This window comes from Ningiella ruwaisensis (assembly GCF_004798935.1).
Lineage (GTDB): Bacteria > Pseudomonadota > Gammaproteobacteria > Enterobacterales > Alteromonadaceae > Glaciecola > Glaciecola ruwaisensis.
The window spans coordinates 230,685-288,355 of the sequence record NZ_RAHT01000005.1; the positions used below are offsets into that span (position 1 = coordinate 230,685).

Genomic DNA, 57,671 nt, shown 5'->3' on the forward strand with positions numbered 1-57,671 from the left:
GATGAATTCACCTTTGATATGGTGGACGTTAATACACTTAAAGACAGCGGCCTTGAAAATAGTAATAACAAGGCAGCCGATGCGGCATAAGCACCTGCTTTTGAGTAGGCGTAAAATAAAAATAGGGCACTTGAATTGGTGCCCTTTTTTATGGATGATCCAAAATTAAATCAGTATAAAAGGAAACTAGGTGGCGCAACTTTATTTTTATTACTCTGCAATGAATGCGGGTAAATCCACTTCGCTCTTACAATCAGCCTATAACTATAAAGAGCGGGGTATGAATGTTGCGCTATTCACCGTTTCATTTGACGACCGGTTTGGAACGGGCAAAATCGCCTCACGAATTGGATTGTCTTCACCTGCGCATTTGTTTTCAGAATCGACCCTATTGTATGAAGAAGTGAAAAGCCTGCACGCTAACACGCCACTTGGTTGTGTGTTTATTGATGAAGCCCAGTTTTTAACAAAGGCGCAAGTGATGCAATGTCTTAAGATTGTTGATGAACTTGATATTCCCGTACTCGCCTACGGCCTTAGAACCGACTTTAAAGCACAGACCTTTGAGGGTAGTCATTATTTGCTCGCCTGGGCAGACAAACTTTCTGAATTAAAAACCGTTTGTCACTGCGGGCGCAAAGCCAATTTTGTTGCACGACTTGATCAGCACGGCGACGTGATTCAAGACGGTGCGCAAATTGAGATTGGCGGCAACGAACGCTACGTTTCGCTTTGCCGCAAGCATTTTAGCGATAAAACAGGATTTAACGCGGCTTAGTTGTATTCAATTCAATATTGATGCAAGTTAGTTTTCATCTAAATAAGCTGCTTTAATCTCATCCCAGCGACCGCTTTCAATAATCTTAAGCATCGCTTCGTTGATATCACCTCGAAGGGCACTATCGGTTGGTAATCCAATCGCATAATCCTGCCTTTCAATCTCTCCGGGCAATATGTAGATTTCACCGTCAAACTCGGTTTTAGAGATGTACTGTAAGATAGGTTTATCGTGAACTACTGCGTCGATTTTCCCCTCTTCGAGCTGGCGTAAGGCATCAATAACACTATTGACTTGCTTGTGCTTAATGTTTAACGACGTTAGATACCGAGAGCTAGCTGAGTCACTTAAGCTAACGACATTAGCACCATAAAGGTCATCAATATCATTGATGTTAGTGCTCAGCTTACTAACGGTAAGGCTGGTGGCAATTGCAGCTGTAAAACTACTGATGATTATTATTGCGGCAAACATCCAAACCAAGCCTACAAGGCGCCCGCCCAGGGTTGTTGGTGCCTTGTCGCCATATCCCACGGTCGTCATTGTAACGGCGGCCCACCAAAAACTTGAGCCCAAACCCTCTACCGTGCTACCACCAAACTGTTCTTTATTATGCTTGCGTTCAAATAGCCACAATAGCATTCCAACCCCTAGCAATAACAAACACAGCGCCGACAGCGCTGCAAAAAATTCCCACGAAAAAAACCGCGATATAGCGCTTGTCCAGCTTTGCTCACTGGATTTTGCAGCAATCGCCAAACCGGTTGTATAAAAGGGATGAGTAAAATCAACCAAAGCTTCTCGTTCAGAAGTTACCGTAATTGCCGCAATAGACGCATCGTACTTATTGGTGCTAAGACCATTAATCAATGCAGGCAACTCATCTTTCTGAAATTGATAATTGATATTGAGTTCTTGGGCAATGTCTCGCCAAAGCTCGATTGAAATCCCTTCAAGGCTACCGTCATCTGTTTCTATCACAAAGGGCGGCGCGACTTTTGTTCCAATCAACAAGCTTTGCGACTCTTTTGGCGTTTGAGCAGACGTTTCAGACGTGTCGGTTGATTGCGCGTTGGTGGCGCTTGAGCATGCAAACGTTAAGCTGATGATTAGCAATAAAAACTGTTTCATACATTCCCTTAATACTGCGACTTAGAAAAAAATACTGCGTTAGTGATTTATTTATGATTTGTTTCAAGACAAGCAAAGTCTAAACCAAGGCGCTTTAAAACCCAAACCTTCGGAAAATGCGAGCTTGCTAGTTGATTGACTTGCGCCCTATTTCTAGCACTGTGAAATTCATTCCTGATCAAAGGCAGATTTTTCTCAATAAAGAATTATCACTGAAATTAATACCATGCTCACACATAAACTCATTTCTGAATTGATTAATAATGAACTAGTATTCATCTCATACAATTAATCCGTTAGTAACAAAAAGAGACCATTATGGATTTTGCTTACAACCAAACCACTCAAGACTACCTGGCAAGACTCAAAGCTTTTATGAAAGAGCATGTCGAGCCCATTGAATCCCAAGTCTATTCAGAAACGGAAGAGCTTAATCCAAGTGGAGACTGGCAGAATTGGCAAGTACACCCTGCCATTGAGCCCCTTAAACAAAAAGCGAAAGACGCCGGCCTGTGGAATTTATTTTTGCCCGATTCAGAACTTGCTCAAGGGCTTAGCTGCACAGAATATGCTCCGCTTGCTGAAGAAATGGGAAAAATTCTTTTCTCACCTGAGATATTTAACTGTAACGCTCCCGACACAGGCAATATGGAAGTGCTTTATCATTTTGGTAACGATGAGCAAAAAGCAACATGGCTTAGCCCTCTTTTAAACGGTGAAATTCGCTCAGTATTTGGCATGACCGAGCCTGATGTGGCCTCATCAGATGCAACGAATATGCAGGCAACCATTGAGCAGGACGGTGATGAACTTGTGCTTAATGGCAAAAAATGGTGGTCAACAGGATTAGGTCATCCCAATGCAAAAGTGATGATTTTTATGGGGCTTTCAAACCCTGAAAATGATAAGCACAACCAACATAGCATGGTTATTGTTCCCCTTGACGCAAAAGGACTTACGGTAAAACGCATGCTTACCGCTTACGGCGACTATGATGCACCGTTTGGGCATGGTGAAATGGAATTAACAAATGTGCGCGTGCCCTTATCAAATTTACTGGTTGGTATGGGCAAAGGCTTTGCAATTGCACAAGGTCGCTTAGGACCAGGCCGTATACACCACTGTATGCGAGCTATTGGCATGGCTGAAAAAGCGCTTAAGTTAGCCATAGAAAGGGGCGTATCTAGAGTGGCTTTCGGACGCCCTATTATTGAACTCGGCGGAAACAAAGAGCGTATCGCTAAGGCAAGGATGGCAATTGAACAGGCTCGATTATTAACCTTGCAGGCCGCATGGAAAATTGACAATTTGGGCGTTAAAAATGCGATGGTCGATATTTCAGCCATCAAGGTAGTGGTTCCAAACATGCTTCAAGACGTAGTCGACATGGCAGTGCAAATGCACGGCGGTGGCGGTATGTGTAATGACTTTCCGCTTGCTCGCTTAGCGGCTGGCGCTCGCTCATTGAGGTTAGCGGATGGACCTGATGAGGTACATATGGGTATGGTGTCTCGCTTGGAATTGAAAAAATATAAATAAACATAATAAGAGCACAGCACATGACAAATAAGCTTATTGACACGGCAGGCAAAGTTCGACCCGGAGAAGAGCTTGATATTGCGCCACTTCGCGCTTGGCTTGACGAAAATGTTGGCGACATCGAAGGCGATATGCGTGTTACTCAATATTCAGGCGGCGCATCAAATTGGACCTATTGCCTGGAGTTTGACAATTGTGCCATGATTTTACGGCGTCCGCCTAAAGGAACAAAAGCAAAAGGTGCTCACGACATGGGCCGCGAGTACCGTTTACAAAAAGCGCTCAAACCCGTCTACGATAAAGTGCCGAAAATGCTTGGATATACGGATGATGAGAGCATTCTTGGCGCTGAATTTTATGTTATGGAGAAACTTAGCGGGATTATTCCAAGAAAACATTTCCCCAGAGGACTTGAAATCTCGCCGCAACAAGCCAGAACGCTGTGTGAAGTTGCATTAGATGAATTAATTAAACTGCACAATGTTGATTATAAAGCAGCATCGCTTGACCACATCGGTAAAGGTGAAGGATATACCCAGCGACAAATATCCGGCTGGATCTCCCGCTACACCAAAGCAAAAACGTGGAATGTTCCTTCAGCTAAAAAAGTGATGCGATGGTTGGAAAATAATTTGCCTGCCAAGGAAACAATTTGCATTACCCACAATGATTATCGTTTTGATAATTTAGTGCTTGATAGCAAAGATATCAGCAATATTATTGGTGTGCTCGATTGGGAGCTTGCAACATTAGGCGACCCGCTGATGGATTTGGGCAATAGCTTAGCCTATTGGGTACAAGAGGATGATGATTTTATGGCGCGCAAAACGCAGCGCCAACCCACCAATATACCGGGAATGATGACGCGACAGGAAGTCATTGATTACTACTGCGAAAAACAAAATTTGGCAGCCGAAGATTTCGATTTTTATGAAGTCTATGGACTCTTTCGTTTAGCCGCGATTGTTCAACAAATTTACTATCGTTACCATCATAAGCAAACCCGTAACCCTGCTTACAAAAATTTGTGGATTTTTGTGCATTATTTACTGTATCGCTGTAAAAAGATTATTAAACGTTAGCGACGAAGTTACAGGCCCCTAAGCAACAAATTAAATAAATAAAAATAGAACAAAAACAATCAGAGGCTCCATGAGACAAAATATTTTAATCACTGGCGCAAGCAGCGGCCTTGGTAAAGGCATGGCAATCGAATTTGCCAAAAAAGGACGGAATCTGGCGCTTTGTGCTCGCCGAGTTGAAAGGCTTGAAAGCCTAAAACAAGAGCTTGAGAGCCTGAATCCCAATATCACTGTTTTGATAAAATCACTGGATGTGAATAATCACGACGATGTTTTTCGCGTATTCAGAGAGTTTACAGACGAACTGGGCACGCTAGATCGCGTGATTGTAAATGCCGGCATGGGTAAAGGCGCATCTATTGGTACTGGATATTTTAAAGCCAATAAAGAAACAGCTATTACAAACTTTGTTTCTGCGTTGGCGCAGTGCGAAGCAGCAGTAGAGATATTTCGTCAACAGAATGCCGGCCACCTGGTCACAATATCCTCAATCAGTGCAGTCAGAGGATTCAGGCGTGCGCTAAATGTTTACGCTGCAACGAAAACGGCACTGTCGTCACTAAGCGAAGGCTTGCGAATTGATTTGATGAATACACCTATTAAAGTTACCACAATCCACCCCGGCTTTATCCGAAGTGAGATAAACGAAAAGGTTGAGAAAGTGCCCTTTATGGTCGATACCGAAACAGGGTGCAAAGCGATTGTAAAGGCTATCGAAAAAGAAGGCGACAACGCTTACGTACCTGCATGGCCTTGGGCATTTCTGCAGTATGTACTTAAAATCGCGCCCTTGTCTTGGCTTAAAAAGATGAGCTAATAGTGCAAGCCACGATTTTTACTCAAGCCGTTTTACCCGCCGTACTTGCGCTGATTATGTTTGGCATGGGTTTATCTTTGGCGGTAAGCGATTTTACTCGCCTTTTCAAAATGCCAAAGCCGGTGTTAGTTGGTCTTTTCGGGCAGCTCATACTATTGCCGCTATTTGCATTTGCTTTGGCAGCCATATTCAATGCACCGGTAGAAATTGCGATTGGCTTAATGATTTTGGCAGCTTGCCCCGGTGGCACCACTTCAAACCTGATCAGTCATATTGCCAAAGCCAATTTGGCGCTTTCAGTTACGCTAACAGCAATAACCACCATGGTTTGTGTGTTCACTACACCCTTCTTAATCAAGTTCAGCATGGACTACTTTACGCTGGGGCAGGCAAAGACCTTTTCATTGCTTAACACATCTATTGGTCTCATTCTTATTTCAATAGTTCCTGTAGTGCTTGGGATGATAGTTCGCGCTCACTTTTCAAAAACGGCGAGGCGCGCCGAGCCTAAATTTAGAGCGCTTTCTACTATTTTTATGATTTTGCTAATTGGCATTATTAGTTATCAAGAGCGAAACATGCTGATAGTAGCCTTTCCGTCTGTTTTTATGTATGTGATGAGCCTGAACTTTGGTGCCACTTTGCTAGGTGTATTGCTTGCCAAAATCTGGCGACTTTCCGATAAAGACGGTGTAACGCTTGGCATCGAAATCGGCACACAAAACGCCACTTTGTCTATTCTCATTGCAGTTACGTTTATTCAGGAACCAGCCTATGCCATCGCAAGTGGCGTTTACGGCGTTGTAATGTATCTTGGCGCATTTTTGTTGGTCTTTGCAAAGCGTAAATCCCTGCAAACCACGGCAAATTGAATAAAGTCTTTTATTTGCATGAAGAATACTCAACTAAGTCCTTAGCGTTATGCGTGCCAGTAAGAAGACGAGCTTACGTGATTAAAAGTGTCCAAAGGCATGGATGCCTTTGGACACTTTTAATCACGTAAGCTCGTCTTCGTAATGGCGCACGACCTAACCGAGCTAATTGATTGGCTTGAAGCATTTTAAAATTTCGTGGTTTCAAACATTGGTATGTGATTAGATTACAGTTTTATTTCAAACTTGTTTGCACATAGCACTAATATTCAGCAAACTATCCATTAGATTTTAAAGTAACGCAGGTACTTACTATTCATGAAACGTGCTCTTCTTTGCTTGGCAGTGGGTGTGATGGGATTTTCCCAGGCATTAGCACAATTCGACGCCGATAAAATTGATGAAGTGGCCGAGCGTGCCATGGACGTTTTTAACACGCCCGGAATGAGCATTGCTATTGTTCACAAACAGGAGCTCATTTATTCAAAAGGTTTTGGGCAAGCAAATATTGAGCAGTCTACAAACGTAGAGCCAGAAACTTACTTCCGTCTTGCGTCAACATCTAAAGCCTTCACCGCAGCAGCACTTGCCATACTGGTAGATGAAGGCAAGCTTAAGTGGGATGACCTGGTGATTGATTATCTACCTGATTTTCGGCTGAAAGACAGTTACGCAACGGCGAATTTTACCATTGAAGATTTATTGACTCATAAAAGCGGGCTGGTTAGCGGAGCAGGTGACAGCATGATCTGGCCAGAACCAAGCGGTTTTTCTCGCGACGAAGTTGTACACAACCTTAAGTATTTGACGCCAGATTACGATTTTCGGGAGCAGTATGCCTATAGTAACGTAATGTATATCACAGCTGGCGAAGTGGTTGAGGCTGTCACGCAGCAGCGCTTTGAAGATTTTGTTGATCAGCGCATCTTCAAAGCGCTACAGATGAATTGCTTTGCCGGAGACATGCCTAAAAAGGCGCTAGAGCAAAGCGCAATGGCTTATGGCTATAATGATGAGCGGGGAATTTATCCTATTCCCCGCAACGCGATTGATGGCAAGCCCCTTATGTCGGCAGCCGCTGGCGGAATGGTATGCAATGCGTCAGATATGGCTAAATGGCTGAATGCGCTTCTCACTGTAGACCCTCTACCCTTTTCAAAAACACAACTGAATAAAATGTGGCAAGCCCATACCATTTTGAGCGTATCTGATACCGACACCGAGTGGGACGGCACTCATTTTAGAACTTACGGTCTTGGCTGGCGACTGGCAAACTACGGGCCCTATAAACATATCTCTCATACCGGCACACTTTCAGGCTATCAAGCTTACGTTGCCCTTATTCCTGAACTTGAGTTAGGCGCTGTTGTTCTGAATAATGGCTCTAATTATGGTGCGCGAGGCGCTGTGATGCAGTCGATATTAAAAATGTTTGTTGATATAGACAAAGAGCAAGCGGACTGGATAAAAGCCTATCAAGATTATCAGGATGAGCGCGAGCAAGCGTATCTCGCAAGGCTTGAGACGCCCAAAGCCCTGGCCAAGCCCAGTATTGATGAACAAAGCATTATTGGTGAATACAAAGATGCCTGGTATGGCTCACTTATTATTAGTAAATCAAGTAGCGCATCGGACGACGGTGCCCTTCGAATTCATTCTACCCGCATGAAGTCACTTACTGGCAAGTTAAGGCCCTTTCAGGATACAAGCTTTAAAATAGTATGGGATAACCAAAATGCAGCAAATGATGCCTTCATGCATTTTGATTTGGATGTTAAACGAAATATCATCGGGGCCAAGCTTCATCCCTTCAGCGTAAATATGTCAAGCCGGCATGAATGGCGAGATATGTATTTTCAACGAGTAGAGTAGATCAAAAGGTGCAGATCGGAAAAGCCATTTACCAAATCGCGACTTTGAAGCCTACTTCTCAGTTGCCTTCGTTCGCATGTTTATTGCTCCTTGGCTTTTTCATATCGGCTTGCTCGGATAGCAAGCAAGATATCGCTAGTATACAAGCCGAGGAAGCAGATACCGCGAAAAATACTAATATTATCAACAGTGAACGCTTTTTCACCCCCCCTAAATTGCGAGATATTCCCTTGCCTGAAGATTTGAACAACACGGCTGTATGGAACGGTGTAGGAATAAATGATGAAGGCGAGGTTTACCTTGGTTTATCAAGCATACAGGCAGTTGATAATACGGCATTTGTGATCTCAATCGACCCTAAAACGCAACAAATAAAGCGCCATTCAGATGCCGTAAGTCAATTGAAACAAGAAGGGGTTTACGAAACAGGCTTATCTCAAAAGCGTTTGCAAACTGATTTTATTGCCGACGATGACGGTTTTATTTATTTTGCGACTCATGACCGTATGGGAATGGATAAGTCAAATCTTTCTCAAAGTGGAAGTTATTTATGGCGCATGCATAAAGGCGATGATAATTGGGAACTGCTGCTTAAAACGGAAGAAAGTATCATTGCAATCAAAAAACATAAGCAGTTTATCTTTGCCTTAAGCTTTTGGGACCATGTGTTGTATAAATACGACACGGTTTCCCAGCTTTCAAGCGCCATAAAAATCGGCTCCTTTCCTCGTCATTTTTCTCGAAAGTTTATCATTGATAAACGCGGACACATTTTTGTACCGCGTGTTGAAAAGGACATCGAAGATCAGCTCAGCGTTGTGTTAGTAGAGTTAAATACCGATTTAGCCATTTTGGATATTCACCCAATGCCTGACTATTGGAATGCAAATGGATTAGGAAATCACGGTATTGTTGCCTCAACCGAAACCCTTGAGGGCGTTACTTATTTTACCGTGGCAAGTGGCGGTTTGTATAAGCTAGAAGAATCGGTATCCGGGCGCTCAAAACTTGACTACTTGGGTAAGTTTGAGCCTCAACTTCCCGAAAGCTATATCAGTTTGGTGATTGCCCCTGAGCAGGTTCCGATTTTAGTTGGCTTTGGCAAAACAAAACGCGAGTCAGACTATTACTGGTTTATCAGAGAGCTAAGTACCAACATTGTCGTCAACTATCCGGCGACCGAGTTTGACGGTCGCTTTTTACTGTATGGAGCCAACCATAAACGAGATAAAAGTCAGATATATATTGTAGGCGAGCAGTTGTTAGAAGACGGCATCAGCAAACCTGTATTGTATAAGGCCGAGCACTAAGCGTTTATTTGAAGAAGTGCGTCATCGTAGCGAAGGCCTGATACTGTTCGTTTAAGCATACTTCACTTTTTAAGAGGAGTATTTTCGCATCACATAAATTTCTTTCCCCTCGGCTAGTCAAAACTTTATGGCGTGATGAACTACTAGCAATCTTTGCAACTGTCATCATGTTGTCGCCGAAAAAAAGCAACCATCACTGACGACAAAGTAGTCGGAACGGGGAAGGGAAAGAAATGGTAGATTTGATCCTGAAAAAAGTAAAAAATTGGCTTAACTTATTCAGTAAAGGCGACTACTGTATTAATAAACTACGATGCCTTGAGTGTAAAGAGTGAGCGCTACTCTTAGCTCCGAGTAACACTCATTTGTCGTTTAGGGAGAGATAAATCGCTCTAAAATCGCCCGTTTTACAGTGACTTTTCCAAGTATATTATATCGCCTACGTCGTCTTCATGCGGACCTACATCAAATGAGCAAGCAAGAGTAGGACATTCGTTTCGAATCTTCACTGAACAGTATAAATACCAGGCAATATTTGTACCTGAATCCCAAAAAATCTCAGTATTTGAAAAACTACCAGAGGCAATATCTTGTTTGCGATACAAAATATCCCCGGTATTATCATCAGTCCATGCGTAATAAAGAGCATCGCTAGTTTTTGCGATGGTCGCTACAGTACCTTCGTTGCGAACTATTTCCGGATTTTGCAACACATCTTGAGAGGTTAAAGGCACATTATCGCCGGCTTTATTATCAGTAATGTTGACTTGTATTAGTTGATCATTTCTGTCGGCATAAGCGATGCTAATAATTTTCTCGCCATTTAACTCGTAGGCTTGAGGGTGGATGTGAGGCACGCGTACTTTGCTAGTATTATTATTGTCTAAACGAACACTGTCTGAGCGATTTCCATTTTCGAATATGGTCTTCATCATTAGACGATCTGTGTCCTCATCTTTGTAAAAAACGTAAACTGTATTGCCGACAGACAGCGCGCGTGGGCCAGTCCATGATTTATCTGAGCCATCAAGACGTTTTTCAGAGCTGTAATCGTTTTCTCCTATGCGTCTTTTGTAAGCAATTTGCTGTTTATCATTTTCAACAAACGAATAGAAAATCCAAAAATCGCCATTCTCTAATTTTGCAAGGCTGGAATACTGTACGCTCGACTTAGCATAGTCATCAGCGACCTCTTCCTCTTGGTTCCATTTGTCTTTCTCTGAGTTAGCAGCGCTCATATTGAACGATACAAACCAAGTCCGCTTGCCAGTGTTGATTGAATAATAGATAGTCGTGCCATCAGTAGTCTGATAGACGCCTTCTAAGTCTCTAATATCAGGTCGATTGCTTTTATCGACTTCATTCCATGACTTACCATTATTAGTTGATTTCATCATCCGCGGGTTGTTGCCATCGCTTTTAGTGCTTTCCGTTAAGCGATAAAGGTTACCATTGGCGTCTGTTACAACAGGGAGGTGTGAAATAGATTCAGGTTCAACACCGTCAATACTGCCGGTGATGTTTTCAATGTCGTTGCATGCTAAAGGCGGCTCTGGAACAGGCTCAGGCTCAACTTCGCCATTTGCCGAATAAGTTATCACGAGTTTAGGCGCATCTGTAGAAGAGCCGTCGTACGATTCAGCGGTGCGAGTGCCATTGCCAGAAATAAACAAAGCCATTGCATTACCGCTCTGCCAATCGCCACGATTTACTACCGTTTGAATAAGTGAACTAAGGTCTCGGGTACGCTGACTGCTTGAAGACTGGCCTATATTTTTCCAATCGATGGGCCACCATCCAACGTCCAACGTATGCATTGACTTTGTCTCGATCTGACAAAAGACTAGCACTTGAAAAAGGTAGTGCATCGCTTGAATCTTCGATTTCAACATTCAACGAAGCGCTGCCGGTTGATACTTCATCTATCGTAAACTGAATATAAGCGTTCTCTATCAATGCGTTGCGCGGGACCTTCACATTTTTAAATCTTAAACCAATCGTTTGCTGTGAGTTGCCCTCAAAGGAGAGTTCTAAATCACTGCTGGTAAAATCTAACGTTCCATTACTTTCTTCTACGTCATCAGATGAAGATGTGATAGCTACGCTGATTGTTGTCGTCTCTAGTGCAAAACTGTACAAAGACATTATATAAATCAATACGGCTGCGCTCAGCCGCACTCTCAAAGAGAAATTTAATTTTGTTTTCATGGGAGTAATTGTTTCCGGTTATTATAAAAATGATTAAGGTATTTAAGCTCATCAGATTAGCTTTAACATGCAAAAATGCACCTCTACTCAAAAACCGACGCACTAAACAAGAGCCTTATAGAGTGCCAACTACGCAATTTTTGACACGGATACTCTAAAGAACAGTTTTGCTTATTTCAATTGACGCAAATCGGAGACAGAATCGCAAACATTCGGTTTTTTTAATTGAGCATGGGTGACTTACAATTAATATTGTGACTTTGAAAGATCACTTCGTAAGGTTAGAGGGAGTCCATTCATTTCAAGATTTTCGGCAATAACTTTATCGAGCATTTTTATCGCGGGCTTCAAAAATTTCTGTCATATAAGTGGCTTACCCCTAAGTAAACCAGTAAGCGGTAAGCACTTCTCTGCAGGCTTCCAAACCCCATTAATTATTTCTCTTGCAAAATGTGAAACGCCTATTATGGCAAGTTCGATTGCATGAGTACGATTGCATGAGTACGATTGCGAACCCACGCAGTAATTCGGACTTGAGGAAATGTAGCTGCGTCGCATCCCTATAATAAAATCTGTTGCCAAATTCACGCACAAACTCAATGTTAAGCGTCCTTGACAAACGTTACGCCTAAAAAATTGCTACTGAAGACAACAACGCCATCATTAATTCCTTTTTTTGCTTTGTACGAATGTTTAAGCTTGTACGAAGCGCCTAGCTTATTTGATTTTTAGGAAATAATCACTGCTTGCTTTTCCTGCGCCCCACACAATGTTTGCCATTAACATCAAACCCCAAATATAGTGCAGATATAACGCAGCAACGGGAATATCTTCTAAGCTTATTACGGCAACATAGTTGACTATAAATAATCCAATGGCGGCTTTTCGCGTAAATAAACCCAAGGCAAGCAAAATCGGTAAGATAATCTCTCCTGCAGTAGCAAGGTAAGCAGCTGTTTGGAAGTCCAGCAATGGCACTGCATATTCATATTCGAACAAAAGCAAGGTATTTTCCCAGTCATTGAGCTTGGTTAAACCCGATTTAAAAAAGACCCATGCTACATAAAGCCTGCTTGCCAATAATGCGGGTATATCTAAGTGACCTAAAAGGCCGAAGATACGATTATACGTACCGATGAGCGTATTCATAAACAATTCCGATGTTAGTGCGCCTAGCGCAAATTTAGTCTAAGCGGCGCAAGCCATAAATGCGCTGTTGCGATATTTGCTCACCTAACCATGTTTCAAAGCCTCGCGATGCATATTCGTTCACGTCATCGTTAGTTGAATCATCGCTAGTAAAGTCATCAGCAAATAAGGCAAAAGTCTCGGCAATGCTTTTTCCCTTTATAAGTAAGCGATACGTTTGCAGCTCGAGTTCATTGAGCTGATGCATTTCGGTTTTATAGTCGGGGCGCCACAGCAAAATAGACCGAGGTACATCGGATTTAATTGCGTCGTGCATCAATTTATTTAAATTACCCATAAAAACGTCTCGACGCTCGCCGGGCTGCTGCAAGCGCTCATCGTGAGCAAGATGATGTAATTCAATAACAGGAAAATAAAATGCTTTAATACTCAAGCCAGGAGCCGCTTTAAAAGCTATTTCGTCCGGAGGCACTGACTGCAATAAATTAAAAGAATCTGCATCAAAGCTAAGATCCTGAACTCTTGCAATCTGGTGAATATGCCAGTCCATCTCTGCGACTTCTGCCAAATAAGGTGTTTGGGCTAAATTGGCATGGGACATCATAAACGAAGGAAAAGCCTCACCATAATCCGCCCAATCAAATTCAGTCTTGGGGTAAGCGTTTAAAAACTCTTTTGACAGCGCGCGAAAGTTACTCTCATCCATTAGCTTAAAAACGGATGTAAATGTGATAGAAAGCGCCCTTATCCCATTTTCAAAATAGTTGTTTCGATAAACATCTAGACCATCAGTCATGCCAGATAATCGCGCTTCAGGACTGCCTAACGCTTGCGTTTTCGAGCGGATTTCAGTGGGGGTTTTCGCTGGCTTTGCAGAAACAGGACGAAAGATAGCGCGAATGAGCTGCTCTTGGTAGTTCATAATAAGCGCCTATTCTCCGCCTCTTTTGTAAATAACGACCTTAGCTGCATTACAAAGCATTGCAACACTGCCTTGCTATTCTGGCTTGCTCTGTCAGAACTGACCAAGGAGGAAGGTTTGAGTCCCATTCAATAAGGGTAGCTACGTTTCCAAAATGCTGTAAAGCGCGCTTATATAAGTCCCAACACTGCTGAGAAACCGCCTGACCATGATCATCTACGATAAATCCGGATACCTGTTGCTCGCTAAAGCCTGCCAAGTGAATTTCACCTACCAGCGAGGGTGGCAGTTGCGTTAAACGCTCACTGAGTGCGTTTAACAAATCATCTTGCGACAGTCTTGATTTAGAATTCGTTTCGTGCGCATTTTGATTAAGCGCATTGACGATGAGGTTATTTAAATCCAACAAGAGTTTGCATCCATTTTGCTCACACATATTTATTAAAAACTCAAACTCCGTCATGGTATCTTTTGCAGATGCGTCGAGCGCATTTGCTGAAACATAAGCTGAGAGGTTTTCAATAAGAATGGGCCGTTTTATAGCGTCTTGTACCTGTAGAATATTTGCGCCAATTTGTGCCAGAGACTTTTTATTATAAGCGATAGGCAGTAAATCGCCTGAATGTAAAACTTGACCTTCTACTTTCGCACGATTAAAACATAAGTGCTCTGAAACCAGCATCGGCTCGCTTGTATTCACCAAATCAGCGAATGCGTTTAAAACCTTCTCTGGCACATCAACTTCAGAACCTAAACCAAGCGATGTGCCATGAATACTCAACGGATAACGCTCTCGCACATCATTTAATAAAGCGCGTGTGATGCCACCTTTTGCGAAAAAATTTTCGGCATGCACTTCCACAAAGTCTATCGGCAGCTGCTTATTGTCATGCTCAAGTGCATCCTGATAATGTAAATGACGAAGCCCGACACCTATCATGGCATCGGGCTTACGTGTATTCATTGAATTACTCAAAATTTGGGCTAGCTGTTCTTTTTAGCCTGCATTTTTTCATAAATCTCTTTCGCTTCTTCGCGGCTGTAACCACCTAAATCTTTACAAGTGCCGGCTGGAACCAAGCGCCATTCGCCAATGTCGTTATCAACACTAGACTGCCCCGCACAACTATGCGTGCCTGCCAAATTCCCGCAATCATTTTGACCAGCTGGGGATATGCCGTAGCATTTTTCTTTCTTTTTACTTTGTGCTTGCACAGCGTCAGCAACGCCAATACTCATTACGGTAGCAAGTGCAGCAGCAACAGCGATATTTGATTTCATAACCTTTCCTCGTGTAGTTTAGTGCCCAATTACCTTGGGTTACCTAAGTAAACCGGTGTAAGAACTAAAAACTTTCACCAATTTTAAAATTTTAACGTTTATAGCTCAGAAACTGACTTATTCTCAATGTCTAACCAAATTGAATCACCGCTTTCAATGTTACCAAGACGATCTTTATCCCACACGCGCTGAGCACCGGCGTTTAAGTTCAAGTATAGCTTATCATCAACAATCGCAAATGCTGTAGGATCAATATCGTATTTTTTCTCTTGCGTCACACCAAATGCACAATAACCGCCATATTGCGGAGCGTATTTTGCAGGTGTGCCTTTAAATAATGCCTGATTTTCAGCACTGGAAAAGTAATAAAGTGCGCCGTTATACTCTGCGCTAAATTGTTGTACACCTTGCACTGGCTGGTTTTGAGTAAAATATGCGACTGGATCGTAGCCTTTAATAGCGACGCGATTTTCGTCAACATTTACCGATGAAATCGACGATTCAGCTTGTGTGGGAATAATCCCACATGAAGAAAGCACAAATGCCGAACAAATGAAAATGAGCGTACGCAAGTTTGAGGGTATCTTTATCGACGATATGGTTTTAAATAGCGTGAGTTTCGAAACTGTAAATTTTGACCAAATTGGTTTTGGTTGGGTTGATATAAGCAACATAAAAGCTCCATTTGAAAATTTATTGTCCAATAGCAGACCTGAGCAAAAGGCATTTGCTTTCAAACATTTTAAATATCATTAAAAATTTACAAGCAGATTATGTTGTGCGTTTAGTTACTTAATTTTACCTAGAGCGTGTTTACTAAGCTACATGCTTTGATGTTTATCACGCGTTTTGTATCGAGGAGATAAAATATCTTTCGCATTCGCCTCTATTTGCATATCGCGCTTGCAGTTTGCCAACACTTTGCTAGAAACGCGAATGTGCAAAATCGACGTTAGGCTTAAGCTCGCTACAAGCACATAAAACAACATGATAAAGACCGTTTTAACCGTCTCTGGCGCTAAGAGCGAATCACGATCTGGGCTCAATAAAAACTGTAAGGGTGAAAACAGGCGGTTATATTTAAGTAAATAATCAACAAAACCGAGTTGCACAAACTCATAAGCTAATGGGCCAGCAACAATCAGGTAAATCAGGCCTAAAATAGTGTTTTTTAAATTCTTACTGCTTAACCATGCATAAATGCGCAAGCCAAGGTGAGAAAGCATGATGAAAAAGAGAACAAATCCCAGCATGCTAAAGCTATAGCCGCCCATTTCAAATAACTCAGTCAGGTTATCTGTTCCAGCTTGCACAACCACTACAAAAAACGAAAAAGGCAGTACGATAAACAAAAAGCTTACCCAAAAGGCAGCCGCGCGGTATGCATTTGGTAATTCGCCTCGCGTTGATTGGCTTTGCAATGGAGTTTTAGTGGGCATCTTTTTCTGTATGCGATTTCTTTGTATTAAATTGTGCGCAAGCATTGCGACATAGAGCATGCAAATGGGTAGCAGTAAGCCTACCAATCGATAAAGTAATTCAATAAAGTTTGGCAAATGTTTCCATACGGGCGAACCCACAATATCGAAAATGGCTTCTTTAGGGAAAACCAAGAGCATTCCCATGCTAACTAAGAAGGTAAAAAGCGGTCCAAAAAGCAGAACAAAATGACTCCACGATGAAAATTTATGGCGATATTGCAGCATAACAATCACAGGTGAAAACAGCGCGAAACAAATAAATAGCGCAATAATAAAAACAGACACCGGCAAAGAATAAAGCTCTAACAACTCTTTCACGTTGTAGGGCGTAAAGGGCAATTTGTATAACACTATCAAAAAGATATAAAGCACAAAAAATATAGGTAAGACCAATGTAAAGTAGGCGCTTAATCGCCCCTTTGCACCTTTTTGCTCTTCTTTTCGCTCTTCAGTAGGCTGCACTTGTTTGCCTTTATGATAGCGATAAATCATGTAGCCTAAAAATAAGCCTAAAAAGTTTAATACGGTGTCGGAAATAGATGCCACTTTAGACGCAATTAAGGTTTGCACAAATTCCTGAAAGAAAACAGCCAGCACAACAAAAACGGCCAGCACGTTAGCAATCTTGGGCTCACGTAGATGTTGACGCCAGTAAGCGATTAACATGCCTAGCGGGATCATCACAGCGATTTTACGAATGATATTGCTAATGGCCACATAAGGTTGATCTTTCCAGTACACCTCAAAAGGCGTAGAAAAGTAATTACCAAGACTTGTCGCAAATTGCTTCCTACCCACAATGTCCATGGGGAAGGTCGCAAATCCCAAAAGCATTAAATAATAAATCAGCGCTGCTGCAATGACATAAGACATTTTGCTTGAGCTTTGGTCAGCAGATTGCGTATGGATAGCGTGCCGCGTAAAGAGCTTTTTCGCCAGTACCACGGCAATAATTGCAACAATCACATCTGTGATATCAGTGTAGCGACTTAATACCGTCAGTTGCAAAATCTCAAGCACTATAGCGATGCTTACCACTATTGTGGCAACTTTTTGAAAATGATACTTGCCCGATTTTAAAAAGCACCAGGTAATGCCAAGCCAGATAAGCGTATCAACAGCAATGCTCAATAATCCCTGAAAAGGATTTTGTACCACGCTTAAAAATGGAATGGTCGAAATTTTACCCTCTGACCATTTGTTCGCAATTTCAGTAAAACTCATGCTTAAATCAAAAGGCATTAAGTTATAGAAAATGAACACCAGCAGAATGAGCGTGGCATAGACTTCCCATTTATCGGCGGGTTTAGTGCTTGAAAATTTACACAACAATGCATGCGCGCGCTTTCTAAGCATAAAAAATATGACAAAAGCCAGACACATGCCAAGCACTTGTGAATAGACATCTTTGAAAGAACTTATTCGTCCATCAAAGAAAACCTGGGCAAATTCAATTGCAACAGACACGCAGGCAATGGCAAACATGGCGCTAAGCGCATAAATCACACTTCTTAATCCAAATTTTTGCCGACTGTTGACCAGCAGCAAACAAGTATAGGCGGGGATCATTAAAAGAAAGTTGGTAAACCAGTCAGCGCGATTGGTCGCGGTAATGGCGATTGTGTCTTTATCTACCTCGGCAAATCGCTCTAAACCTTCAATAAGACTAATGCCGTTAAAATTAAATGGCACTAAACTGCCGTATATCACGAATAGCAGGCATCCGAAACAACACCACAATATGCGATTTCTAACCGTGGTAGAAATATATTCTTGAGTCACTGAGTGTTCATCCCTGTTCAATCCTTAGAAAATATCAGCCCAGACTAAGCGCTCTGGGTTTGTGTTTGCCGGTTTTGCCTTTTTTTGCGAATAAGCTGCTATCAAGGTGCTTATAGCCTGAGAAAACCCGTAGCATGATCACACAATCATCAGTATAACGCATTGTCTTTTTGTGTAAATTCTAGTCACTCTATAAGGGCGTGTCCTAATTTACACCCTGAAAACTATTTAGCCTCAACTTGGGATAAGCGATAGTGCAAAAAGTTGTTTCAACTACATATTTATTAAGTTGTCACCAAATGGTGATAAAAACGTGAAGTGCAAGGCGCGAAAGTGACGTAATAGTCATTCTATTGCTCGCTTTTGCAACGCAGCAATTCGCGTTTTTAGCACTATTTGGCGCTGTCGCTTATCCCGAGTTGAGGTTATTTATCGAGCTCGTGAAGCAAAATATATAAATCAGGTTGCCACTGAAAGTCTTTCATTCGCACCCGATTGTTAAAAACAGCCACACCTTCTTCTTGCAGCAAGGCACATTGCAAACGGGCAAGCTCACTTCCCTTAGGAAAGGCGATTTGTCCGTTACTTCGAAGAACTCTATGCCAATTAACCTTAAGCCCTGTTGGCACATGACCAAGCGCTTTTCCTGTAAGGCGCGCACGGCCGGGCAAGCCGGCTAAATCGGCCACTTGCCCATAGCTGGCGACTTTGCCTTGTTCAATCAGATTCACAACCTTAAATATTGCGTTGTAGGCATGTTTAGCATTCATTACGTGACTGCTTGTTTAACCTGAAATTCTTCCAACAGATAGCTCTTGTTTTGCATAATTGCCTGTAAGCATTTAATGGCCTCTAGCATCTGCTTATAACTTAAAAATAAGGGAGAAAACCCGAACCTTAGAATATCAGGCGCTCTAAAATCAGCAATTACGCCCTTTGCTATTAGCGCTTGGCAAATCGCATAACTTTGTGGATGCGAAAAAGCAAGCTGCGCCCCTCTTTCTTCCGCATTCGTGGGCGACACGAGTTTAAATTTCGGGTCTTCGATTAAGTATTCAAACGCTTCTAAAAAAAGTGTACTTAAAGCCACTGATTTCTGCCTAAGCTGTGATGAACTGATACCATCAAATACGCTTAGCGCAGCATCAAGAATAGACATAGAAACAACCGGCGGCGTACCTGCTAAAAAACTGTTTAATGCATCAGCTGGCTCATAGTCGTGACTAAACTCAAAAGGACGCTTGTGTCCCATCCACCCGCTTACGGGCTGTTTTATTTGATGATGATGCTTTTTAGCCGCGTAAATAAATGCCGGTGCACCAGGTCCACCATTTAAAAACTTGTAAGTGCAACCAAGCGCGAAATCCACGTTCCACTCATCTAGCTCTAGCTCAAGCGCACCGGCACTATGGGCTAAGTCCCAAACTACTAAAATTCCGTGTGCTTGCGCCAGTTCGCTTAGCTGCTTGATATCGTGAACACGCCCGGAACGAAAATTGACTTGCGTCAGTATTAAAACAGCAATTTCGTGCCCTCTGCTTTTAATGGTATCAATGAGAGCTTGTTCATCAACACTCAATAGCTCACAACGAGCCCTTCCTAGCAAATCGGAAAGCCCTTGCACCATGTACAAGTCGGTCGGAAAGTTATCTTTTTGTGATAAAACCAAGGTGCGTGATGAAGTTTCTGTACTAGCGTGTTTCGACTGGCTCAAGCGATGCGAGTGTTCCTGAATGGCTAGCGCTGCACACAATACTTTTGTCAAATTGACTGAGATCGAGTCGCATACAATGACGTTTTCTGGCGCAGCTCCTAATAATGGGGCAATTTTCGCGCCTGTCTGCTGAGGTAATTTGATCCACTGATGCTTATTCCAGGACGTAATCAAATCTTCTCCCCACTGTTGCTCGACCACTTCTTGCGCCCGCTTTTTTGCAATTTTGGGCAGAGGACCAAGTGAGTTGCCATCTAAATAGATCGTATTTTCAGGAAGCGTGAAGTGCTGTTTAAACGGCGCAAGCGGGTCGTTTTTATCCAGCGTCAGTGCTTTACTCTTAAGCATTTGAATTGTTGTGATATCTGTCATCATTTGAACTTCATTATTTTTATAAAATGGACTGCGCTTGCTTATTACTACCTATCGGGTTGTGCAGTAGAGAGCTGCGCTAGAAAGCTTTTAAACGCTTGCGTGTGCGGATGGATCCAGTCAAAGTGACCAGCCTGTAGCACAATGTGTTGCTCAGCATCCGGATGTATCGCGTAATTTTCAGGCACAATCTTATCTTGCCCTCCAATAAATACATAAGCAAACCCTTCAGGGTAGCGGATGTTTAAAGGTGAAGCTTGATGATAATCCTCTTGACGTTGTTCAAATGTTCCGCGCATGAAGGCCGACGTTGACATTTGGCAAGAATTCTCACCTTCAGCATAAGCCGCTATATCGACGATGGGAGCCAAGCCCATTACACGAATTTGAGTACGTGATGAAAAGGCAAATGCCTTTACATCGTCTACAAATGACCCTGCTAGCAACATAGCAAGATGCCCTCCTGCGCTATGTCCAGCTATGACAACTTGCTGCGCGTTTACGCTCATCGGTTTAACTTGCAGCATTTTCCTTACCGCTGCTTTGATATCTTCCAAGGCGACGGGCCACTCACCGCCATTGCCGCTGCGCCTGTATTCAATATTCCATACATTGTACCCTTCCCTGGCAAGGGCATGACTAAAAGCCTGCGTATGCCCAATATCAAATTCCGATAACCAGCAACCACCGTGAATAAAAATAATAATTTTTTCAGCTTCGCTTTCATTAAAAGAATCTGATTCTGCCTTTTCTGCCTTGTAAAACCACACACTTTGATCCGCTGATTTCGCAGAGTTATTTCCATAGGGAATAATTTCATCCGGTTGAGTGACTGGCAGTTCAAGTACACTCTGGTAGCTGACCTGATAACTGGCATGCTCGTTGTAAACACGTGGTGAGCCAGTTTGTTGATTAGGAATCTCTGCATCGTCAATAGGACGCTGAGCTTTATGCGGCAAAGTAGAACACGCACTAAGAAACAAACACGCAGCCACACCGCTACTGAATAAAAAGATTTTAAAACGAGTCAACATGCAAAGGATTAGGTTTTCGAATTTGTAGCAAAACATGACATCTGTTTAGTCTGAAAGCAAGCGCTAGTTCTAAAATCCCGCAAAGCTTGATTTCTACCTCGAAAAACCGCTTAAATCTTTTTGACTAAGGTTTCTATCCATTCAAAGGTGTTTTGCCACAATGGCTGCGCAAAGCGCTTGAAATAGCCCATGTGATCAATACGTTTTACACCAATGCTTTGCGGATTGATGTCAAGCACACGTAGGTCGGCATTCGTGTAAAACTTAAAAAACGCATCTCGCGAGCGAGGCATGGCCCATTTATCATCCGTTGCATTTGCTGCTACCAGTGGTTTATCAAAACGCGCGTACACCTCATGCATGTGTTGCATGCTTGCATCGTCAAAAAAGTAATGTGGATTTTTACACCAATGCTTCCACTGCCGATACACGTTTTTAGGTAGATCTTCTCCCATCCCTAGCTTATTCCAAGCTAGGTAACCGTGTTGTTTTACAATAACAGGAGCGATAACGCGCCACATAAACTCCACTTTTGCGCGCTCAAGAACTGGCATCCAGCCGCTCCAGCCTGCGCCAGCACCAAATACGTACGCGCCTTGAATAAGATGATGATTTGGCAACAACCCAACTGCATGTCCGCCATAAGAGTGCCCAACCACAAACATCGGCAAATGGTATTCGTAAGATGTATTTATTGCTGCCGCCAAATCCATGCGCCCCCAATCCAGATAGTCCATTTCAAAACCTTTTAAGCTTCGTGGCTTTGATTGTCCAATTCCTCGGTAGTCAAAAGTAAGTACATTGAATCCTGATGCATTTGCTGCAAAGGCATAGCGCTGATAAAACCCTTGAGGCACACCGGTTGCGCTTGCCAGTACTATTTGCGCCTTGGGTTTTTTACATGCGTAGTACATACCTCGCAAAGGGTAATCGTCCTGCGCTTTAAACTGTACATTTGCAATCGAGCAATTCATGTATTATTCCTTATCACTTGAGCGCGAACCCGTCAAAAACAAATCGATGAAGCTTTAATTCCGCTGATGGACAGACCTATGCATCAAAATAAAGACGCTGCAGGCCCATCCATGAGGCGCTTGACAAAAAACATCCTTGTTTTTTGACACTTTATTTTGATACATAGGTCAGCCCAGCTTCTTGAATAAGCATTAATGGCCGATTTGATTACGCTGCAATTGCGCAAAATGAATCGTTTCATTTTTCTTAGATCAGTATAAAGTATAGAGTTAGGTCTATAGTCAAGCGCTAAAATCTACTGCTAAAAAAGGGCATTGGCACATGCGAGCAAGCGAAATTGCAAAATTGATGGGAATAAGCAAAGATACGCTGCGGTTTTATGAGCGCGAAGCGTTGATTAGCATACCTGAACGTGGCGACAACAACTATCGTCGCTATACAGCAGAACACGTCAAACAAATAAAGTTTATCAAGTACGCTCAGTCTGCCGGTTTTACACTATCATAAATCAAAGAGGCCATACCCTTTTTAGACAATCCTGACCCGCAGTGCCCTGAACTTCGCAAAGCAATTGACGAACAGCTTTGCGCCATCGAAGCAAAAATTGCAGAATTGCACGAAACAAAAGCTCATTTATTAAAATGGATGTCACGTTACTATGATTGAACATTACCCACTCACCCTGCCCGCTTTTTCACGAGGCTTTCATCTGATTACTGACAACATCCTTGAAGCTTGCGGAACTTTGCCTAAAAACGGCCTGATGCATGTATTTATTCAGCATACTTCTGCATCTTTAACGATTAATGAAAATGCTGACCCAAGCGTACGACGCGACCTGGAGCGCCATACAAATGTGTTAGCGCCTGAAGATGCGCCCTACTATGAGCACACCTATGAAGGTAGTGACGACATGCCTGCACATATCAAAGCGTCTTTGTATGGCAGTAGTGTCAGCATACCGATACTAAACGGCAGACTGGCCTTAGGTACCTGGCAAGGCGTCTACTTAGGTGAACACCGGGACCATGGTGGCGCTCGTAAACTACTTGTGAGCATCTATCAGTGATATTGCGGTAGAAAACTTTTTAATGTCTGAGTGTAGAGCCTGCTACACTCACACCTAGCGATTGCAATTGCTTTGCAATATTAGCGTCGCCCGTTTGTTGGTAGCGTTTATACAGCGCCAGAATATCCGAGGCATCGAAAGGGTTCTCACGGGCGCAAATATCCGCGATGATTTCGATAAAGCGCGCAATCGAACCAGATAATTCAGCAAAAACCTGCTTAAATTGCAAAGCATGAGCAGCCAAGTAATCATAGGCAGCGCTTCCCATACCTACAAAATAATCCCGTCCAATGCCTTTTTTCGCATATCGCTGCGGAAAAAGAGCGCCTAAAAATAGTGCCATGTCACCAAGTTGGCGCAAAAATAACTCACGTTGGCGCGGCTCTGAGGTTTCAAGGGCATCTTTGTATAATAATGCGAGAGGTCGCAAAGACAGTTGATTATTCTCAAAGCTGTAAAGCTGTTCGGTACGGGCAAAGCGCGCCATTACCTCGCCTACATAAAAAAGCGTGTCTTGTTGAGGTTTGGGATCGATAGACTGGGATACATCCTGTAAACGCTCCCGAAAATAATCAGACAATGTGGAATGAAGACTAATGTCCTGCTCTTGTTGTGTTTGAAATGATTGCCATTGACTCATAGCGAAATACTCCTATCAGGTACACATATTCTCGACAAGCCTACTGTTGAACATATACCCACCTTAAACATGGGAGCACAGTAAAAACAACTTAGCGAGCAACTCACTTTTTCTTTCCTTTTTTTCTTTCCTTTTTTTCTTTCCTTTTAAGGAAGCATAATCTGTACCCAAACTTCTTACTTGCTTAAAAAATGCACGGATGCGAATTTGTTTATCGCATAAATCCAAGCAAAAGTAATAGAACAAAGCAAAATGAGAAAATTTCTTTATAGAAAAAATTCTTATAAAAAATTTTCATTTTTTCATATTGAAAGCGTAAAAATTGCCTAAATAATGCGGATCAGGAAAGTATAGCTTTCCATTTATCCATCGTTTTTACTGGGCTTTAGCCCAATCGTTCAACCCTATTACGGAGGAAATATCATGCAATTAAAACCTCTTTATGATCGCGTGGTTGTTCGACGACTTGCTGCGGAAACAACCACTGAAAGTGGAATTGTCATCCCTGACAAAGCGGCCGAAAAATCCACAAAAGGAGAAGTGATTGCAGTTGGTGACGGCAGAGTATTGGAAAACGGTCAACGCCTTAAACCCGAACTCGCCGTTGGTGATCGAGTCATTTTTGGTCAATACGCTGGCACAGAAATCAAGCATAAAGGAGAAACTTATCTCATCCTTAAAGAAACCGATATTCTTGCCATTGTAGATACCACTCAAGTACAGGAGAAAGCAGCATGAGCGCTAAAGTCGTGAAATTTTCTGGTGACGCTCGAAGTCGCATGATTAACGGCGTGAATATTCTTGCAAATGCGGTTAAGGCAACGCTTGGGCCCAAAGGCCGCAACGTGGTGCTTGGCAAAAGTTACGGTGCGCCGCGCATTACAAAAGACGGCGTTACCGTTGCAAAAGAAATAGAACTTGCCGACAAGTTTGAAAATATGGGTGCGCAAATGCTGCGCGAAATTGCATCCAAAACAGCCGATGTAGCCGGTGACGGTACCACTACCGCCACTGTCCTTGCCCAGGCGATTATTCGAGAAGGGCATAAGTATATTTCGGCGGGCATGAACCCCATGGATGTTAAGCGCGGTATCGACATCGCGGTAAGCAGCGCGGTAGATGCCCTGCAAACTCTGTCTAAGCCTTGCGATGATGCGAAATCTATCAGACAGGTTGCCACCGTTTCAGCAAACTGGAATGAAGATATAGGCAATATTATCGCAGACGCGATGGAAAAAGTTGGCCGTGACGGTGTGATTTCAATTGAAGAAGGTAAATCACTTCAAAACGAACTGGATGTTGTTGAAGGCATGCAGTTTGACCGCGGTTATCTGTCTCCCTATTTTGTGAATAAACAAGAGAAAATGCAGGTCGAGCTAGAAGATCCCTACATACTATTGTTAGACAAAAAAGTCAGCAATATTCGCGATCTTCTCCCGCTTTTAGAGGAAGTGGCAAAAGCAAGTAAACCCTTATTAATCATTGCAGAAGATGTAGAAGGCGAAGCGCTTGCTACGCTGGTAGTCAATAATCTCAGAGGTATATTGAAAGTTGCTGCAGTTAAGGCGCCCGGCTTTGGTGACAGACGAAAAGCCATGCTGCAAGACCTTGCTGTATTAACCAAGGCTCAGGTTATCTCTGAAGAGATAGGTTTAAGTCTTGAGAAAGCAACACTTGAACAATTAGGTTCTGCCAAACGCGTCATTGTGACTAAAGACAATACAACGGTTGTAGATGGTGCAGGCGCAAAAGCCGATATTGAAGCCCGAGCTGAGCAAATACGTAAAGAAATTAAAGACTCAAGCTCCGACTATGACAAAGAGAAGCTGCAAGAACGCTTGGCAAAACTTAGCGTAGGTGTTGCGGTAATCAAAATAGGCGCTGCAACCGAAGTAGAAATGAAAGAGCGCAAAGACTTGTTTGATGATGCGCTTCACGCAACGCGTGCTGCTGTTGAAGAAGGCGTAGTTGCTGGCGGTGGCCTAGCGCTGGTATTGGCCGCTGACAAAATTCGCGACACGATAAAAGCGAAGAATGAAGATCAGCTATCTGGAGTTAAAATTGCTTTGCGAGCAATGGAAGAGCCTTTCCGTCAAATCGTGCAAAATGCCGGCAAAGATGCCAGCGTAATTTTGCAAACAGTACGTAATGCCCACCAGGAAGGTCATAAAGAGAATGCTAAAGGCAACTACGGATACAACGCACAAAGTGAGACCTTCGGCGATATGCTCGAAATGGGCATTATTGACCCAACAAAGGTAACCCGAAGTGCTATCCAAAATGCGGCTTCTATTGCGAGTCTTATGCTCACAACTGAAGCGATGGTGGCTGATAAACCTGAAAAATCCAGTTCATCAAAAGGCTTTGATGAGTCAGCGGGTGATTGGGAGTAATATGTCGGCTTAAGCTGCGGTTTCAACTGCAGCTATCGCTCATTTTTATACCCCCCCGAGAGTGGAATCCACTCTCGGGTTTTTTATTCCCATTATTCTGTAAGCCGTCACCAGCAAGCTCAAATTTAGACTAGATTATAGCCAATAAGTGAGAATTTATTACAGCGGGCTTATGTACACTCTACCCTGATTGCGTTCTCTTACCAAAGCATAAAATCGCTAAGTTATTGTAATTAAATAATAAACACAATAATCAGCTTGGCGCGAATGATGCAACCCTCGTTTAATTGATTGGCATTTATACATTCTTGCCTATCAACATCTTATAAAATGAGGTAAAGCATGAGCGATACAAGTTTTAATACATATTTTATTACTGAGACGGTAGAAAGCGCGTCTAAGGTGATTGAACAGCTTAAAGACGTGGGTGTATCAGAAAATGATATTGGTGTAGTAAGTAAAGATGAAAAAATTGCACTCGCTGATTTACCGCAGGCCGACTTGACTGAAAAATCTCAACTTCCCGAGGCACTCAAACGCGGTGCACTTTTAGGTTCGGGCTCTGGGCTTTTGGCAGGTGTACTGTTGGCAACCTTTCCAGTTGCCGGTTTGGCAGTAGGTGGTGCGGCGATTGTTGGCATGACAGCGGGAGGCGCAGCCATTGGGGCATGGTCGGCAAGCATGATTGGCATCAGTGAAAATAGTCCGCTTGTTGAACAATTTGAGCAGGCGCTTGATAAAGAGCATACGCTGATTTTTTGCGAACTTGAAGATGAACAAAGAGAACGAATTGGAAGTAAAGTAAGCGGAATTACCTGGGGTACGCTAGAGTAAACAAAATAGGCGAGATAAAGAGGCTAAAAGCGGTGCCAGTGCATCTTATAGCCTCTTTTTTTTGCATGCTAGCCTGTTAAACCTGATAAGCCCTGCATAAGCAAATCTTTAGTTTGCTGACCTTGAGGCGTATCTAAATAAGACGATATTTGCTGAACAAAGCCCATCACCATATCAGGATTTAATCCTAAAGACTCAAACTGTTGAGTCAAAAGCGCTGCACCACCAAAGGTATCGCTTAGCTGTGAGGCTTGCCCTAACAAGCCTCCCAATCCACCCGAACCACTTGCGTTACTAACATCGGGCACATGATCTAACAAACTTTTCGTCCCCGGTAATTGCTCCGCAACTTTAGAAAAGTCGTCAGCCGATAAATTATCTTTTGCATAGTTCATGATACTGGCGAGACCACCTTGAGCCTGATCACCGGTGATGTCTAAACTACCGGTTAAACTCCCTAACAGGCCTGTAATGCTAGGACCAACTGCGTCAGTTTGCGTTTCCTGAGATTCAGCTTTTGCCTTGTTTCCCATTAAATTGTCTAACATTGATTGTTGTGCAAAAGCTTCCATACTGAGAAGACTCAAGCATAAAACGACTAAATATTTCATTTTGATTCCTTTGACATTTAGTTTATCCGAATATGTATTTTTTCTACGATTGATTTTGCGCGTTTTACTGCTTGTTCGGTAGACTCATCACGCGCGAGAGCCACCCCCATTCTTCTGCGTCCCTTTACTTCTGGCTTTCCAAAAAGCCGTAAATCGGTATAAGGCTCACTTAAAGCGCCGTCTATATTATCAAATTCTACCTGAGATGACTCCCCTTCTACTAAAAGCGCGACTGAAGCAGCGGGCCCATGGAAGTGAATATTGGGTATAGGTAAGCCTAAAAATGCGCGAGCATGAAGCGCAAATTCGGAAAGGTCCTGAGAAATTAGCGTGACCATGCCCGTATCGTGAGGCCTCGGAGAGACTTCGCTGAAATACACGTCATCGCCCTTAATAAAAAGCTCAACACCAAATAAGCCATATCCACCCAAGGCTTCAGTTACTTTTTCAGCAATATCTTTTGCTTGTTCCAAGGCTTCTGTCGACATGCTTTGAGGCTGCCAGGACTCTCTATAATCCCCGTCTTCCTGACGATGACCAATCGCCTCACAAAATGCAGTACCGTCTTTATGGCGTATCGTCAGCAGCGTAATTTCGTAGTCAAACTCAATCACAGATTCGATGATCACCTTGCCTTTGCCTGCACGCCCACCTTCCTGAGCATATTGCCAGGCCTTTTCCAGCTCGTCTTCAGATTTTACCAAAGACTGTCCTTTTCCCGATGAACTCATAATCGGTTTGACGATACAGGGAAAGCCTAATTGCAATGCAGCTTCTTCAAAATCGTCCCATTCTGAAGCAAAAACGAAATCGGATGTAGGGATTGAAAGCTCTTCCGCCACTAAACGGCGAATGCCTTCTCTGTCCATTGTCAGATGGACGGCTTTCGCGCTAGGCACAACAGTAAAGCCTCGCTGCTCAAGTGCAATCAGGGCATTGGTAGCAATAGCTTCAATTTCTGGAACAATAAAGTCAGGTTTTTCATCCAGGATTTTTTCGTCAAGAATTTTTTCATCAAGCATAGAAACACAATAAGCGCGATCTGCCACCTGCATGGCAGGTGCATGTTCGTATCGATCCAAGACAATGACTTCGCAACCTAAGCGTTTAAGCTCAATCACCACTTCCTTACCAAGTTCACCACCACCAAGTAGCATTACCTTGGTGGCATTTTTAGCAAATGGCGTGCCGATGCTGACCATAGTTTTTCCTTATTTTTGAGCCTTATAACCTTTAATTAAACGACAACTCAGACAGGTAAAATGATTGCTGGTCAAACACTTTGTTGCCTAAACCATAGGCCGTAAATGTGACTTTGCTTTGTTTGATATCTTCTGCCCAATCAATTTCAACTAAACCATAATGGGTATCACGCACTACTTCACCCACTCTAAAGCTGTTTGCCTCGTTTACTTCGCTGTATTTTTGCGTCATACCGCTGGCCGTAAAATCCCACATTGGATAAGGCACCTTGTCGTTTTTCTGACCTACATCTCTGGAAATCTCCATCAGGTGACGATCACCTGACAAAAAGAAGGTATTTTCTGCCTGTGTTTGCTCTATTACTTTATAGAGCAAGTCTCTCTCATGGGGCAGATTTCCCCACGACTCCCAGCGATGCTCATAAGCTACGACCTGTATACTGCTAACGATAATACGCACATCTGCTGGCATTAATAGTTGCTTAGTCAACCATAACCATTGCGCTTCTCCCAGCATAGTTCTGCTTTTATCAGCGGTAGGAAGATAAGAACCAAACCCCTCTGGTCTGGGCCCAGGGCGCTTGTTTAAAGCATCACGATGATAACGCGTATCAAGCATAATGATCTGCACACGACGACCTTCGTCCTCAAATATCTTTGAGTGGTAAATTCCCTCTTGATTGCGAATAGGATCGTCCGTTGCAAAGCCAAAAAAATCTAAAAACGCCTGCTGACTCTCTTTTTTAAGCGGAAATTCTTTACCCGCATCATTATCGCCGTAGTCATGATCATCCCATGTTCCCATAATTGGTGTTGTGGCTTTAAGCGTCTGAAAACCTGGCTTTGCCGAAACTGCATCGTACGCTTCTTTAAAGCGTTTCGGGTCGGTCACAGGGCCACTCACACGCTTGCCATTTGCGTCGTATTGCACATCCGCATACTGATTATCACCAATAAACAAAAACACGTCAGGCTGCTTGGCAATAATGTCGTCCCAAATAGGCTGAGGTTCTGTTTCGTAGGCGCAAGACCCAAAAGCCACTTTAAAATCAGCGGCGTTTGCCCCTGCAGCGACGACCAATAAAGCGCCGCCTATCAAAAGTTTTATCATTGGTTTTGGTGCGCAAAAGTTTGCAAATATAGCTTTCATTAAGTGATTCCCTGTTAGTGTCCTATTTTGAAATTGCCAACAACTTACCGTTTACTGATGACATTTTCATTACTCACTTTTTATTCTCACTGATTGCTTAAACGCTTTCCAAATGAAATGCCGTAAGCCGGTGAGCGCATTTTTAAAACAGGATCATCGCTCGCTTTAAATCCAGTGGTGAGTACATTTGGGTCAAAGTTAATTGGCTTGCAACTATCTCCACCTGCCGTATTTAAGGTAAGGCGTCCAAGCGTTAGTTCTGTTCTGTCTTCTGGCCAGGCAATTGATGGATTGAGGGCCTCGTCTTCATCTTCACCAATTGTTGCCACGAGCGTAAAACTGACGGTACTGTCTTCCATATCTTGCAACAAACGTTGCTCCAGATACTTTTCAGGCAGGCTTTCTGTTTGAGATTTTTCGAGATGCTCCTCCCCTAAATCGGGACGAAGTGTCCATTTAAACTTTGTCAATTCTCCAGACTCATCCTGCATGTAAAAAGTATGAATGCCAAAATAAGTGTCTCTCGCGTAAGACGTTGAAAGTGGGTGAGATTGCGACCATGCGAGCGCATTTTGCACGCTTGGATTTGCAGCAATGTATGCGCCCGTGGCTTGTCTGTCTACTTCACCCTCTTCATTAGGCAACAAGGTTTGAAGAAAGCCGAAAAACGTTTCAGGATCTTTCCCGGTAAAAAATGGTGTATTGTTGCCAGTAATATTATGTTTTACGCCGTTAGGTAAATTTAATTGTATGCCTACGCCTCGGGTACCCGAGCTTCTTTCATCTGCAAGTGGATTGGGGCCGCCTATTGAAAAGCGAACAATCGCATCAACGCTTTCTTGCTCAAATAAAACGGAGTTTGAATACGCTTTGGCTTGTTCGTTGGGTACAAACGTTGCGGTGGCGCAAACGCCAGCTGCATGCGCTTTTCTGAAGCCGGCGTGTTTGCCACCCAGTTTTTCAAAAAGTGCGATAAAATCATTGGCGCTGACGGATTCTGGCGCTTGCTGCGCGTTGGCTGCTGTGCTTAAAGCGCCTACTGTGATTGCACAGACTGAAAGTGTTGCGCAAAGTCCTGTAAAACTAGGTATTTTCATTGTTTTCTCATTTTATTAAATAGAGCGTGTTTATCTAAGCATTGAGCAAATTAATACGGCTTGTCTGTTACTGCACCTGTTGAGGCGGAACTCACCGTTCTTGCATATTTAGCAAGTAAACCGCGTTTGTAACGAGGCTCAGGCTGTTGCCACTGACGTAAGCGCTTTTCCATTTCCTCAGCGCTAATGTCCAAAGTCATTTGCTTGCTGTGAGCATCAATGGTGATGGTATCACCGTCTTTTACAATCGCGATTGGACCACCGTCAAACGCTTCTGGTGTTACGTGCCCAATAACAAAGCCCCGGCTACCGCCTGAAAATCGACCGTCTGTAATCAGAGCAACCTCGCTCCCAAGGCCTTTACCCATAATCGCGGAAGTTGGGCTAAGCATTTCGCGCATCCCCGGTCCACCTTTAGGCCCCTCATAGCGGATCACAACCACATCCCCGGCTACGACTTGCCCACCAATAATGGCTGCAAAGGCATTTTCTTCTGAATCATATACTTTTGCTTTTCCAGAAAAGTGCAAACCTTCTTTACCAGTCAGTTTGGACACCGCACCCTGTGGTGCTAAATTACCATGCAAAATTACTAAGTGACTGTCCTTTTTAATTGGTGAATCCAGCGATTTGATGATTTGCTGATCCGCAGGATAATGCGAGACTCCGGCAAGGTTTTCAGCCATTGTTTTGCCAGTAACCGTTAAGCAGTCCCCATGAAGCATTCCAGCTTCAAGTAAGCGCTTCATAAGCGGTTGAATTCCGCCTATCTCGATTAGTTCTGACATCAAATACTGGCCGCTTGGACGCAAATCGGCTAAAACCGGTGTGCGTTCACCAATGCGAATAAAATCATCAAGCGTTAGCTCAACGCCGATTGCATCTGCCATTGCAATTAAATGCAACACCGCGTTTGTGGAGCCGCCAAGTGTAATAATCAATGTGATCGCATTTTCAAATGCTTCTTTTGTCATAATGTCAGAAGGTTTAATATCGTGAGCAAGCAAATGGGCAATCGCTTTTCCCGCATTAATACAGTCTTGTTTTTTACTGCGAGACATCGCATTTTGCGCTGAGCTATTTGGCAGGCTCATGCCCAGGGCTTCAATCGCCGACGCCATTGTGTTTGCCGTGTACATGCCGCCACAGGAACCTGCACCGGGAATGGCGGTTTTTTCAATTTTTGTCAGCTCCTTTATTGGAATATCGCCTTTAGCATGGCCACCTACCGCCTCAAAAACTGACACAATATCGGTATGATTTTCGCCGGGTAAAATCGTGCCGCCATAAATAAAAATCGAAGGACGGTTCAGTCGAGCCAGACCAATTAAACACCCCGGCATATTTTTATCACAGCCGCCAATTGCGATGATGCCATCGTGTCCCATGCAGCCCGACACGGCCTCAATAGAATCGGCAATGACTTCACGCGATACTAAGGAATATTTCATCCCCTCTGTTCCCATCGAAATGCCGTCAGAAATAGTGATGGTGTTATAGATAACTCCTTTAGCGCCGCCTTCATCAACTCCCTTTTTTACTTCATCTGCCAGTTCATTAATGTGCATGTTACACGGCGTTACCATGCTCCAGGTAGACGCAATACCGACTTGCGACTTTTTAAAATCCTCATCTTCAAAACCTACCGCTCGCAGCATAGAGCGACTTGGCGCCTGAGCGTTACCATCAACAATTTTTTGAGAATACTTACGATTTGCAGACTGACTCATAGTGACATTTCCATTTTCGATTCATGCATTTACTGAACAACAAGTCTTAACTATAGAACGTATGCGTGTTTAAGCCAACGCATAAATAAGACGCTTTGTGTTATGATGCGATTAATTATTTAAGCATAAATAAGCCTTGCTGAAATAAAGCAGGCAATAACATGGGTCAGTATTTTTTATGAGTGTTGTTTATGAGTATTTTTTATGAATATTAGGCGTATTTGTGGTGTAGATATTAAAGGTACCGAAGCGGTGATTTGCATTTTGGACTATCGCGAAGGACTTTTTACGATCCCTGAGTGTCGTGCACGTAAAGTTGAGTTTTCTAAGAAGAATCGTAGTTCCGATTTACAGTATTTTCAGTCTTCTTTCGCAAAACTAATGACTGACTATAAAGTTGAACAAGTGGTTATCAAAGAGCGGCCGCTATCTGGCAAGTTTTCAGGCGGTGCGCTTGGTTTTAAAATGGAAGCCGCCATACAGCTAATTAAAGATCTTGATGTGATCACCATCAGCCCTCAGCGACTAAAGGCCTTGCTTAAACGCAATCCCGTCGCAGTAGAATTTGGCGAAACAGGCCTGAAAATTTTTCAGGAACAAGCATTTCATGTCGCTTATGCTCAGCATATGGCCTACGAGTATCCCGATACAGAGTAACTATCGATCGCTTGGCGGCTTTGTTCATAACATTTGCTCATAACATTTGCTCATAACTATTGTTTATAATCTTTGCTTATAACTTTTGCTTGGCATCGGCGCTTAGCACATTTTGTTTCATGTACTAAAATAACCTTAACTATTCGAATGATAACAACAAGAAGAGAGCAAGCTTATGCATTCAACGGCCAAAACGCTACTGATCCTTCTCACTTTTGCCAGCGCATCACTTTTTATTAGCGCCTGTACTGAGTCACCGGAAAAGACCCCACAAGAAAGCGCAGAGTCAGACATTCTCGAGTCACACGTTGCTGAATCTCAAAACGAAAGACTTGATAATCAAAACCCGGAATTGCTTATCGAGCGGTCTCGCCTTGAAATTTATTATCCTGTTGAACTAACGGCCGATTTGTCTGCTTATTCGGATAAACAAAAACAAATGATATCGCTTTTAATTGACGCCTCAGAAGTAATGGATGACCTGTTTTGGCAGCAAGCATTTGGCGGCGAAAAAGAGGAATTTTTGGCAAAACTTGATGATGCAAAAGTGCGCGATTTTGCTGATATCAACTATGGCCCCTACGACAGATTAAATGGCGATACACCCTTCTTATCGGGTTACGATGCCAAACCACCAGGCGCACAGTTTTACCCGGAAGATATGACCAAAGAGGAATTTGAAGCGGCAGACTTTGCGAATAAAGCAGGGCTTTATTCGATGGTACGGCGAGATGAAGCGGGCGAATTAGTTGCTATTCCCTATACAGAATATTTTACAGATGAAATACAAAAGGCCGCTGATTTGCTTCTTCAGGCGGCTGATTTTGCCGAAGATATGAGCTTTGCAGCCTACCTTCGTCTGCGTGCACAGTCGCTGGTAAATAACGAATATCAATTTTCAGATATGGCGTGGATGGACATGAAAACCAATCCCATTGATGTGGTGATTGGTCCTATTGAAACCTACGAAGATCAGCTTTACGGTTACCGTGCCGCTTTTGAGTCTTATGTGCTGCTTAAAGACATGGCCTGGAGCGAGCGTCTGGCAAAATATGCAGATTACTTACCTGAGCTTCAAAGTGGACTGCCTGTAGAAGAAGCCTACAAGTCACAAATGCCCGGTACTAACGCCGATTTAAATGCCTACGATGTGATTTATTATGCGGGTCATTCAAATGCGGGCAGTAAAACGATTGCGATCAACCTGCCCAACGATGAGGAAGTTCAGCTTACAAAAGGCACACGTAGATTACAGCTTAAAAATGCAATGCAGGCGAAATTTGAGCACATTTTGCTTCCTATCGCCGATATGCTGATTGTTCCTGAGCAACGAAAGCACATTACATTTAATGCCTTTTTTGGCAACACAATGTTTCATGAAGTGGCGCATGGCCTTGGAATAAAAACGGTTCTGAATTCAGAAACCACAGTGCGCGAAGCGCTAAAAGAACACGCTTCTGCACTTGAAGAAGGAAAGGCTGACATACTTGGGCTTTACATGGTTCGGCAGTTACTGGAAAAAGGTGTCATCACAGAAGGCGCTTTAGAGGATTACTATGTGACCTTTTTAGCCGGGATTTTTCGCTCAGTTCGCTTTGGCGCATCAAGTGCTCACGGAAAGGCCAACATGATCCGCTTCAATTTCTTTGAGCAAGAAGGTGCATTTACGCGCAATGAAAATGGCCAGTATTCGGTAAATATGGATAAGATGGGCGAAGCCATCGATAAGCTTAGCAATAAAATACTCACCTTACAGGGAGATGGTGATTATGAGGGTGTTGATATGCTTGTGAGCGACATGGGTGTGATCAAACCTATGCTATCGGGTGACCTGGCACGCTTGTCAGATGCGGGTATTCCTGTTGACATTACCTTTATTCAAGGAAAGGACGTTTTAGGTCTGTAGCGCTGTTTTCTGCTGACTGAGCGCTTTGGATTAACGCATTTCTTAAGAGATTGAGACAGAAAAAGGCCATTTTATGGCCTTTTTTCATCTATTTACATCAGGCTAGTCGTTGTTTAAAGAGAAACCACTCGTCCTTCAAACTCACGAACAAAATCTTCTAACGCCATATCGTTGCAATAAACCATGCGATTTTCTGCATGATGTTTAGCCTTTGCACGATTCACACCCATCACAACCGCATCGATACAGAGTTGCGATTCACCGCCTTCTACTGCTACTAATTTTACAGTTTGCGCTTTTGCGACTGGATTTTCCTGAGCGGTAATTTTAGGTGCGTAGCGCTGTGCAAAATCTGCAATGCTCTGGCCATTGCACTTTATGCTAGTGCTATAGACTGACGTGTTAATGTCATTTGCACGCATGAGCGTTCTGGCTGCGGGTACACCCTCGGTCGCTGCAACATAACAAATTTGGGTCTCAAGTTTTTGGTCAACCGGTTTAAGTACAACTTCGTTTGAAAGCGCACTTCCTGCAATAGAACCTAGCGTTAATACTGCAATCGTTTTTAATAGCGTCATAATAAATACCCCTAAGTATTTTGTAATAAAATTAGATTTAACGTGTGTCCTGGGGGTATTATCGACAATAATTGAGTTTTTGAAAGTTTATTCTGTAATTTTATTTCATAATTAATGAAAATTTCATGTTTGTATCGATTTTTTGTAACTTAATTACAGAAAATACTTAGAATATTTACAATTAGGTACCTTTGTTTACATACACCGTTTAAAAAAGTGCGAAGCAAAGGAGCAAAGCCGGCGCCTAGTCTTTATCTACAGGACAAACAAATCCATCGGGTTTCATCGCTAACAATGAACATTCCAGAGACTGTAAAATATTCTCTGCTGTATTGCCGATAATAAAACCAGCAATACCTGTTCTCGCTACCGTCCCCATCACAAGCAAATCAATGTTTTCGTTTGCAACAAAATTAGGGATCGCTTCAAATGGCAATCCTTCAATATGATGGATATTGGCATGATCACCTTGCTCTGCGTCGTCTACTATTTTCTTAAGCTTGGAAAAGTGATTTTTTTGCGCGTTGTTTTTTTCTGCTTGCAATTCCTGAGCGCTTAAACTGAGCCAGGTTCCGTGATTTAGACTGGATTCTAGCGTAAAGTCCCAGCACGAGATAAGTTCGTAGCGACCACTATCAGTACTGAGCAGATCCTGCGTCGATGTCAGTAACTTTTGAGATAGTTGATTACCTGCATCATCTTCTGATTCAGGGTCAATTGCCACTGCAAGTTTCGCATTAGTGAGTTGATGCTTTTCACGGCATAGCATTAAAGGACAAGGACATTTGCGCAACAAGTCCATATCGAGCGCTTTAAACCCTTTATTATGTGAACTTGCTTCAACCTGCTTAACCACAAGGTCGAATTTATGGCGGATAATAGCTTTGATGATACTCAAAGCCGGTCGTTTATTGTCCATGGTGGTAATGGTGATGTCACCTTTAAAGTCCATGCTCGATTTAACCTTATCCACCATCGACTGACACTCATCAATAAAGCCATGCATAAATTGCTCAGCATATTGTTCAAGGTTATCGGGCAAGCCGGGGAGCAGTAAAATGATACTCAGGTTTGAGTTTGAGCGACTGGCAAGCGTGAGTGCGCTTTTGAGCGCGTCTTGGTCGTTTAGTAAACCAGTGCTAACAAAGACAATATTACGAAAAGACATAGCATTCATCCTACAGGCGTTTTAAGGTCTTGATGTAGTCAGTATCTTAGTATTAACGAGATATGATAAGCAAAACTTTTCGATTAATTATATCGCTAAAACATGCACCAAGGAATGCGCCACCCGGCACACAATGCTGTCTTTATCTGTATAGCGGCTTAAAGCTGGTTTAAGGTTTGTCTTAACTCATTCAACGCAGCAACTGAAAAGCCTCGGTCGTAAAAATAAACGACCTTAGCTTGCGCATCAACAAGCAATACTCGTGCATTTTTAGGCTTGATATTACCTGTATATCTTTGCACCTTATCTCCATCTTTATAAATGGTTATAACGTCGCTCCAAAGCTCGCGTGGAATGCCCTCTCGCATACTGTCATCTATGTTATCTGCAAACATTCGCGCAAAGGGATTTTTAATAGCAGGAAGCTCGTAAATCGCCACATCCGTTTGCGTTTGATCCAACCCAATCAGCCATCTGTCTATGTCAAACTGTGATCTATGCACATAGCCAAAGAGCAATACGGCGGGTTGACCAATAATATCGTCAGGAAGCGAAACCGGCGTACCGTCAAGCGCTTCACCTTCTATATTTATCAGTTGTGTATTGAGCTCTACCTGTTGGTCGTATGTGTAGCTTGAACAAGCACTTAGCAGCAAAGCTGATACTAATAATAAAACGGATTTAAAAAAATATGTCTGCATAGCAACACTCAAGAAAAGCCTTTAACACCACAATATCGCTACGTTAAAGCTCATAAGGCGTATGAAAGTACAAAATAGTATGAAAAAACCGTGCAAGGTCACTATATATCACGAGTTTTTTCGCTAAATAATCGGTAATATACTACGCAGCACATTTATTTAAAGCTCAACTAAATCGGAACAATATCAACTATGAATCATTTACAACTGCTGGAAGCAGAAGCTATTCATATTATGCGGGAAGTTGCCGCTACTTTTGAAAAGCCCTGTATGTTCTATTCTATTGGGAAAGACTCTACGGTTATGCTTCATTTGGCACGCAAGGCTTTTTACCCCGATAAAGTCCCTTTCACATTGTTACACGTTGATACCACCTGGGAATTTCATGAAATGGGCGAGTTTAGAGATAAACTTCGAGACAAGCTCGATTTAGACATTATTGTACACGTGAACCAAGAAGCCCTTGATTTAGGCATCCATCCAATTAAATCAGGTAGCGTTAAATATAACGATCATATGAAAACCATTGCCTTGAAGCAGGCTTTAGATACCTATCAGTTTGATGCAGCGCTTGGCGGAGCCAGACGCGACGAAGAAAAATCTCGCGCAAAAGAGCGTGTTTTTTCTGTGAGAAATCGCGACCATCAGTGGGACCCAAAACAACAGCGCCCTGAGCTATGGTCAATCTATAATGGCCAAATCGACAAAGGCGAATCGGTACGGGTGTTTCCGCTTTCCAATTGGACTGAGCTGGATATCTGGATGTACATTCTGCAGGAGCAAATCGATATTGTTCCTCTTTATTTCGCAAAATCTCGAATGAGCTGGGTAGATGAAGAAAGCGGGCAAATTCTGGCCCTGGATGATGAGCGAATGCTTGAGTTTCTTACAAATAAAGAGAAGGACTCTTTAAAAGAACGTGTTATTCGCTTTAGAACGCTTGGCTGCTATCCACAAACTGGCGCCACACTAAGCAATGCAGATACGCGCGAGGCCATAGTAGCAGAAATGATGCTCAGCAAAACCAGTGAGCGCGAAGGGCGTTTATTGGATAAAGACCAAACAGGGTCGATGGAAAAGAAAAAGCGCGAAGGTTACTTTTAAGGCATATTCTTGAAGAACAAAGCTAATCAGGACGCAAAGTAATTCACATAAAAAAGGCCCCAAAAATTGGGGCCTGAAAACACACTTAGGGAGGACACACAAAACACCCTCGAATACTGCATGAGTGAGACACACACTACCTGCACTCATATACTTTCAAAAGATGTCAAGTATCACGGTTTAATAGACAGCAGGATCTCACAAAAAATTCCGTAAATTTTCGATTTTTTTTGATATTTTTTATTTCGTCTTTTTTTTCAGTTACTTATATTTAGAGATAATGCTGAAATAATCGTAAATACATTGTCTACTCTAAGAACTACTATTTTGACTTGTCAGTAGATACACCGCTTCAAATACCTCACTTTCTCCCCTGAAACCGCCCTCTACTCTTGCTCTGTAAAGCTGAGTGATCGAAAAATCGCCAGAATAAAGCATATTTACCTCTTCCTCGAAGACACTAAACGGGGGGCCGTTTAGTAAGCTCTGATCGTAGTCATAGCACACTAAAAATTGTGAAGCTTTGTTTGTGATATCTGATAAATGCTGGCTATATTTGCGCCTAAGCGCCTCGGGCAAGGCAACAAGGGCTGCCCTATCGTATACGCCATCGACAGGGCCAATATCTTGTTCGCTAAGTGCAAAAAAATCGCCGACATAAACCGTCAAATCTCGCACTCGATACCGTATTAATTCGCTTTTATCTTTCGATACATACTCTATCTCAGGTGTTACGCCAAGCTCCTTGAATAAAGCATCAACAGCGTCGCGGTTAAGCTCAATGGCAACGACTTCAATTCCATGAGATAAAAACCAGCCTATGTCACGGGTTTTTCCGCATAAAGGTACAAACACTTTAGCATTTTCAGGTAAATGCCAGTTCGAAAAGTGTTGCTTTAGTAACTTACTCCCCTCACTTTCGTGAAAACCGATTTCGTTTTTTGCCCAGCGGCGGTGCCAAAACTCCGGATCCAAAATTATCTCCAAGTTCAAATTTAATAAAAATGCTATATTGTTTTCAAATTTAGGGGCTTTATGAAAAAAACCATCAAGAAACTCGATAATAATGTAGTTAAAGCGCTAACAAAAGTGTGCGAACGACTTAAAGACAAAAACCCTCACTTTTTATGGTTAACGCATACTGCAGACTACGCCAACTTTCCCAATTCCTTGCTTGTTTATTTTGTATTTAGCGATAGGAACGCAGTAAGCGAATTTAACTGCTCTGATGAAAAAGACCGCGTTATCAAGCATATGCACTCAGAGTTACTAAAAGCAGGTGTTTTATTAAAACAGCCAAAGCGTCATGTATTTGTTGACAGTGAAGAGGCATGTGAATTAGAGCATCAGGGTGACTGGGCTGCGCGGATTAGGAAGCAGTAATGAAGTTATATATATTGTTCTTAATTATATCGTTATCTCCGATTTTTCAACGCTTTGGTGTGATTGATTAAATTAAACCGGTGATTAATAGCCAAATTATTGGGTTGATAAAAAATTTCTACAGCATCAGAACCCATAAGGCCTCCTGTTTCTAATCTCTTTTCCGAGTTTCAAACCAAATATTTAAATAGTTTCCGGCAAATATTACAAAAGCACCCACGAACACCCATATGTCGGTGGCTTCGTTATAGAGCAGCATTGCGGTAACGGCAATAATCGGTAAGCGCGCGAAATCGATAGGCGCAACAAGTGTTGCGGGAGCTAGTGTCAATGCTTTGGTGATGCAAAAATGGGCGAGCAGTCCGCAACTGGCCAGTAGCACGAGCAGAGGCATATCCTCAAGTGTGGGTAGCGCAATATCACCGTCGTAACCGGCAGTGATTAAGCCAAACAAAAGCTGAAACACGCATAAATAAAGCATGATAGCGGCGATGCTTTCAGTACGCGTTAAGCGCTTGGTAAAAACATAAGTTAATGCAAAGAATATCGCGCAGGATGCAGCCGCTAATATGCCGGGATGAAGGTTGCTCATGTCGGGTCGAGCAACAATCAAAATACCCACAAATCCCATCAGCGCAGACACAAAGCGTATAAGCGTAAGGCGTTCACCTAAGAGCAAGGCCGATAATACGATTACCCACAAGGGCGTCGTGAATTCAAGGGCGAACACTTGCGCAAGGGGGATTAATGCAAGTGAATAAAACCAGAGGTTTTGGCCCGTAAAATGAAATATATTCCGTACCAAGTGAATGCGCCATTTGCTTGTGCCAATATGCCGATAGGCGCCAGTAAAATAAACAATTACAATAACGATCACCAAGCCAATGGCAGAGCGGTGAAGCATAATTTCAAAGGTATCAAAACCGGCACTAAGCTCGCGGCCAGCTACAGCCATTGCTGTGAAACTAAAGATAGCACCAAGCATCCAAAGTGCTGCATGTATGCTTGGACTCAAGCATCTCTCCCATGAAAAAATATATTAACTGCGCTTTACTCGCACCACTTTCATAAACTCAAAATTGATACCTGCGACCTCGTCTTTGCTTGCATAATAGGTTAAGTTGACCCTAGCGCCCTGTAAAGACTGGTATTGTTTTTTGCGTTTGTACTTAAATGCTACATCGTAACCTTCAATCATCAAGGTATTTAAAAACCAATCACCATCGTCTCGTTGGACATGAGAAATAACTTTCATTTCTTCACTATGAATGAGGTTTTGGTGCTTTTCGAGTAGTTTTTTAGGTGATGATTTAGGCATAGTATTGTCGTGTTGCAAAAACGTCTTTAGTTTAACACAGCCCTCTTAAGATTCGCTTGTCCATTCATTATTGGCCACATATTTGAACAATAATCGTGCTTTGCAAAGTGGGTAAAAGCTTTTCGGTCGGCATGGACTTGCCTCTTACTTGTACTTTTTGTAGTTTGTCATTAATTGTCCTTATAAACACGTCAGTGAACTCTTATATAGGTCAGCATCGAGGTAACAACGAGAAAGCGATTAAGTGATTACCAATCATATATTTTTCGCTTTTCTATCTAGATTCTGCGAAAGTTTTCATTAGACTGTTGCCATCTATTAAAACAAAAGGATGTTTCGCAGTATGATTAAAAGTATTATCAAATGGATGTTTATTGGTTTTGTTGCATTAACTGCGCTCGGTATGTGTGTGTCTTACAATGCTGGCAGTGGAGTTCAGCAGCGCTTTCTAGAGAATAAGATCTCTATTAAACAAGGTATTACGGACAAAATAGAGGCAGAGAAATTTAGCTTGGCTCTAGACGATATTGAGATGTACAAAGCGTATGATGAGGAGTTGCAGGCGCTTTATCCGCAGATCAAAGAGAAGGTTCTGATCGCCGAATTAAAGGCTATTCCAGTGGCAAATACCTCGGGGAATTTGAGCCGATATGAAGAATTGGCGTCGCTGTTCCCAGATAATGTTACTTACAAAGAAAAGTTGGCTTTTTATCGGCAGCAAACTGAGAGAGAAAAAATATTATCGAAGGTTGAAGGGGAAAAGCGCATAGCTGAGAAAAAGGCGGCTACTCCTAACCCACTCGGCTGGCGGTATTTCTCTAGTAAGGACAAGATGACCGGAGAAGAGTCTCATTTTATTAGCTCTGCTAGTACCGGTTCGATGAAGCCTATGGATTTTCCTTATACAGATGTGACAAGTTGGATTGGTATTGGTTGTAAGGCAGGAGAACTGTGGTCGTATTTTGGTTTTTCAGAAGCGCCCAATTTGACGGGAGATAAGACTGAAGACGGGTATTCTACCTCTGAGTCTAGATTGAGGGTCGGCGAAACATTGGGCAGCGTGCGCTTGTCGCAGACTTGGGGAGATAGGTTTTTGAATGTGTTTAACGACACAGCGTTTATCAATAGTCTGTCTGGTGTAGATGATGTCATGTTAGAGTTAAGCTGGCATGGGAACGGTAAAGTGCACTACAAGTATCTCATGATAGACTTTGAAAAGCGTTTGGTTGAGCTTAAAGAAAAGTGCTCGGCATAGTATCCTTCTGTTAGTAATTTAGAAAGGGTTAGTTACGATCGCATAGATAGGTTTTTGCTTAAATTGGGTGGTTTTAGTTATTACCACGGTGGTGGCGCTAAGTTTTTATGTGGTTCCGATATTCCGTGGGAGCGCGGTGGTCAATTTGATAGGAGCTATAGTGACGTTTAGTGTGTTACCACTCTTTTTCCAGAATGTTGTACTTTCTTTGTTTGATGGCATAAGGGAAAAGGTCACCGTCACTTTAGGCTGTTTAGTGGACGCTTTTGTAGCGAGCCTGCTCATCGCGTTTTTGAGTTGTTACAAGGCGTCGTAGTTGGCGTCTTATTTTAATATCTTATTCAGTAGATGATGATTTCAGAGCTGAGTTATTATTTGGTGAGAATTAAAGTACCCATGCTCCGACTCAGTGTAACTATCTCCTAAAATGTTACAGCAACCGTTGATTTTCGTGACTTTGAGTTATTGAGAATGGGTTACAGCCCTCAGCAAATTTTAAGATTTAACTCGTCTGTTATTTCAAATCTTCATTAAAATTTTCAATTAAAGTGCAACTATGCCTTTACTGCACTATTTGAATCTAACTTCATGTTTCAATTATGGTAGCCTTAATTAATTAAACCGTAGTCGCCAACTAACTCGCGATCTACCAGTTTGAAATTTTCTAGCTTTAGCTCTTTCCAATGAGTTTCTGGAATGTGTTCCATAAGTATGATTTGAAACCCTCCTAAACCATTCATAGTATTCACAAAGCGATTAATTTCTATCAAAGCAGTATCCAAGCTTTCTCTATCATCCTTTGTCTCCCCACTGTATGGTGTGCTCACTTGATCAAGTACTAGAAAAGAAGGCATCCAACTCACCAAGTTCCTTTTGGCTGTTTCATGAATAGCCATAAAGTAGGCAAGATGAACATAAAGATAGTTTGAGGCACTGCCTATATCTTCCATCTTTTCCACTGACCTACCTTCGTCTAAAATTAGATTAATTGCTTTCTGTTTTTCAATGAAAACAGCTTCTGAATTTTCATAACCTTTAAGCTGTAAGTTATCTAGATGCCCATTTATCAACCTGTTGAGTTGTCCGAAAATAAATTCTTTCCTAGAATCAATATCTGAAGCACTGCCTTCTAGCTCTGTAATTTGAGAATCCAATTTGCTTAATTTATCACTGTAATCCAAGGGTGTCGTTTTATCAGAATAGATAGACAGCTTTGCATCCAAGTTACCCTGATATTTATATATTTTTTCCGGTGTAGCCACATTCCTAGAATTAATCTTTAAGGAACTAATCTTACTATCGATTTGACTTAATTCATTTTGTAATTGTTTACTTTTCTCTTTGATATCAACAAATAACAAGGATGTTTCATTTTGCTTCCAGCTTGTTTGAACAGCAATCAGAGACTTTTCTAGTTCTAAAAGTAATTTGTTTGTGTTTGTTCCCGGCAAAAGCTCTTTGTAATTATTAAGCAAAAAGTTAATCGAGGTTAATGACTCATCGCCCTCTTTCAAGTGCTTTTGGTACGACTTATATTCTTCATTGAAGGAAGCATAACGCCTCAACTTATTGCTTAACTTGAACTTTTCGTTTTCCAAAGCTGCAAGTTCGTCGATCAAACTGGTAAAAGACTCTATTGGCTTTTCAGCAATTGCCTTTAGTAATTCCAAGGATTCTACTGGATCGTCTATTTTACTGTTAAACAAGCCCAGCTCTTCAGCCTCATCCTTCAATGCTATTATATCTTCTTCAAATTCAAGTCTTTTGCCAGCAATAGAATCAATTCTCCGCTCAAGGCTTTCTTTTTGAGTTTTTAGCTTTTCTAATCTCTCGCTAACAATTGCACCTTCTGCGTCAACAACACCGATAGCCATACGGAAGACTCTTTCTATGCGCTCAACTAACTTCTGATCCGCGGGACGAATATATAAATAATCAGGTGAAACTAGGGCTGTTTGATCTTGATAACAAAAAGGCAGAAAACTCCTAAATGAAATCTTAGAACCAGCTTTAATAGTTCTTCCACCATAAGGAACTTTCAAGTCACTGTTTAGACCCAGCTCTCTGTCTATCAATGATTTGATATTTTTTTGCGACATGTTGTTTACGGGATTCTCTGGAATTTCACCCGAACCACTAAAATAGGCTGAACTTGTATCTTCTTTATGAGCAGCAGGTCTGCAAATAGTTACCAAACCCTCTTTAGTGTAAAGCCTAACTCCATACCATTCAGATTTTTTGTCTATGTTTTCTTTCGAGATTCCTTTAGCCGAAGATGCCATAAGACAATAGTCAATTAAATAAAGTATCGATGACTTCCCTTTACCGGAGTCTCCGGTTATTACGTTTACTGCATTCTTATTGAATTTTAGGTTTCTTACTTTTCCGTTTTTTTGCCAAATCAGGACGTTAGCGATTTGAAAGCTCATATTTTTATCCGTAGTAATGAATACAAAGTAGCGCTCGGCTCTTCAATAAAGCGAGCTGCATTAGCAGATGCTAAAGCAATATCTGAATATGTTTTGTTAATCGAACTTGCTGAATCTAAAACAGGGTCCCTACAAGTTAAATGGCCTTCATCTAACTCAAACAATCCGACTTCTATGCCCATTAGCACAGCATTAGTGGTTGTTATTAAAAGATCCCTATACTTCTCGTTAAACCCAACAAAAATTTCAGATTTAGATGTAACGGTATCTTGTACAGAAATTATTTTCGTATCCTTGCGCTTAAAATAGTTTCTAACCTTTTTATCAAATAATAATGGAGGTATTAGAAAAACTTTTTCTAAATCAACAGAGCCATATGTTGAAACAAAATTTTGTATACAGAGAATGCAAAGAGCCTCATTTTTGAATAAGTTAATCACTCTTAACTTCCTTGTACTTTTTTTTCCAATCTTGTCGCCAACCTAGTTTATTCTTGTCAGACAACTCTATCGATTTCCCTTCAATAAGTCCTTTCGCTACATTCGAGTTAGATACAATAATGGATTGATCGATTGTTTTATATAAACATGACTTTGCAAGGAGAGCATGGCCGTCTTCGTCTGCGAATGTCTGCAAATAATTTTGTCGAAAAATGTTCTTCCAGCCCTGTATCATTTCACTTTCAAAAGTTGTGTTTTCAGAATCAGTGAACTCACCGTCCAAAACCAAAGTTTGAATAAACATGCTGCTCGCAGCATATTGGAGAGCGAAGTCCGTTATTTCGTCCTCGTCAATACCAATGTCAGCTAACATCTTGCTGAATAGACCGTCTTTGGGATCAATTTTGTTTATGTTCTTAAAGCTATGATAGCGACCAAAATCAATTTTTCGATCTCCAGCAAGCCTCATAATTCGGTCAAATTGAAAACTATTTCTGAAAGTTTCATAATCTATATTTAACCGTTTTCTATCTTTTATCAATTCAAACTTTTTTACTTTATAGGCTCCTAAAACCTCATATAAAACCTTTTCCGATTGAGATTGCGGAATCGCAAAATATTCTAGCTTTCTGCGAAGCCTAGAAATTATTTTATCGTAGTCGAATACAAAATTTATATTTTCAAAAACACTACGTAATTCAGATTCCGAACATGAATTAAGGTGGTCAACGTATTTTTTTATCGGATTGTTGTTGGAACCTTTTTCTTTTTTTAACTGTGCGGCATCAAGCTTTGCCCTTAGTGAAGGTAAAGTTTGTAGAATTTCATCTATTTTCATGGGGGTTGAAATTAGATTCTGAACGATCCCAGCTTCAGTTGTAGGCTTCTTGTTTGTATAAAAAGTGAATCTAAGTCTCTTTCCCGTTAATTCATTGAAGGCATTAAGCCAGTTGCTGAGTGTTTTCCAAAGATCTAAATCGCTATTAGTTAGAGTTCCATTCTCTGATATCGAGTGCTTCACTTGAACTAAATAGTTTGAACCATCTATTCTTTCGTGATGAACATCGTCTAAGACCTCAAGACCAACGATTTCTCCTTGTTTCATGTCGATGAGATATTCTAAACAGACCAAATCTTGATAATCAAACCCTATCTGTTTCGAATCAGCGGATACACTTTCAAAATAATTCACTGATTTAACACTCCATAATCGCTCAGCGTCCGTTCTAATAGATAGAAACTACCGTTTGCTCAAAAAACTCGCTCTAATTTTAACCACTATCGTTGCTTAACAATAGATCAATTACACTAAACGTAATTATCTACAAATAAAATTACAACTTTATCTATATATATCAAAACCATATCACTTCTGCGGTTTTAAATAAACACATCGTGCTCCACACAACGGCACAATCGAGTAGGGTGAGGCGTCACCGCCTCATCCCTCTCACAGAACCGTACGTACGGACCTCGTATACGGCTCCTGTACATGATTGTAGAGTGTAAACTCTAATAAACTACCGAGCAAAGCAACTGGGTAAATCATATAACCCATTCTCTTCGAACTCACCTTATTCATTGTCTGCTCGACAGTCACTAATCATTAAGAGAGCTAAGACATACTGCTTGAGCGTGCTAGGAACATTTGCGTTCCAATCTACTCCAACGTTTATGTATGACCGCGTGATCGGCTCTTATCTCCAGTCAACTTGCTCCCAAATTACCAGTGATAAGATGTCCCTGCGACTACGCAGGCTTGTGATCCTCTTAACGTCAATTGTCTGCTTCACAGACCACTTTCATGTACTTCACGCCTTCGCAGTAAATGTAGGCTTTTGACCAACATCTACCCCATCAAACCTCATGTTGATGGTCAATCCAGTTTTATCCTCCACACCATTACTGGCTTTCATCGGCCTGGCCTTACTCACTACTACGGGCTCATCTGCCACCCCACACCGACAACGCATCTTGAGTTTCCTCTTGAGTACGCGCCACTTACTTAACATAAGTTTAGATGCCGGGCTTCCCCAGTTACTGCACTGACTCCCTGTTAGCTATGCCACCCTCAAACACACAATGAAATTGATTGAGTATTGGACGTCACGCTATTTTGCACGCTTATCCTCTCATTGCGCCGAAACAGGTTCGCTTACGCTGTGTATCGCTAACTTCCTATGGCTTCCTTCACACCCCACCGTTAGCCAGTGACGCGCTTGCCATTCGGATTATCTTCCCCTCAATCGGGGTGATGCAGACATCTACTGTCCTGCTGGGTTTGCCAGCTTCGCTGGGCAAACAAAAAAGGCGAACCATCTCCGGTTCGCCTTTTTCTCATCTATGCGTTCACAATTTTAATTGCATTCACAAACTTAATTGTCGCATTCACAATTTTAATTGCAGTTGGTCAGTGCCCCTCACATCTCCCGATAAGCATCCAAGTCCGGGCAGGAACAGATCAAATTCCTATCACCAAACACATCATCAATACGATTTACCGTTGGCCAGAATTTATCTTTGGCTACGGCAGGCACCGGGTATGCGGCGAGTTCTCTGCTGTAGCTTCTGTTCCAGTTAGCATCCACTATGTCTGCCAGGGTGTGCGGAGCGTTATGAAGAGGATTGTCAGTCGCATCCCACTCACCCGACTGCACCTTATCTATTTCGCCGCGTATGCAAATCATGGCTTCAATAAAGCGGTCTAGCTCGGCTTTTGCTTCTGATTCTGTCGGCTCTATCATAAGCGTGCCAGCAACCGGAAAACTCATCGTTGGTGCGTGAAATCCGTAGTCGTTTAAACGCTTGGCGACATCAAGTTCAGTCACGCCGCTGGCTTCTTTAAGGGGGCGCAAGTCAATAATACATTCGTGCGCAATACGGCCATTCATGCCCTTGTAAAGTATCGGGTAATGACCTTCGAGTTTTTTCGCCACGTAATTGGCGTTAAGCATTGCCACTTCCGTGGCTTTTCGTAAGCCCTCGCCGCCCATCATTTTGATGTACATGTAGCTAATTGGCAAAATCGAGGCGCTTCCCCATGGCGCTGCCGATACTGCGCCATTACTTCCTAAGTCATCTCCTGTTCCAGCTGCATTTAATTTTATTAAGCTGTGGCTTGGTAAAAACGGCGCAAGATGCGATTTCACGCCAATTGGTCCCATACCAGGGCCGCCGCCACCGTGAGGAATACAAAAGGTTTTGTGCAGGTTTAGGTGCGACACGTCAGAGCCAATCAGCCCCGGAGAGGTCACGCCAACTTGCGCGTTCATGTTGGCCCCGTCCATATACACTTGCCCGCCAAATTCATGAACAATGTTACAAATTTCGCGCACCGTTTCTTCATACACACCGTGTGTGGATGGGTAAGTGATCATTGCGCAGCTTAAGTTGTCTTTTACCTCTTCTGCTTTTGCACGCAAATCGGCTAAATCAACGTTACCTTTGTTGTCGCAATTTACCACTACCACTTTTAAGCTCACCATCTGTGCAGAAGCTGGGTTTGTGCCGTGTGCAGATTGTGGAATTAAACAAACGTTTCTGTGCCCTTCACCGCGGCTTTGGTGATAACGCTGAATAGCCAACAGGCCTGCATATTCGCCCTGTGCGCCTGAATTAGGTTGCATTGATAGCGCGTCATATCCGGTAATATTAATTAGCCAATCACTTAGCTCATCAATCATTTCTTTGTAACCTTGCGCCTGATTAAGCGGCGCAAAAGGATGAAGCTGACCAAACTCTGGCCACGTCACAGGTATCATTTCAGCGGTGGCATTAAGCTTCATGGTACATGAGCCTAAAGAGATCATGCTGTGGTTAAGGGCAAGGTCTTTATTTTCGAGCGATTTTATATAACGCAACATTTCTGTTTCGCTATGATATTTGTTAAATACTTCATGCGTTAAGTATTCACTGCTACGCGCTAAATCCGCAGGTATGGAATCGCTGCCGCTTTCAATCACTTCGCTGTCGAGTACCGCAACATCAAGTCCGTGAGAGCTACCTAAAAGCACATCAAACAAATCAGCGATATCTTTGCGAGTAGTGGTTTCATCAAGTGAAATACCCACTGCACCCTCAATGTCAATACGAAGGTTCATGCCCTTATCAAGCGCGGCCTTAAGTACCTCGTCTTTATTTTCAAGCTCTACGGTGAGGGTATCAAACCAGGTATCGTGTTTAAGCGACACACCTTTTTGCGTCAAGCCTCTGGCTAATATATCGGTAAAGCGATGTACGCGATGCGCAATCGCCGCCAAGCCTTGAGGGCCATGATAAACCGCATAAAAACTTGCCATATTTGCAAGCAATACCTGAGCGGTACAAATATTAGAGTTGGCCTTTTCACGGCGGATATGCTGTTCGCGAGTTTGTAGCGCCATTCGAAGCGCAGGACGTCCTCGTGTATCTTTACTCACACCAATAATACGCCCGGGAAGTGAGCGCTTGTAAGCATCGCGCGTGGCAAAAAACGCTGCGTGCGGGCCACCATATCCCATTGGCACACCAAATCGCTGTGCGCTACCTAAGGCAACATCGGCACCAAGCTCTCCAGGAGGGGTAAGCATGGTAAGGGCAAGTAAATCGGTTGCGACGGCAACAACTGCTTTGTTTTCTTGAAGTGCTGCAATCAAATCGCGTATATCGAGTATTTCACCGGTAGTGCTCGGATACTGCAGTAAAGCCCCAAATACATTGTGTTTAGTTGCCTCTTCTGCAGCCCCCACAATTAACTCAAAACCAAACATATCCGCGCGGGTTTGCAGCACATCAATCGTTTGAGGGTGAACGTGATCTGCTACAAAAAATGCATTCGCCTGTTTATTTTTTGAAACGCGCTTAGCAAGCGCCATTGCCTCAGCGGCTGCTGTAGCTTCATCTAGTAGGGAGGCAGATGCAAGGGGGAGTCCGGTTAAGTCGATAGTGGCTTGCTGGAAGTTTAATATGGCTTGCAAACGACCTTGTGCAATCTCTGGTTGATATGGCGTATAAGCTGTATACCAACCTGGATTTTCAAGTACGTTTCGTAAAATAACATTGGGCGTATGCGTATTGCTGTAACCCATCCCAATAAACGAACGATTAATAATGTTTTTTGAAGCAACTTTTTTAAGCTCTTTAAGCGCATCCACTTCTTTTTGCGCTTCACCCACGTTTAAGCCTTCTGGTAAATGAATATCTTTAGGCACAATTTGCTGCATCAGGTCGTCAAGAGAGCTTGCGCCAACCTCGGCTAGCATATCGGCAATTTCTTGTTTGCCGGGGCCGATATGGCGGCGAATAAACTCATTTTGATTTTCAAGCTCATTCAAACTGGCTGATGACAAAGCAAGATTAGGATGGGTAGCAACATTCATTTTAGATAGCCTTAAACAAATTTAGGTGGCAAAAAAGCGCAGCAAACATCGGCTTGCCGCTTTGAAATATATTAGTTGCTAGTGCCTCGGCACTAGGCTCTTCAGTCTTTTGAGAAGCGTATGCTTACTCTTCTTCTATCGACTGTTCGTAAGCTTCTGCATCAAGCAGATTTTCAATTTCGGATTCGTCTTCTGCTTTTATTTTAAACATCCAACCGTCGCCGTATGGATCAGAGTTCACAAGCTCTGGCGAGTCTTCCAGCTGTTCATTAATCTCTACAACTTCCCCTGTGATGGGGGCATAAATATCTGATGCAGCTTTAACCGATTCTGCTACCGCGCAATCATCCGCTTGAGCAACCGCATCGCCAACATCGGGTAAATCAACAAACACCATATCACCGAGCAAGTCTTGTGCGTGCTCAGTAATGCCCACAGTAAATACACCATCGCCTTCTGCACGCACCCATTCGTGAGTGCTTGCGTAACGTAATTCAGTTGGGATATTGCTCATAATTTTTCCTGTTTTATTGTCTATATTTAATTGTTGCCGCTTTGTAATCGCGTCTTACATTCAAAAGCTGTTAAAACAGCGCGCGAGATAAGCGATTTACAATACGCTTTTACCATTTCGCACAAAGCTTGGTTTCACAACCTGCACATCCACCCACTTTTTGCGCATTTCAACTTGCACGGTATTGCCATTAGCGGCGCCCTCACCTGCTGGCACTCTTGCCATCGCAATACTATGACCAAGTGTAGGAGAAAATGTACCCGATGTAACTTTTCCTTCGCCGTCTGGCGTTTTTACTGTTAGCCCGGCGCGCAATACACCTTTGTCTTTAAATACTAAACCAACGAGTTTGTCGGTACCTTGTGCTTTTTGTGCCTCGAGTGCTTTGCGGCCAACAAAATTACGATCACTTGGCTCCCAAGAAATCGTCCAGCCCATATTTGCGGCTAATGGTGATACGGTCTCATCCATATCTTGCCCATATAAGTTCATGCCCGCTTCGAGGCGAAGTGTGTCTCGTGCACCTAAACCGCATGGCTTTACGCCTGCATTTAATAGCTCATTCCAAAACTCAATGGCACGTTCACGCGGAACCATAATTTCGTAGCCGCTTTCGCCCGTGTAGCCCGTTGTGGCAATAAACAGGTCTTCTGCCTGAACGCCGAAGAACGGCTTCATACCGGCAACCGCTTCTTGCTGAGCGGCTGAAAATAGGCTTCCAGCTTTCTCTTTTGCCTGAGGACCTTGCACTGCGATCATGGCAAATTCGGTACGCTCTGTAATGACTACATCAAAACCATCGCTCACCTTGTTGAGCCAGTTGAGATCTTTTTCTTTTGTTGCAGAATTCACTACAAGGCGATAGTTGTTTTCATCAAAGTGATAAACAATCAAATCGTCTACTACGCCACCTGCCTCGTTTATCATACCGCTGTAAAGCGCTTTGCCCTTTTGCTCAAGCTTGGCAACGTCATTGGCCAGTAAATAGCGCAAATAATCTTTTGCTTGTGCGCCGGTCACGTCCACAATAGTCATGTGCGACACATCAAACATGCCTGCATCCTGACGAACAGCGTGGTGCTCTTCAATTTGTGAACCGTAATTAATCGGCATTTCCCAACCAAAAAAGTCGACCATTTTGGCTCCAGCGTCTAAATGCGCGGCATGCAGTGGCGTTTTGTTCATAGCAGTATTATGCGTCCTGTTGTATTGAATAAATTGAGTATAAAAAGCCCCAGTCATAAGCACAAATTAGAAATTTAAATCTATACATAAGTTTTTTAAATATAAAAAGTGTAGTAAATTTACATTTATTATATTTAGGTGGATTCAGAGGCCTAACATCGTTGTATTATTTATGACCGAAAGTATGACCGACGATGTTTAAAAGGGCATGTACAGCATGAAGCAACTATCTTTGGATAATCTTCGCACTTTTGTGCAGATTGTGGAGCTGGGCAGCTTTAACAAAGCCGGTGACATGCTTGGCCGCTCTCAGCCTGCAATAAGCTTGCAAATCAAGAAGCTGGAGAGCCAGTTAGGCAAAAAGTTATTTGATAAGGTAGGACAAAGTTATCAGGCGAACCGAGACGGTGAGTGGCTTTATCAGCAGGCCAAGCAAATGCTGGCCATAAACGATGATATTTTCAAGAATTTCAACGAACAGCAAACGCTCAGAGGAAGGCTTCGCTTTGGCATACCCAGTGAATTTGCCTCCACGCTTTTACCGAGTATTGTAGGCGAATTTTCAAATACCTATCCTGATGTATCGCTAGACGTAACGTCTTCGCTGTCACGCAATCTGCTTAGCAAGCAAAGTCGAAGCAATTTTGATTTGATTCTTGCGCTTGTTGAGGATAGCGCTTTAGCGCAAGGAAATGGTCGGGAAGGAGGTGCAGGGGAAGGAAAAGTTGAGGTTTTGCTTGAGGATGACTTAGTGTGGGCAGGTGACGCTAATCGAAAGTTACCTAAACAAACGCTGCCATTGGTACTTGCACCTGAAGGTTGTGTGTATCGAAGTCGTGTTATCAGTCAGTTAAAACAACAAACCCACGCCTGGAAAATTACTTACACAAATGCTGATTTATACGGACTCATCGCTGCCATCAAACAAGGCTTGGGGATAACAGCGCTTGCAAAAAGCAGCCTTCCTGCCGAATTAAGCGTAATTAAAGACCCTCGCCTCCCTGTATTAGGTAAAATAAAAATTTGCCTTTTTGATCAAGATACGCAGCATCCGCAAGTAAGTAAAACCTTGATCGAGTATATTCGTTCACGAGTAAAATAAATTGTCAAATTTATGTAATAAATACCAAAGTTTTATTAACAAATGATAAAGCTAGTAGTAAACTGGTCTGACAATAAAAAGAGCGTAATACCATGTACAAAACTAATTACTCGCAACTGGCGCGTCTAATGCGCTTTTTTGTTTTGCTCGTCTTGATCGCACTCATGTTGGGCATTTTTGCCGTGGCGGCGCCAGGTGAATCAGCTCCAAAACGCACCGATTCTGAAGGAAGCGGACCGCACGAACGATTAATTCTGCGCGGTGTTAACCTGATCAATGGTGAAGGTGCACCTGTTCGTGGCCCGCTTGATATTGTGATTGAAAAAAATCGCATTACCAACATTGTTAGCGTAGGACACCCCGGTGTCCCGATTAAAGAACAAGGCCGACCAGAAGCTGGCCCAAATGACGTAGAAATGGATTTAGATGGCCATTATGTGTTGCCTGGCTTTGTTGACATGCACGGTCATATCGGCGGCTCTGCCGACAATATCCCGGCAGAATACGTGTTTAAACTTTGGTTAGGGCACGGCATTACAACCGTGCGTGAGCCTGGCAGTTTTAACGGACTAGACTGGGTGCTTGACCATGTTGAGCGAAGTCGAGCCAATACCATTGTCGCTCCTCGAATTATTCCCTACTTGGGATTTGGAATGGGCGCTGAGGCGCCCATTTTTACGCCTGAGCAAGCGCGAAAATGGGTTAAGCAGGCCAAAAAAGAAGGTGCAAAAGGGATTAAATTTTTTGGTGCAACGCCTAAAGTGATGCAAGCGGCCCTTGACGAGGCAAAAAAGCAAGGTCTTGGCACGATGATGCATCATGCCCAGCTCAACGTAATGAGCATGAACGTGCTGGATTCTGCCCGTTTAGGTTTAACAACAATGGAGCATTGGTACGGCTTGCCCGAAGCAATGTTTGAAGACCGCGTCATTCAGGATTATCCGGCAAGCTACAACTACAACAACGAACAAGACCGATTTGCAGAGGCTGGCAAGTTATGGGCACAGGCCGCACCTCCGGGTAGCGAAAAATGGAACAAGGTACGCAATGAGTTGATTGACTTGGATTTTACGATCAACCCAACCATGACAATTTACCAGGCCAGCCGGGATTTAATGCGCGAACGAAACGCCGATTGGCACGAAGAATATACGCTACCTACCCTGTGGGACTTTTTTAAACCCAGTCGTTATGCACACGGCTCCTACTGGTTTGACTGGACGACCTCAGAAGAAATTGCCTGGAAAGAAAATTTCAGGCTATGGATGCAGTTTTTAAACGATTATAAAAATCACGGCGGCCGCGTGACAACCGGCTCAGACTCTGGCTACATATATAAAATCTATGGTTTTGGCTACATTAGTGAACTTGAGCTACTGCAAGAAGCTGGATTTAACCCATATGAAGTGGTGCAGGCAGCAACACTCAACGGTGCACAGGCTTTAGGTATGGATGATGAGATTGGCTCGGTCAGTATTGGCAAACTGGCAGATTTAGTCATTGTTGAGCAAAACCCTTTGCAAAACTTCAAGTTGCTTTACGGTACCGGCCACTATCGACTAAATGATGATAACGAACCAACTCGGGTTGGCGGTGTGAAATATACCATTAAAGACGGAATAGTCTACGATGCTAAAAAATTGCTAGAAGATGTCCGCGCAATTGTAGAACAGGCAAAGTCGGTCGAAGCAGAAGAATAAATCACTGCGCAGAATAGCAAACATCGTTATTCTGCGCGTGTTTACACTCTTTCTATCAAACGACTATCAAACGAATATTAAACAGCAATGCAATTCGCGATCACCGGATAATCATCTGCTGTCACACTATCATCCAATATCATTTTAATAAGTGTGCCTTCATTACCTTGCGTCCACCATATTATCCCGTCATTTTCACTTAATCCTTGCTCTGACGCATATTTTGCACCTGATGCCGCGCGCACCGAATACATCTCAATGCGCTGTCCTTGATACTGTAAAACCGCCGATTGTTTATCCGGGCTATTGATATATGTCACATCAAGAGTGCTTTGATTATCACATTGATAACTAAAGCGCTTACTTGTTTCATCAACACTCGGCATATTTTCAAAAGCGTCAAGCTGTTCTGTGTTTTCACTAACGGTGTCGTTTATAGCGTCACTTACGGTGGCGTTCGATGCGTCATCTTGCTGATTAGCTGGTGAACACGCCGCCAAACTAAGGGCGAGCACGCTAATCACCACGATGGGATAAGATACTTTTCTCATATTGGTTCCTTATTTTGCGTCATTGTGCGTCGCCCTGCGCTTGTCGTATAAAAAATTGTTTCACAGGACATAATTTATTTGCTGCAATAAGCCCGGCGTTGCGCGAAAGTTTTAGCAGCGGATTCGTTCCACTGAATAATCGTTTAAACCCTTCCATCGTTGCAATGACTTTTTGAGCCTGCGCCTTTCGCTTCCTCTCATACTTGCGTAATTGCCGTTTCGCATAAAACGGCTGATTCTGCGAGAGACTCTGCTTGATATTAGCGGCTAAATCAAGCGCATCGGAAATACCAAGATTCGCACCTTGTCCTGCAAGCGGATGAATGGTGTGAGCCGCATCTCCGATTAAAGCAAAGGACTGCCCAACCCAGTTGTGCACGTAACGCATTTTTAAGGGGTAGCTAAAGCGCTTTGTCACAAGTTCAAGCGGACCAAGCTGCATATCAATTGCAACGGCAAGCGCCTTACAAAATTCTTCATCAGATAAGGCATCTAGAGCCATGGCATTTTGCGTATCTTGCGAATAAACGATAGAGCATTGGTGAGGATCTGGGAGAGGTAAAAACGCAAGTGGTCCAAAAGGCGTGAAGGCTTGCCGGGCGGTATTGTTATGCGGCATCTGCGTTTTTACATTGCAGACAATAGCCGTATGATCATAATCCCAGAATGTCATTTTGCATCCCAGGGCCTGACGAACAAAAGAGTTTGCACCATCGGCGCCAATCAGAAGCTTGGCAACAATGATTTCGTTTGATGATAATCGCATTTGATAGCCAGCGTCTTCGCTTTGTGAGCTATCACCGGCATATTCAATTTCTTCGATTTGCTCACCCAGCACATAGTCAATATTACTTTCGCCTTTAACCATTAGATTTTCCATTGAATTTTGCGCCGTTGAATATAGTGCATCGACTAATATGTCATTTTCAACAATTGCCCCAAGTGCAGTTGTATCTGATAAGGCATCATCGCTTAAACTCTGGCTCTTTAGCTCATTAACATCAAAATCAATGCGTCCAAAACCGTCCTGTTCCCACACTTGCATGTGCGTATAGTCTTGCTTGCGCTTAATATTTTGCCAGGCTCCGCATGCTTTAAGCGTTTTTTGGCTAGCCAGGCTTATCGCACTAACCCGGGGAGCAAAGCTTTGAGGCTTTTGTTTAATTTCTGGTTCAAATGAAAGTGAGTCACTAGCATCAATGATAAGTATATTCAGGGGTGAATCCTTTAGCAGCAAGGCTAAGGTTTGTCCAACAATACCTGCGCCAATTACGGCAA

The 57,671-nt window shown here is 42.8% G+C and carries 55 protein-coding genes (2 of these 55 cut by a window edge); 21 read left to right on the plus strand and 34 right to left on the minus strand.

The window, feature by feature from the left end; translation table 11 throughout:
• On the plus strand, positions 1-90 hold the end of the coding sequence (locus D6V41_RS11980) for an acyl-CoA dehydrogenase (RefSeq protein WP_136251759.1). The gene continues 2,169 nt to the left of window position 1, outside the view; the window shows 90 of its 2,259 coding nt (coding positions 2,170-2,259); the start codon falls outside the window, past its left edge; its stop codon occupies positions 88-90.
• Between the two features lie 100 nt (positions 91-190).
• On the plus strand, positions 191-778 hold the full coding sequence (locus D6V41_RS11985) for a thymidine kinase (RefSeq protein WP_136251760.1): 588 nt from the start codon (positions 191-193) through the stop codon (positions 776-778).
• Positions 779-805: 27 nt separating this feature from the next.
• Here the strand turns inward: D6V41_RS11985 and D6V41_RS11990 are convergent, their stop codons facing one another.
• Complete coding sequence (locus D6V41_RS11990; RefSeq protein ID WP_136251761.1) at positions 806-1,909, minus strand: transporter substrate-binding domain-containing protein; 1,104 nt, start codon at positions 1,907-1,909, stop codon at positions 806-808.
• Positions 1,910-2,227: 318 nt separating this feature from the next.
• Between D6V41_RS11990 and D6V41_RS11995 the strand changes: the two genes are divergently transcribed.
• The 6 genes from D6V41_RS11995 to D6V41_RS12020 all read left to right on the plus strand — a co-directional run bounded on the left by D6V41_RS11995 (position 2,228) and on the right by D6V41_RS12020 (position 9,401).
• Positions 2,228-3,448 (plus strand): acyl-CoA dehydrogenase family protein, encoded by a 1,221-nt coding sequence (locus tag D6V41_RS11995; protein ID WP_136251762.1) that lies wholly within the window; start codon positions 2,228-2,230, stop codon positions 3,446-3,448.
• A 20-nt stretch (positions 3,449-3,468) separates the two neighbouring features.
• Positions 3,469-4,530: a phosphotransferase family protein gene (locus D6V41_RS12000; RefSeq protein ID WP_136251763.1), complete on the plus strand. Its 1,062-nt coding sequence runs from the start codon at positions 3,469-3,471 to the stop codon at positions 4,528-4,530.
• 70 nt (positions 4,531-4,600) lie between these two features.
• On the plus strand, positions 4,601-5,347 hold the full coding sequence (locus D6V41_RS12005) for an SDR family oxidoreductase (RefSeq protein ID WP_136251764.1): 747 nt from the start codon (positions 4,601-4,603) through the stop codon (positions 5,345-5,347).
• Positions 5,348-5,349: 2 nt separating this feature from the next.
• On the plus strand, positions 5,350-6,219 hold the full coding sequence (locus tag D6V41_RS12010; protein WP_136251765.1) for a bile acid:sodium symporter family protein: 870 nt from the start codon (positions 5,350-5,352) through the stop codon (positions 6,217-6,219).
• Between the two features lie 318 nt (positions 6,220-6,537).
• A complete protein-coding gene (locus tag D6V41_RS12015) occupies positions 6,538-8,091 on the plus strand; it encodes a serine hydrolase (RefSeq protein WP_136251766.1) in 1,554 nt (517 codons plus the stop codon).
• An 8-nt stretch (positions 8,092-8,099) separates the two neighbouring features.
• Complete coding sequence (locus D6V41_RS12020) at positions 8,100-9,401, plus strand: hypothetical protein (RefSeq protein ID WP_136251767.1); 1,302 nt, start codon at positions 8,100-8,102, stop codon at positions 9,399-9,401.
• 407 nt (positions 9,402-9,808) lie between these two features.
• Here the strand turns inward: D6V41_RS12020 and D6V41_RS12025 are convergent, their stop codons facing one another.
• From D6V41_RS12025 to D6V41_RS12080, 12 genes are all read right to left on the minus strand, one after another.
• Positions 9,809-11,218: a hypothetical protein gene (locus D6V41_RS12025; RefSeq protein ID WP_136251768.1), complete on the minus strand. Its 1,410-nt coding sequence runs from the start codon at positions 11,216-11,218 to the stop codon at positions 9,809-9,811.
• Positions 11,133-11,546, minus strand: a complete 414-nt coding sequence (locus D6V41_RS12030; RefSeq protein ID WP_136251769.1) for a hypothetical protein — start codon at positions 11,544-11,546, stop codon at positions 11,133-11,135. Before D6V41_RS12030 ends, D6V41_RS12025 begins: the two co-directional genes overlap by 86 nt.
• Before the next feature lie 780 nt (positions 11,547-12,326).
• Positions 12,327-12,758: a DoxX family protein gene (locus D6V41_RS12035; RefSeq protein WP_136251770.1), complete on the minus strand. Its 432-nt coding sequence runs from the start codon at positions 12,756-12,758 to the stop codon at positions 12,327-12,329.
• A gap of 34 nt (positions 12,759-12,792) precedes the next feature.
• Complete coding sequence (locus D6V41_RS12040) at positions 12,793-13,680, minus strand: HvfC/BufC N-terminal domain-containing protein (protein WP_136251771.1); 888 nt, start codon at positions 13,678-13,680, stop codon at positions 12,793-12,795.
• A gap of 49 nt (positions 13,681-13,729) precedes the next feature.
• Positions 13,730-14,644, minus strand: coding sequence for an MbnB/TglH/ChrH family RiPP precursor modification enzyme (locus D6V41_RS12045; RefSeq protein WP_136251772.1), 915 nt, complete (start codon positions 14,642-14,644; stop codon positions 13,730-13,732).
• A 20-nt stretch (positions 14,645-14,664) separates the two neighbouring features.
• Complete coding sequence (locus D6V41_RS12050; protein WP_136251773.1) at positions 14,665-14,961, minus strand: BufA1 family periplasmic bufferin-type metallophore; 297 nt, start codon at positions 14,959-14,961, stop codon at positions 14,665-14,667.
• A 98-nt stretch (positions 14,962-15,059) separates the two neighbouring features.
• Positions 15,060-15,635 carry a YHS domain-containing (seleno)protein gene (locus D6V41_RS12055; RefSeq protein ID WP_136251774.1) on the minus strand — a complete coding sequence of 192 codons (576 nt, stop codon included), beginning with the start codon at positions 15,633-15,635 and terminating at the stop codon, positions 15,060-15,062.
• A gap of 147 nt (positions 15,636-15,782) precedes the next feature.
• Positions 15,783-18,134 (minus strand): VanZ family protein, encoded by a 2,352-nt coding sequence (locus tag D6V41_RS12060; protein WP_168711020.1) that lies wholly within the window; start codon positions 18,132-18,134, stop codon positions 15,783-15,785.
• A 515-nt stretch (positions 18,135-18,649) separates the two neighbouring features.
• Positions 18,650-18,994, minus strand: a complete 345-nt coding sequence (locus D6V41_RS12065; RefSeq protein ID WP_136251776.1) for an MGMT family protein — start codon at positions 18,992-18,994, stop codon at positions 18,650-18,652.
• The gene (gene kynU / locus D6V41_RS12070; RefSeq protein WP_338324262.1) at positions 18,994-20,313 is read right to left on the minus strand and encodes a kynureninase; all 1,320 of its coding nucleotides are present in this window, start codon (positions 20,311-20,313) and stop codon (positions 18,994-18,996) included. The genes D6V41_RS12065 and kynU overlap by 1 nt, the downstream gene beginning before the upstream one ends.
• Positions 20,314-20,357: 44 nt before the next feature.
• A complete protein-coding gene (locus D6V41_RS12075; RefSeq protein WP_168711021.1) occupies positions 20,358-21,344 on the minus strand; it encodes an alpha/beta hydrolase in 987 nt (328 codons plus the stop codon).
• Between the two features lie 110 nt (positions 21,345-21,454).
• Positions 21,455-22,318 carry an alpha/beta hydrolase family protein gene (locus D6V41_RS12080; RefSeq protein ID WP_136251778.1) on the minus strand — a complete coding sequence of 288 codons (864 nt, stop codon included), beginning with the start codon at positions 22,316-22,318 and terminating at the stop codon, positions 21,455-21,457.
• A gap of 322 nt (positions 22,319-22,640) precedes the next feature.
• Between D6V41_RS12080 and D6V41_RS12085 the strand changes: the two genes are divergently transcribed.
• From D6V41_RS12085 to D6V41_RS12095, 3 genes are read left to right on the plus strand one after another with little or no spacing between them, the layout of a single operon-like run.
• Complete coding sequence (locus D6V41_RS12085) at positions 22,641-22,826, plus strand: MerR family transcriptional regulator (RefSeq protein ID WP_136251779.1); 186 nt, start codon at positions 22,641-22,643, stop codon at positions 22,824-22,826.
• Positions 22,827-22,838: 12 nt separating this feature from the next.
• Entirely contained in the window at positions 22,839-22,985 is a 147-nt protein-coding gene (locus D6V41_RS18535) for a MerR family DNA-binding protein (protein ID WP_421907809.1), read from the plus strand.
• The gene (locus D6V41_RS12095; RefSeq protein WP_136251780.1) at positions 22,978-23,388 is read left to right on the plus strand and encodes a secondary thiamine-phosphate synthase enzyme YjbQ; all 411 of its coding nucleotides are present in this window, start codon (positions 22,978-22,980) and stop codon (positions 23,386-23,388) included. The genes D6V41_RS18535 and D6V41_RS12095 overlap by 8 nt, the downstream gene beginning before the upstream one ends.
• A gap of 19 nt (positions 23,389-23,407) precedes the next feature.
• On the opposite strand, the gene D6V41_RS12100 is transcribed toward D6V41_RS12095, so the two are convergent.
• The gene (locus D6V41_RS12100) at positions 23,408-24,028 is read right to left on the minus strand and encodes a hypothetical protein (RefSeq protein ID WP_136251781.1); all 621 of its coding nucleotides are present in this window, start codon (positions 24,026-24,028) and stop codon (positions 23,408-23,410) included.
• A gap of 423 nt (positions 24,029-24,451) precedes the next feature.
• On the opposite strand from D6V41_RS12100, the gene groES reads away from it, so the two are divergent.
• From groES to D6V41_RS12115, 3 genes are all read left to right on the plus strand, one after another.
• Positions 24,452-24,766, plus strand: coding sequence for a co-chaperone GroES (groES, locus tag D6V41_RS12105; RefSeq protein WP_136251782.1), 315 nt, complete (start codon positions 24,452-24,454; stop codon positions 24,764-24,766).
• Complete coding sequence (gene groL / locus D6V41_RS12110; protein ID WP_136251783.1) at positions 24,763-26,421, plus strand: chaperonin GroEL; 1,659 nt, start codon at positions 24,763-24,765, stop codon at positions 26,419-26,421. Before groES ends, groL begins: the two co-directional genes overlap by 4 nt.
• A gap of 342 nt (positions 26,422-26,763) precedes the next feature.
• A complete protein-coding gene (locus tag D6V41_RS12115) occupies positions 26,764-27,255 on the plus strand; it encodes a hypothetical protein (RefSeq protein WP_136251784.1) in 492 nt (163 codons plus the stop codon).
• A gap of 68 nt (positions 27,256-27,323) precedes the next feature.
• On the opposite strand, the gene D6V41_RS12120 is transcribed toward D6V41_RS12115, so the two are convergent.
• From D6V41_RS12120 to ilvD, 5 genes are all read right to left on the minus strand, one after another.
• Positions 27,324-27,866, minus strand: coding sequence for a DUF2780 domain-containing protein (locus D6V41_RS12120; protein WP_136251785.1), 543 nt, complete (start codon positions 27,864-27,866; stop codon positions 27,324-27,326).
• A 17-nt stretch (positions 27,867-27,883) separates the two neighbouring features.
• Complete coding sequence (purT, locus tag D6V41_RS12125) at positions 27,884-29,068, minus strand: formate-dependent phosphoribosylglycinamide formyltransferase (protein ID WP_136251786.1); 1,185 nt, start codon at positions 29,066-29,068, stop codon at positions 27,884-27,886.
• A gap of 31 nt (positions 29,069-29,099) precedes the next feature.
• Positions 29,100-30,218: an alkaline phosphatase D family protein gene (locus tag D6V41_RS12130; RefSeq protein ID WP_136251787.1), complete on the minus strand. Its 1,119-nt coding sequence runs from the start codon at positions 30,216-30,218 to the stop codon at positions 29,100-29,102.
• A gap of 86 nt (positions 30,219-30,304) precedes the next feature.
• Complete coding sequence (locus tag D6V41_RS12135) at positions 30,305-31,315, minus strand: catalase family peroxidase (RefSeq protein ID WP_136251788.1); 1,011 nt, start codon at positions 31,313-31,315, stop codon at positions 30,305-30,307.
• A gap of 50 nt (positions 31,316-31,365) precedes the next feature.
• Positions 31,366-33,045 (minus strand): dihydroxy-acid dehydratase, encoded by a 1,680-nt coding sequence (gene ilvD, locus D6V41_RS12140; RefSeq protein WP_136251789.1) that lies wholly within the window; start codon positions 33,043-33,045, stop codon positions 31,366-31,368.
• Between the two features lie 204 nt (positions 33,046-33,249).
• On the opposite strand from ilvD, the gene D6V41_RS12145 reads away from it, so the two are divergent.
• Complete coding sequence (locus D6V41_RS12145) at positions 33,250-33,702, plus strand: DUF3010 family protein (RefSeq protein ID WP_136251790.1); 453 nt, start codon at positions 33,250-33,252, stop codon at positions 33,700-33,702.
• Between the two features lie 175 nt (positions 33,703-33,877).
• Complete coding sequence (locus tag D6V41_RS12150; protein ID WP_136251791.1) at positions 33,878-35,608, plus strand: dipeptidyl-peptidase 3 family protein; 1,731 nt, start codon at positions 33,878-33,880, stop codon at positions 35,606-35,608.
• Between the two features lie 113 nt (positions 35,609-35,721).
• On the opposite strand, the gene D6V41_RS12155 is transcribed toward D6V41_RS12150, so the two are convergent.
• The 3 genes from D6V41_RS12155 to D6V41_RS12165 form a co-directional block, all read right to left on the minus strand.
• Entirely contained in the window at positions 35,722-36,186 is a 465-nt protein-coding gene (locus D6V41_RS12155) for a DUF3718 domain-containing protein (RefSeq protein WP_136251792.1), read from the minus strand.
• A 244-nt stretch (positions 36,187-36,430) separates the two neighbouring features.
• Entirely contained in the window at positions 36,431-37,354 is a 924-nt protein-coding gene (locus D6V41_RS12160) for a universal stress protein (protein WP_168711022.1), read from the minus strand.
• A gap of 158 nt (positions 37,355-37,512) precedes the next feature.
• Positions 37,513-38,055, minus strand: a complete 543-nt coding sequence (locus tag D6V41_RS12165; protein ID WP_136251794.1) for a hypothetical protein — start codon at positions 38,053-38,055, stop codon at positions 37,513-37,515.
• Between the two features lie 192 nt (positions 38,056-38,247).
• Between D6V41_RS12165 and cysD the strand changes: the two genes are divergently transcribed.
• Complete coding sequence (gene cysD / locus D6V41_RS12170) at positions 38,248-39,159, plus strand: sulfate adenylyltransferase subunit CysD (RefSeq protein ID WP_136251795.1); 912 nt, start codon at positions 38,248-38,250, stop codon at positions 39,157-39,159.
• Positions 39,160-39,471: 312 nt separating this feature from the next.
• Here cysD and tmpT read toward each other — a convergent pair whose 3' ends face one another.
• Positions 39,472-40,134, minus strand: a complete 663-nt coding sequence (tmpT, locus tag D6V41_RS12175) for a thiopurine S-methyltransferase (RefSeq protein ID WP_136251796.1) — start codon at positions 40,132-40,134, stop codon at positions 39,472-39,474.
• A gap of 60 nt (positions 40,135-40,194) precedes the next feature.
• On the opposite strand from tmpT, the gene D6V41_RS12180 reads away from it, so the two are divergent.
• On the plus strand, positions 40,195-40,542 hold the full coding sequence (locus D6V41_RS12180; protein WP_136251797.1) for a Fis family transcriptional regulator: 348 nt from the start codon (positions 40,195-40,197) through the stop codon (positions 40,540-40,542).
• 151 nt (positions 40,543-40,693) lie between these two features.
• Here D6V41_RS12180 and D6V41_RS12185 read toward each other — a convergent pair whose 3' ends face one another.
• Positions 40,694-41,557, minus strand: coding sequence for a DMT family transporter (locus D6V41_RS12185; protein WP_136251798.1), 864 nt, complete (start codon positions 41,555-41,557; stop codon positions 40,694-40,696).
• Between the two features lie 24 nt (positions 41,558-41,581).
• Positions 41,582-41,860, minus strand: a complete 279-nt coding sequence (locus D6V41_RS12190; RefSeq protein WP_136251799.1) for a hypothetical protein — start codon at positions 41,858-41,860, stop codon at positions 41,582-41,584.
• A 343-nt stretch (positions 41,861-42,203) separates the two neighbouring features.
• Here D6V41_RS12190 and D6V41_RS12195 point away from each other — a divergent pair, with 343 nt between their 5' ends.
• Positions 42,204-43,115, plus strand: a complete 912-nt coding sequence (locus D6V41_RS12195) for a hypothetical protein (protein WP_136251800.1) — start codon at positions 42,204-42,206, stop codon at positions 43,113-43,115.
• Between the two features lie 608 nt (positions 43,116-43,723).
• Here D6V41_RS12195 and D6V41_RS12200 read toward each other — a convergent pair.
• The 7 genes from D6V41_RS12200 to gcvT form a co-directional block, all read right to left on the minus strand.
• Entirely contained in the window at positions 43,724-45,544 is a 1,821-nt protein-coding gene (locus D6V41_RS12200) for a DUF3732 domain-containing protein (RefSeq protein WP_136251801.1), read from the minus strand.
• Positions 45,541-45,984: a three component ABC system middle component gene (locus D6V41_RS12205; RefSeq protein ID WP_136251802.1), complete on the minus strand. Its 444-nt coding sequence runs from the start codon at positions 45,982-45,984 to the stop codon at positions 45,541-45,543. Before D6V41_RS12205 ends, D6V41_RS12200 begins: the two co-directional genes overlap by 4 nt.
• Positions 45,977-47,176, minus strand: coding sequence for a hypothetical protein (locus tag D6V41_RS12210; RefSeq protein WP_136251803.1), 1,200 nt, complete (start codon positions 47,174-47,176; stop codon positions 45,977-45,979). Before D6V41_RS12210 ends, D6V41_RS12205 begins: the two co-directional genes overlap by 8 nt.
• A gap of 619 nt (positions 47,177-47,795) precedes the next feature.
• Positions 47,796-47,957: a hypothetical protein gene (locus D6V41_RS18185; RefSeq protein WP_168711014.1), complete on the minus strand. Its 162-nt coding sequence runs from the start codon at positions 47,955-47,957 to the stop codon at positions 47,796-47,798.
• Between the two features lie 447 nt (positions 47,958-48,404).
• Positions 48,405-51,341, minus strand: coding sequence for an aminomethyl-transferring glycine dehydrogenase (gcvP, locus tag D6V41_RS12215; protein WP_136251804.1), 2,937 nt, complete (start codon positions 51,339-51,341; stop codon positions 48,405-48,407).
• Between the two features lie 124 nt (positions 51,342-51,465).
• Complete coding sequence (gene gcvH, locus D6V41_RS12220) at positions 51,466-51,855, minus strand: glycine cleavage system protein GcvH (protein WP_136251805.1); 390 nt, start codon at positions 51,853-51,855, stop codon at positions 51,466-51,468.
• Positions 51,856-51,951: 96 nt separating this feature from the next.
• Entirely contained in the window at positions 51,952-53,040 is a 1,089-nt protein-coding gene (gcvT, locus tag D6V41_RS12225; protein WP_136251806.1) for a glycine cleavage system aminomethyltransferase GcvT, read from the minus strand.
• Between the two features lie 217 nt (positions 53,041-53,257).
• Here gcvT and D6V41_RS12230 point away from each other — a divergent pair, with 217 nt between their 5' ends.
• Together D6V41_RS12230 and D6V41_RS12235 are read left to right on the plus strand one after the other, a co-directional pair.
• A complete protein-coding gene (locus tag D6V41_RS12230) occupies positions 53,258-54,142 on the plus strand; it encodes a LysR family transcriptional regulator (RefSeq protein WP_136251807.1) in 885 nt (294 codons plus the stop codon).
• 128 nt (positions 54,143-54,270) lie between these two features.
• Positions 54,271-55,842: an amidohydrolase family protein gene (locus D6V41_RS12235; RefSeq protein WP_136251897.1), complete on the plus strand. Its 1,572-nt coding sequence runs from the start codon at positions 54,271-54,273 to the stop codon at positions 55,840-55,842.
• Between the two features lie 77 nt (positions 55,843-55,919).
• On the opposite strand, the gene D6V41_RS12240 is transcribed toward D6V41_RS12235, so the two are convergent.
• Positions 55,920-56,393: an MliC family protein gene (locus D6V41_RS12240; protein ID WP_136251808.1), complete on the minus strand. Its 474-nt coding sequence runs from the start codon at positions 56,391-56,393 to the stop codon at positions 55,920-55,922.
• Between the two features lie 19 nt (positions 56,394-56,412).
• Positions 56,413-57,671 carry the 3' portion of a UbiH/UbiF/VisC/COQ6 family ubiquinone biosynthesis hydroxylase gene (locus D6V41_RS12245; protein ID WP_136251809.1) on the minus strand. 67 nt of this gene lie beyond the right edge of the window, so only the last 1,259 of its 1,326 coding nucleotides appear in the window; its start codon lies beyond the right edge, outside the window; its stop codon occupies positions 56,413-56,415.

What these genes read in the sequence shown, in the direction of transcription:
- D6V41_RS11990 (WP_136251761.1), bottom strand. Translation starts at nt 1,909, where the DNA reads ATGAAACAGTTTTTATTGCTAATCATCAGCTTAACGTTTGCATGCTCA.
- D6V41_RS11995 (WP_136251762.1), top strand. Translation starts at nt 2,228, where the DNA reads ATGGATTTTGCTTACAACCAAACCACTCAAGACTACCTGGCAAGACTC.
- D6V41_RS12000 (WP_136251763.1), top strand. Translation starts at nt 3,469, where the DNA reads ATGACAAATAAGCTTATTGACACGGCAGGCAAAGTTCGACCCGGAGAA.
- D6V41_RS12005 (WP_136251764.1), top strand. Translation starts at nt 4,601, where the DNA reads ATGAGACAAAATATTTTAATCACTGGCGCAAGCAGCGGCCTTGGTAAA.
- D6V41_RS12015 (WP_136251766.1), top strand. Translation starts at nt 6,538, where the DNA reads ATGAAACGTGCTCTTCTTTGCTTGGCAGTGGGTGTGATGGGATTTTCC.
- D6V41_RS12025 (WP_136251768.1), bottom strand. Translation starts at nt 11,218, where the DNA reads ATGCATACGTTGGACGTTGGATGGTGGCCCATCGATTGGAAAAATATA.
- D6V41_RS12030 (WP_136251769.1), bottom strand. Translation starts at nt 11,546, where the DNA reads ATGTCTTTGTACAGTTTTGCACTAGAGACGACAACAATCAGCGTAGCT.
- D6V41_RS12035 (WP_136251770.1), bottom strand. Translation starts at nt 12,758, where the DNA reads ATGAATACGCTCATCGGTACGTATAATCGTATCTTCGGCCTTTTAGGT.
- D6V41_RS12040 (WP_136251771.1), bottom strand. Translation starts at nt 13,680, where the DNA reads ATGAACTACCAAGAGCAGCTCATTCGCGCTATCTTTCGTCCTGTTTCT.
- D6V41_RS12045 (WP_136251772.1), bottom strand. Translation starts at nt 14,644, where the DNA reads ATGAATACACGTAAGCCCGATGCCATGATAGGTGTCGGGCTTCGTCAT.
- D6V41_RS12050 (WP_136251773.1), bottom strand. Translation starts at nt 14,961, where the DNA reads ATGAAATCAAATATCGCTGTTGCTGCTGCACTTGCTACCGTAATGAGT.
- D6V41_RS12055 (WP_136251774.1), bottom strand. Translation starts at nt 15,635, where the DNA reads ATGTTGCTTATATCAACCCAACCAAAACCAATTTGGTCAAAATTTACA.
- D6V41_RS12065 (WP_136251776.1), bottom strand. Translation starts at nt 18,994, where the DNA reads ATGAATGCTAAACATGCCTACAACGCAATATTTAAGGTTGTGAATCTG.
- kynU (WP_338324262.1), bottom strand. Translation starts at nt 20,313, where the DNA reads ATGATGACAGATATCACAACAATTCAAATGCTTAAGAGTAAAGCACTG.
- D6V41_RS12075 (WP_168711021.1), bottom strand. Translation starts at nt 21,344, where the DNA reads ATGTTGACTCGTTTTAAAATCTTTTTATTCAGTAGCGGTGTGGCTGCG.
- D6V41_RS12080 (WP_136251778.1), bottom strand. Translation starts at nt 22,318, where the DNA reads ATGAATTGCTCGATTGCAAATGTACAGTTTAAAGCGCAGGACGATTAC.
- D6V41_RS12085 (WP_136251779.1), top strand. Translation starts at nt 22,641, where the DNA reads ATGCGAGCAAGCGAAATTGCAAAATTGATGGGAATAAGCAAAGATACG.
- D6V41_RS12095 (WP_136251780.1), top strand. Translation starts at nt 22,978, where the DNA reads ATGATTGAACATTACCCACTCACCCTGCCCGCTTTTTCACGAGGCTTT.
- D6V41_RS12100 (WP_136251781.1), bottom strand. Translation starts at nt 24,028, where the DNA reads ATGAGTCAATGGCAATCATTTCAAACACAACAAGAGCAGGACATTAGT.
- groES (WP_136251782.1), top strand. Translation starts at nt 24,452, where the DNA reads ATGCAATTAAAACCTCTTTATGATCGCGTGGTTGTTCGACGACTTGCT.
- groL (WP_136251783.1), top strand. Translation starts at nt 24,763, where the DNA reads ATGAGCGCTAAAGTCGTGAAATTTTCTGGTGACGCTCGAAGTCGCATG.
- D6V41_RS12115 (WP_136251784.1), top strand. Translation starts at nt 26,764, where the DNA reads ATGAGCGATACAAGTTTTAATACATATTTTATTACTGAGACGGTAGAA.
- D6V41_RS12120 (WP_136251785.1), bottom strand. Translation starts at nt 27,866, where the DNA reads ATGAAATATTTAGTCGTTTTATGCTTGAGTCTTCTCAGTATGGAAGCT.
- purT (WP_136251786.1), bottom strand. Translation starts at nt 29,068, where the DNA reads ATGGTCAGCATCGGCACGCCATTTGCTAAAAATGCCACCAAGGTAATG.
- D6V41_RS12130 (WP_136251787.1), bottom strand. Translation starts at nt 30,218, where the DNA reads ATGAAAGCTATATTTGCAAACTTTTGCGCACCAAAACCAATGATAAAA.
- D6V41_RS12135 (WP_136251788.1), bottom strand. Translation starts at nt 31,315, where the DNA reads ATGAAAATACCTAGTTTTACAGGACTTTGCGCAACACTTTCAGTCTGT.
- ilvD (WP_136251789.1), bottom strand. Translation starts at nt 33,045, where the DNA reads ATGAGTCAGTCTGCAAATCGTAAGTATTCTCAAAAAATTGTTGATGGT.
- D6V41_RS12145 (WP_136251790.1), top strand. Translation starts at nt 33,250, where the DNA reads ATGAATATTAGGCGTATTTGTGGTGTAGATATTAAAGGTACCGAAGCG.
- D6V41_RS12150 (WP_136251791.1), top strand. Translation starts at nt 33,878, where the DNA reads ATGCATTCAACGGCCAAAACGCTACTGATCCTTCTCACTTTTGCCAGC.
- D6V41_RS12155 (WP_136251792.1), bottom strand. Translation starts at nt 36,186, where the DNA reads ATGACGCTATTAAAAACGATTGCAGTATTAACGCTAGGTTCTATTGCA.
- D6V41_RS12160 (WP_168711022.1), bottom strand. Translation starts at nt 37,354, where the DNA reads ATGTCTTTTCGTAATATTGTCTTTGTTAGCACTGGTTTACTAAACGAC.
- D6V41_RS12165 (WP_136251794.1), bottom strand. Translation starts at nt 38,055, where the DNA reads ATGCAGACATATTTTTTTAAATCCGTTTTATTATTAGTATCAGCTTTG.
- cysD (WP_136251795.1), top strand. Translation starts at nt 38,248, where the DNA reads ATGAATCATTTACAACTGCTGGAAGCAGAAGCTATTCATATTATGCGG.
- D6V41_RS12180 (WP_136251797.1), top strand. Translation starts at nt 40,195, where the DNA reads ATGAAAAAAACCATCAAGAAACTCGATAATAATGTAGTTAAAGCGCTA.
- D6V41_RS12190 (WP_136251799.1), bottom strand. Translation starts at nt 41,860, where the DNA reads ATGCCTAAATCATCACCTAAAAAACTACTCGAAAAGCACCAAAACCTC.
- D6V41_RS12195 (WP_136251800.1), top strand. Translation starts at nt 42,204, where the DNA reads ATGATTAAAAGTATTATCAAATGGATGTTTATTGGTTTTGTTGCATTA.
- D6V41_RS12200 (WP_136251801.1), bottom strand. Translation starts at nt 45,544, where the DNA reads ATGAGCTTTCAAATCGCTAACGTCCTGATTTGGCAAAAAAACGGAAAA.
- D6V41_RS18185 (WP_168711014.1), bottom strand. Translation starts at nt 47,957, where the DNA reads ATGCGTTGTCGGTGTGGGGTGGCAGATGAGCCCGTAGTAGTGAGTAAG.
- gcvP (WP_136251804.1), bottom strand. Translation starts at nt 51,341, where the DNA reads ATGAATGTTGCTACCCATCCTAATCTTGCTTTGTCATCAGCCAGTTTG.
- gcvH (WP_136251805.1), bottom strand. Translation starts at nt 51,855, where the DNA reads ATGAGCAATATCCCAACTGAATTACGTTACGCAAGCACTCACGAATGG.
- gcvT (WP_136251806.1), bottom strand. Translation starts at nt 53,040, where the DNA reads ATGAACAAAACGCCACTGCATGCCGCGCATTTAGACGCTGGAGCCAAA.
- D6V41_RS12230 (WP_136251807.1), top strand. Translation starts at nt 53,258, where the DNA reads ATGAAGCAACTATCTTTGGATAATCTTCGCACTTTTGTGCAGATTGTG.
- D6V41_RS12235 (WP_136251897.1), top strand. Translation starts at nt 54,271, where the DNA reads ATGCGCTTTTTTGTTTTGCTCGTCTTGATCGCACTCATGTTGGGCATT.
- D6V41_RS12240 (WP_136251808.1), bottom strand. Translation starts at nt 56,393, where the DNA reads ATGAGAAAAGTATCTTATCCCATCGTGGTGATTAGCGTGCTCGCCCTT.